General features: G+C 37.4%; 38 protein-coding genes (1 of these 38 cut by a window edge). 13 read left to right on the top strand and 25 right to left on the bottom strand.

Features of this window, described 5'->3' with window-relative positions:
• Window positions 1–614: 614 nt before the first annotated feature.
• Complete coding sequence (locus tag AOR04_RS21540) at window positions 615–1829, top strand: hypothetical protein (RefSeq protein WP_008134405.1); 1215 nt, start codon at window positions 615–617, stop codon at window positions 1827–1829.
• Window positions 1830–1894: 65 nt separating this feature from the next.
• Here AOR04_RS21540 and AOR04_RS21535 read toward each other — a convergent pair whose 3' ends face one another.
• Complete coding sequence (locus AOR04_RS21535; RefSeq protein WP_096794646.1) at window positions 1895–2770, bottom strand: DNA replication terminus site-binding protein; 876 nt, start codon at window positions 2768–2770, stop codon at window positions 1895–1897.
• An 859-nt stretch (window positions 2771–3629) separates the two neighbouring features.
• Between AOR04_RS21535 and AOR04_RS21530 the strand changes: the two genes are divergently transcribed.
• A complete protein-coding gene (locus AOR04_RS21530; RefSeq protein ID WP_008134407.1) occupies window positions 3630–4979 on the top strand; it encodes a class II 3-deoxy-7-phosphoheptulonate synthase in 1350 nt (449 codons plus the stop codon).
• A gap of 63 nt (window positions 4980–5042) precedes the next feature.
• On the opposite strand, the gene ppsR is transcribed toward AOR04_RS21530, so the two are convergent.
• On the bottom strand, window positions 5043–5852 hold the full coding sequence (gene ppsR / locus AOR04_RS21525) for a posphoenolpyruvate synthetase regulatory kinase/phosphorylase PpsR (protein ID WP_007583184.1): 810 nt from the start codon (window positions 5850–5852) through the stop codon (window positions 5043–5045).
• Window positions 5853–6009: 157 nt separating this feature from the next.
• On the opposite strand from ppsR, the gene ppsA reads away from it, so the two are divergent.
• The gene (ppsA, locus tag AOR04_RS21520; RefSeq protein ID WP_096794645.1) at window positions 6010–8385 is read left to right on the top strand and encodes a phosphoenolpyruvate synthase; all 2376 of its coding nucleotides are present in this window, start codon (window positions 6010–6012) and stop codon (window positions 8383–8385) included.
• Window positions 8386–8456: 71 nt separating this feature from the next.
• Here the strand turns inward: ppsA and AOR04_RS21515 are convergent, their stop codons facing one another.
• The gene (locus AOR04_RS21515) at window positions 8457–8666 is read right to left on the bottom strand and encodes a PGPGW domain-containing protein (protein WP_039488918.1); all 210 of its coding nucleotides are present in this window, start codon (window positions 8664–8666) and stop codon (window positions 8457–8459) included.
• Between the two features lie 145 nt (window positions 8667–8811).
• Here AOR04_RS21515 and ydiJ point away from each other — a divergent pair, with 145 nt between their 5' ends.
• The gene (gene ydiJ, locus AOR04_RS21510) at window positions 8812–11859 is read left to right on the top strand and encodes a D-2-hydroxyglutarate dehydrogenase YdiJ (RefSeq protein ID WP_096794644.1); all 3048 of its coding nucleotides are present in this window, start codon (window positions 8812–8814) and stop codon (window positions 11857–11859) included.
• A 140-nt stretch (window positions 11860–11999) separates the two neighbouring features.
• Here ydiJ and AOR04_RS21505 read toward each other — a convergent pair whose 3' ends face one another.
• Together AOR04_RS21505 and AOR04_RS21500 are read right to left on the bottom strand one after the other, a co-directional pair.
• Window positions 12000–13199, bottom strand: a complete 1200-nt coding sequence (locus tag AOR04_RS21505) for a cation:proton antiporter (protein ID WP_008138990.1) — start codon at window positions 13197–13199, stop codon at window positions 12000–12002.
• The gene (locus AOR04_RS21500) at window positions 13199–14410 is read right to left on the bottom strand and encodes a tyrosine-type recombinase/integrase (protein WP_007583195.1); all 1212 of its coding nucleotides are present in this window, start codon (window positions 14408–14410) and stop codon (window positions 13199–13201) included. The genes AOR04_RS21505 and AOR04_RS21500 overlap by 1 nt, the downstream gene beginning before the upstream one ends.
• A 149-nt stretch (window positions 14411–14559) precedes the next feature.
• On the opposite strand from AOR04_RS21500, the gene AOR04_RS21495 reads away from it, so the two are divergent.
• A complete protein-coding gene (locus AOR04_RS21495; protein ID WP_096794643.1) occupies window positions 14560–15123 on the top strand; it encodes a YSC84-related protein in 564 nt (187 codons plus the stop codon).
• 388 nt (window positions 15124–15511) lie between these two features.
• Here AOR04_RS21495 and AOR04_RS21490 read toward each other — a convergent pair whose 3' ends face one another.
• A complete protein-coding gene (locus tag AOR04_RS21490) occupies window positions 15512–15778 on the bottom strand; it encodes a hypothetical protein (protein ID WP_096794642.1) in 267 nt (88 codons plus the stop codon).
• A gap of 64 nt (window positions 15779–15842) precedes the next feature.
• Complete coding sequence (locus AOR04_RS21485; RefSeq protein ID WP_096794641.1) at window positions 15843–16286, bottom strand: hypothetical protein; 444 nt, start codon at window positions 16284–16286, stop codon at window positions 15843–15845.
• Between the two features lie 887 nt (window positions 16287–17173).
• Between AOR04_RS21485 and AOR04_RS21480 the strand changes: the two genes are divergently transcribed.
• Genes AOR04_RS21480 through AOR04_RS21670 form a run of 3 tightly spaced genes read left to right on the top strand, consistent with a single transcriptional unit; the run spans window position 17174 to window position 17809 of the window.
• Window positions 17174–17458 carry a BrnT family toxin gene (locus AOR04_RS21480; protein ID WP_008138995.1) on the top strand — a complete coding sequence of 95 codons (285 nt, stop codon included), beginning with the start codon at window positions 17174–17176 and terminating at the stop codon, window positions 17456–17458.
• Window positions 17459–17462: 4 nt separating this feature from the next.
• Entirely contained in the window at window positions 17463–17645 is a 183-nt protein-coding gene (locus tag AOR04_RS21475) for a hypothetical protein (protein ID WP_008138997.1), read from the top strand.
• A 2-nt stretch (window positions 17646–17647) separates the two neighbouring features.
• On the top strand, window positions 17648–17809 hold the full coding sequence (locus AOR04_RS21670; RefSeq protein WP_008139000.1) for a hypothetical protein: 162 nt from the start codon (window positions 17648–17650) through the stop codon (window positions 17807–17809).
• Window positions 17810–18013: 204 nt separating this feature from the next.
• On the opposite strand, the gene AOR04_RS21470 is transcribed toward AOR04_RS21670, so the two are convergent.
• The 4 genes from AOR04_RS21470 to AOR04_RS21455 form a co-directional block, all read right to left on the bottom strand.
• Window positions 18014–19051, bottom strand: a complete 1038-nt coding sequence (locus tag AOR04_RS21470; RefSeq protein ID WP_096794640.1) for a patatin-like phospholipase family protein — start codon at window positions 19049–19051, stop codon at window positions 18014–18016.
• 128 nt (window positions 19052–19179) lie between these two features.
• Window positions 19180–20586: an alanine/glycine:cation symporter family protein gene (locus AOR04_RS21465; protein WP_096794639.1), complete on the bottom strand. Its 1407-nt coding sequence runs from the start codon at window positions 20584–20586 to the stop codon at window positions 19180–19182.
• A 121-nt stretch (window positions 20587–20707) separates the two neighbouring features.
• A complete protein-coding gene (gene ctlX / locus AOR04_RS21460) occupies window positions 20708–21619 on the bottom strand; it encodes a citrulline utilization hydrolase CtlX (protein WP_096794638.1) in 912 nt (303 codons plus the stop codon).
• Window positions 21616–22686, bottom strand: coding sequence for an ornithine cyclodeaminase (locus AOR04_RS21455; protein ID WP_096794637.1), 1071 nt, complete (start codon window positions 22684–22686; stop codon window positions 21616–21618). The genes ctlX and AOR04_RS21455 overlap by 4 nt, the downstream gene beginning before the upstream one ends.
• A 172-nt stretch (window positions 22687–22858) precedes the next feature.
• On the opposite strand from AOR04_RS21455, the gene AOR04_RS21450 reads away from it, so the two are divergent.
• Window positions 22859–23290 carry an Lrp/AsnC family transcriptional regulator gene (locus AOR04_RS21450; RefSeq protein WP_007377579.1) on the top strand — a complete coding sequence of 144 codons (432 nt, stop codon included), beginning with the start codon at window positions 22859–22861 and terminating at the stop codon, window positions 23288–23290.
• 93 nt (window positions 23291–23383) lie between these two features.
• On the opposite strand, the gene AOR04_RS21445 is transcribed toward AOR04_RS21450, so the two are convergent.
• The 3 genes from AOR04_RS21445 to AOR04_RS21435 form a co-directional block, all read right to left on the bottom strand.
• Window positions 23384–24397: a patatin-like phospholipase family protein gene (locus AOR04_RS21445; protein ID WP_096794636.1), complete on the bottom strand. Its 1014-nt coding sequence runs from the start codon at window positions 24395–24397 to the stop codon at window positions 23384–23386.
• A gap of 298 nt (window positions 24398–24695) precedes the next feature.
• The gene (locus AOR04_RS21440; RefSeq protein ID WP_096794635.1) at window positions 24696–25685 is read right to left on the bottom strand and encodes an LLM class flavin-dependent oxidoreductase; all 990 of its coding nucleotides are present in this window, start codon (window positions 25683–25685) and stop codon (window positions 24696–24698) included.
• A 141-nt stretch (window positions 25686–25826) separates the two neighbouring features.
• Window positions 25827–26570, bottom strand: a complete 744-nt coding sequence (locus AOR04_RS21435; RefSeq protein WP_096794634.1) for a siderophore-interacting protein — start codon at window positions 26568–26570, stop codon at window positions 25827–25829.
• A 134-nt stretch (window positions 26571–26704) separates the two neighbouring features.
• Between AOR04_RS21435 and AOR04_RS21430 the strand changes: the two genes are divergently transcribed.
• The 3 genes from AOR04_RS21430 to AOR04_RS21420 all read left to right on the top strand — a co-directional run bounded on the left by AOR04_RS21430 (window position 26705) and on the right by AOR04_RS21420 (window position 28865).
• Window positions 26705–27124: a MarR family winged helix-turn-helix transcriptional regulator gene (locus tag AOR04_RS21430; RefSeq protein ID WP_007377583.1), complete on the top strand. Its 420-nt coding sequence runs from the start codon at window positions 26705–26707 to the stop codon at window positions 27122–27124.
• Window positions 27125–27204: 80 nt separating this feature from the next.
• On the top strand, window positions 27205–27618 hold the full coding sequence (locus tag AOR04_RS21425) for a S24 family peptidase (protein ID WP_096794633.1): 414 nt from the start codon (window positions 27205–27207) through the stop codon (window positions 27616–27618).
• A complete protein-coding gene (locus AOR04_RS21420) occupies window positions 27606–28865 on the top strand; it encodes a Y-family DNA polymerase (protein WP_008139018.1) in 1260 nt (419 codons plus the stop codon). The genes AOR04_RS21425 and AOR04_RS21420 overlap by 13 nt, the downstream gene beginning before the upstream one ends.
• A gap of 20 nt (window positions 28866–28885) precedes the next feature.
• Here the strand turns inward: AOR04_RS21420 and AOR04_RS21415 are convergent, their stop codons facing one another.
• From AOR04_RS21415 to asd, 8 genes are all read right to left on the bottom strand, one after another.
• On the bottom strand, window positions 28886–29347 hold the full coding sequence (locus AOR04_RS21415; RefSeq protein ID WP_096794632.1) for a hypothetical protein: 462 nt from the start codon (window positions 29345–29347) through the stop codon (window positions 28886–28888).
• A gap of 441 nt (window positions 29348–29788) precedes the next feature.
• Window positions 29789–30307 (bottom strand): DUF4240 domain-containing protein, encoded by a 519-nt coding sequence (locus tag AOR04_RS21410; RefSeq protein ID WP_007377587.1) that lies wholly within the window; start codon window positions 30305–30307, stop codon window positions 29789–29791.
• Window positions 30307–30498, bottom strand: a complete 192-nt coding sequence (locus tag AOR04_RS21405) for a YwbE family protein (RefSeq protein WP_096794631.1) — start codon at window positions 30496–30498, stop codon at window positions 30307–30309. Before AOR04_RS21405 ends, AOR04_RS21410 begins: the two co-directional genes overlap by 1 nt.
• Window positions 30499–30567: 69 nt before the next feature.
• Window positions 30568–30849, bottom strand: coding sequence for a hypothetical protein (locus AOR04_RS21400; protein ID WP_096794630.1), 282 nt, complete (start codon window positions 30847–30849; stop codon window positions 30568–30570).
• Window positions 30850–30866: 17 nt separating this feature from the next.
• Window positions 30867–31079, bottom strand: coding sequence for a hypothetical protein (locus AOR04_RS21395; protein WP_007377590.1), 213 nt, complete (start codon window positions 31077–31079; stop codon window positions 30867–30869).
• A 143-nt stretch (window positions 31080–31222) separates the two neighbouring features.
• Window positions 31223–31939, bottom strand: a complete 717-nt coding sequence (locus tag AOR04_RS21390; protein WP_096794629.1) for an ion transporter — start codon at window positions 31937–31939, stop codon at window positions 31223–31225.
• Window positions 31940–32037: 98 nt separating this feature from the next.
• A complete protein-coding gene (locus AOR04_RS21385) occupies window positions 32038–33168 on the bottom strand; it encodes a DUF748 domain-containing protein (protein ID WP_096794628.1) in 1131 nt (376 codons plus the stop codon).
• Between the two features lie 253 nt (window positions 33169–33421).
• Window positions 33422–34561 carry an aspartate-semialdehyde dehydrogenase gene (asd, locus tag AOR04_RS21380; protein ID WP_008139027.1) on the bottom strand — a complete coding sequence of 380 codons (1140 nt, stop codon included), beginning with the start codon at window positions 34559–34561 and terminating at the stop codon, window positions 33422–33424.
• Between the two features lie 268 nt (window positions 34562–34829).
• On the opposite strand from asd, the gene AOR04_RS21375 reads away from it, so the two are divergent.
• Complete coding sequence (locus AOR04_RS21375; protein WP_096794627.1) at window positions 34830–35249, top strand: hypothetical protein; 420 nt, start codon at window positions 34830–34832, stop codon at window positions 35247–35249.
• 92 nt (window positions 35250–35341) lie between these two features.
• Here the strand turns inward: AOR04_RS21375 and AOR04_RS21370 are convergent, their stop codons facing one another.
• From AOR04_RS21370 to AOR04_RS21360, 3 genes are all read right to left on the bottom strand, one after another.
• Window positions 35342–37975 carry a TonB-dependent receptor domain-containing protein gene (locus AOR04_RS21370; protein ID WP_096794626.1) on the bottom strand — a complete coding sequence of 878 codons (2634 nt, stop codon included), beginning with the start codon at window positions 37973–37975 and terminating at the stop codon, window positions 35342–35344.
• A 74-nt stretch (window positions 37976–38049) separates the two neighbouring features.
• Window positions 38050–40845, bottom strand: coding sequence for a hypothetical protein (locus AOR04_RS21365; protein ID WP_096794625.1), 2796 nt, complete (start codon window positions 40843–40845; stop codon window positions 38050–38052).
• 305 nt (window positions 40846–41150) lie between these two features.
• Window positions 41151–42179, bottom strand: partial view of a tetratricopeptide repeat protein gene (locus AOR04_RS21360; RefSeq protein ID WP_096794624.1) — the 3' portion only. 312 nt of this gene lie beyond the right edge of the window; the window shows 1029 of its 1341 coding nt (coding positions 313–1341); its start codon lies beyond the right edge, outside the window; the stop codon is at window positions 41151–41153.

The raw sequence follows: 42179 nt of genomic DNA, 5'->3' as shown, positions 1-42179 counted from the left end.
ATATAAGGTAATAAAGGTTAAGGGTGTATAATTAGGATATAACTTGATGATAAATATGAATAATATTAAAAAAAGCAGATCACCTTTATACTTGGTTAAGATCAGATCTTTATTAACACTCAGATCAGCTTTTTACTAAGGACTAATTGAGATATATAGTTATGCACAGCTTACTCATTAAGTTATGAACAAAAACACCTCTTGAGATCCGATTTTTACTAAGTAAATTATAAAGTTATGCACGGGTCTACTAGATAAAAGGGGCATTGAATTAGTATAGATCTGATCTGTAGTAAGTACAGATCAGATCTATTCTAACTCGATATTGCTTTATCCACAGGAGAATTACTTAAAAGCGTAATTTGTCGTGTTTAATTTAATAAAATATCAATTACACTGGACAAAATAATAGCTGAGTTAGTAAAAAAGAGATTTATAACTCACTTGTTAGTATAATAATGATCTGAAAACACCAAAAATTGACAACAGTTAGTATAAAAGTGATCTGAATGTTTTATTTAAAGTCAGATCACTTTTATACTAACTTAAACATTTAACTTTTCTTGTTTTATGTGTTGTTATTAACTGTCGCAATAAAAATGGAAATAAGAACAATGAGCCGAAAGGTCAACATCTCGGTAGATAACTTGCCTGATACACTAAGAGGCCAAATTCACGGGGTGGAAAGTGCAATTGATAACGAGAGTTTAGCACTATTTACAGATAATAAAGATGTTCGCATTTCTATTGAAAATGCTGCTCATGGATTACGTGCTTATTCAAATACGTTTAATCACTATGATTTATGGGGACGCTTTGTTCGTTCTGGCCATAAGAAATTGCCGCTTGAAGAAGCACCGAAAAAAACAATCATTACACGTAAAATATCAGAAAAAGTGGACGGTATTTTATACGATGGCGAAATAAAAATAACACCTGCTGTTGTGAGTACTCGTAAAGATGGCGAAGACGTAGAATATTTGGTTTGGCCATCAGATAGAGAAGAAAAAGTAGAGCGAGCCTTAATTCGTTTGGCTTCAAAAGGTAAAATAGTAAAAATTAATTTTAAGTCCGGTATTCAATATGCCGTGGTTTTTTCTATGAACGAGTTAGCGCAAGAACTCAAAGCGGTAGGGCAATCAATGCCGTATCCTGCAATTAAAGAATCACTTGAAGCATTACAAGGCTCTAAACTTTCGTTTAAATATTCGGCAACAGATACAAAAAACTCTGACATTGATGATTCCTTTTACGAATCAAACATGAACTTTTTATCGTCACTACATTTTAGTGGGAAAAAAGGTCAAGGCGGCAATGTTAAATGTGTAGCTTGTTTAAATGCATTTGTTCATAACATGATTGATAACCTTGAATACAAAGGGTATTACTTTAATAGCGCACAAGAATTAAAACGGGGATTGTCGCGTTGGATGATGCTTCGTTTGTACCATCTTTGGCGATATGCTGCTCCAGGTAAAACATATCATTTTAGATTGCTTTCTATTATGGAAAAGTACGGTTCTATTTATTCAACTGACAATATTACTGAGAATAAATTAAAAGCATTACGCCGTGATATGACAACAACAATGAAAGATTTGATTGAAAAAGGTGCGATATCAGAATACAGCATTACAAACGTCAAAGATGACAAAACTGGTAACATTATTGATTACACATACGAAATGCACCCGTCTGATCAGTTTTGTGACGAAATACTGACATTAAATAAGCATAACAAACGTATTGAGATTCAAGGTGGTAAACGCATTGTTGAAAATGCGGTTTTGATAGATGAAGATAAAATTGAAGAGATAGTAGAAAAATAGCAACGAATTTATTTTATTATCAATAACTACCTAAAAGGCCACTTAATGTGGCCTTTTTAACATAATCATTTATCTACTTGTTCTAAGTAAAGTCTGTTGACTAAAAAGTCATAATCTCGTTTGCGTGGATGGCTTAATGGTTTTTCATAGTTTTGTAATATGCCAAGTTTTACATCGGGTTCCGGATTAATTAAGATAAATGGCAATGCTGCACTAACGTGATACCTATTTTGTGCCGTGTATCTTACATTTACTTGGGGACTTACGCGAGTAGGGCGGCGTATTCGTAGTTTTTCTTTTTCACCTAAACTAGCAACTCGTGCTTGTTCTTGAGCTACAAGTAATTGCCACTTTTGCTGATCGATCATTCTTGGGTTTCGATAACCGGCCGATTTATCGAGCATCTCTAGTGCCATTTTTTTAGTAAGTGTTTTTGTTGCATGTTTGTGCATCCAGGTAAACCTAACTGAAAATGGGGATTCACTCTCACTATGAATTTTACGATATGCAGCAAGCGTTATTAAATTTGGTATAGCATTGTGAACAGCTTCAAATCGCGCATCGTTGCTATCAATAGCTAAAATACATTCTTTAAATGTAGCTTTAGCTTGATTCACTTGGGCTATACGATTATTTAAAGCATGTTTATCTGCATTTTTAATAACAAGCAAGCCTGGGTGCCTTTTTAAAACACGACTGCTTAAGCCCGATTTTTTATAAATGTCAGAAAAGGAGTGAAGGATTGCTTTTTGAGCCGGAGCGCCCGATATTTTAGAAACGATTATAGATTCTGGAACTTTACTTTCATCTATACTACTAACATCAGGTAACTGATAGTACTCTGCTTTGGAAAATTCACACTCTTTCAGTTCTTCAATTAACCTTAAAGTTAACTCGTTCATTAAATCAAACTGACTTCTAATTTGTACCTTAGTTACCATTACCCACCTCAAAGAACACATCTTACTAGGTCAATATTATTACATGCACTTTGCTTTGTCTAAATAAATAATCAAATTCACTCAGCGTCACATATATCTATTAATTAAATTTAGTATGATGTGTTCTTTGCCTAAAGTGAAATCCCTAAACTAAGAATTAAACTTTTACATATTTGATCTTTGTATTACATCAACCAGTTAATGCGCTTAGTTCTGAATTGGCTGATTAACTAAGAGTAGGGAAAATGAGTTAAACGAACTTATATCGTATTAGTAACACGGTAATGAGAGTAAATATAAAAGTTTTTAACTTCAGCATCATTCTAAAAATATCTCTACCATTTGGGTTTTTAATCATGATAAACACTATCGTGTTGGTAGAGAAAACGTAAATTGCGTACCACACCTTTACGTTTTGGCGCTTGTGAATCTAGTTCTTTTTGTGAATACTTTACCATGCAAATAAATGATTAACACATCCGCCATATCATACATTAAGGCCTGCACATAGTAGTTGCTAACTATTAATTAAATTTCACTGTAAAGTTAAGGCTACATTACTTACCATTTAAGTATGATGTGTTCTTCATTAAGTTACATATAATAAACCCTTATGCTCTATTTATTCTCAATGCGCTAAAATTGCAATTAGCGCTCTATAATTGCTTGTATTTAAACACTTTAGTTTATTAAAGATAAAACTAAAGTGTATGTTATATAACCACATGGATTAAATAAGATTACTATTATACTTAACTCATAACTAAATAATTGGTAAATAGTGAATTTAGTCCTTGAACATAGGGGCCTGCATACGGTAATTTCTTCTTATCAGGTAATGTAGGAATGAGGAAAGAACATGCAATCGTGGAACCCAAATAGCTGGAGAGAGCTGCCAATACTGCAGCAACCACAGTACCCAGATCAAGAAATACTTAAATCAGTAGAAGGCCAATTAAAGACGGCTCCGCCTTTAGTTTTTGCTGAAGAAACAAGAAGCTTATTTAAACAACTTGAAGATGTGTGCGAAGGCCGTGCATTTTTACTTCAAGGTGGTGACTGTGCAGAGTCGTTTAGCGATTTTAATGCAGCTAACATTCGCGATACATTCAAAACAATTTTACAGATGGCAGTTGTATTAACATACGGCGGTAAATGCCCTGTAGTTAAAATAGCGCGTATGGCTGGTCAATACGCTAAACCTCGTTCAGCAGACTTAGAAACAATTAATGGCGTGTCTTTACCATCTTACCGTGGCGACATCATTAATAATATTGAGTTTACAGAAGAAGCACGTATACCGGATCCACAACGTTTAATGACGGCTTATCATCACAGTGCCGCTACGTTAAACTTATTACGTGCATTTGCACAAGGTGGCCTAGCCGATCTTCACCAGGTTAATCGCTGGAACATGGGCTTTGTTGCTGCAAATCCACTTAAAGAAAAATACCAACAACTTGCAGATAAAATTCAAGACGCACTAGAGTTTATGGAAGTGTGCGGAATTAACTCTACAATTGCGCCAAGCTTAAAAGAAACCGATTTATACACTTCTCACGAAGCTTTACTACTTGGTTACGAAGAGGCACTAACACGTCGCGACCATTTATCGGGTGATTGGTACGATTGTTCTGCTCACTTTGTTTGGATTGGTGAACGTACACGCCAACTAGACCACGCACATATTGAATTCTTTAAAGGCATTAAAAACCCAATTGGTGTTAAAGTTGGCCCAGGTATGGACCCAGACGACCTAATTCGTTTAATTGACGCATTAAACCCAGATAACATTCCTGGTCGTTTAACGCTAATTACGCGTATGGGTGCAGACGTACTTCCTGAAAAACTCCCAGCATTAGTAAGAAGAGTTCAACAAGAAGGCCGTAAAGTAATTTGGAGTTCTGATCCAATGCACGGTAATACTGAAAAAGCGACTTCAGGTTACAAAACGCGTAACTTCGATAATATCATGCGTGAGATCAGTCAGTTCTTCGCTGTACACAAATCAGAAGGTTCATATGCAGGTGGTGTTCACCTAGAAATGACAGGTCAGCACGTAACAGAGTGTACAGGCGGTGCTTACGGTTTATCTGACGATGACCTAGCACAGCGTTACAAAACTCAGTGTGATCCACGCCTTAATGCCGACCAAGTATTAGAGTTAGGCTTTTTAGTCGCAGATTTACTAAAAGACGCACGTAAATAATATTTGTTGATACTAAAAAAACCGCTTAATTGCGGTTTTTTTATTTCAAATTTGATGAGTGAGTTAGTACTTACGTCGCTCCAAGTCTGTTTCTATCAGTATTTTTGCAGAAATTTCTTCAACAGAATGATGCGTAGAATTAAAGTAAGCTATTTTGTGCCGCTTATACAACATTTCCACTTCGCGCACCTCAATACGGCACTGTTTAATTGAAGCATACTTAGAGTTAGCCATACGTCGATGCCTTATAGCCGCAAGCCTCTCAGGGTCAATCGTCAGTCCAAATAACTTATGTTTATAAGGGACTAAACACTTAGGCAAACCTTCATTATCCAAATCTTCTTCTGTAATAGGGTAGTTAGCTGCTTTAATGCCGTACTGAAGTGCTAAGTATAAGCTTGTCGGTGTTTTACCACTTCTGCTAACGCCAATTAAAATGATGTCTGCTTCGGAGAAGTTTTTAATATTTCCGCCATCATCATTCATAAGAGCATAGTTAACCGCATCAATTCTAAAATCATAACTTTTTTCGTGGATAGAATGCGTACGATGCATTTTTGGAACAGGGGCTACATTGAGTTCTTTTTCTATTTTTTCGCTATACGTAGTTAAAAAATCATACGTAACTGCATCAGCCGATTTTATAATTTCACTTAAATTGTGATTCACAAAAGTAAAAAACACGAAAGGCTTTTCACCTGTTTTTGCAGCAGTTGCATTAATTAAAGCTTTAATTTCGTGCGCTTTTTCTTCAGTTTCTACAAATGGAATTGTTTTATGATTAAAATCGATAGGAAACAACGACAAAGTCGCATGCCCAAACACCTCTGAAGTAATTGCTGTTCCATCTGATATATAAAAAGCAGTTCTCATAATTAACCTTTTTATTGCGTTTAAATCCCTAAAATGGGTTTCCCACGGTTTACGTGAGGACTGTTGCCAGTGTAGAATGATGACGACCTTTATAAAAGGTTTTCTTTCTTAACTCTCACAGTTAGACCTACAATTTGTTTTTTTTGGAGAAAGATCCGTGCAAGAATACGTTCTCTGGTATCAAGAGCTTGGTATGCAAGATGTTCCTCGAGTTGGCGGTAAAAACGCGTCACTTGGCGAAATGATTTCAAACCTCGCAAACGCTGGTGTACAAGTACCGGGTGGTTTTGCAACTACCGCAGATGCTTTTAATGAGTTTCTAGATCAATCAGGACTCACCGCCAAGATTCATGACATCCTAGATACACTTGATGTTGATGATGTAAATACACTCGCTAAAGTCGGTGCCGACATCCGCCAATGGATAATCGACACACCATTCCAACCAAACCTAGATCAAGCCATTCGCGACGCATATAGCCAACTTCATGGCGATACTGCAGCAGATGTATCATTCGCAGTACGTTCATCAGCTACCGCTGAAGATATGCCAGATGCATCATTCGCAGGCCAGCAAGAAACTTTCCTTAACGTTGTTGGTATCGATTCAGTCATGGTCGCTATTAAACACGTATTTGCTTCATTATTTAACGACCGTGCAATCTCGTATCGTGTTCACCAAGGTTACGATCACCGTGGTGTAGCCCTATCAGCGGGTATTCAGCGCATGGTACGTTCAGATAAATCAGCATCTGGCGTAATGTTTAGCATTGATACAGAGTCTGGTTTTGAAGACGTTGTATTTATTACATCAAGCTACGGCTTAGGTGAAATGGTTGTACAGGGCGCAGTTAACCCTGATGAGTTTTATGTTCATAAACCAACACTCCTTAAAAATAAACCTTCAGTAGTACGTCGTAACATTGGTTCTAAAACCATTCAAATGATTTACTCAGAAGATAAAGCACACGGTAAGCAAGTAGACATCGTTGATGTTGCCCCTGAGCTTTCAAATAAATTTTCGATTACAGATGAAGAAGTGCAAGAACTTGCCAAGCAAGCTGTAATCATCGAAAAACATTACGGTCGTCCTATGGACATCGAATGGGCAAAAGACGGTAACGACGGCAAACTATATATAGTCCAAGCACGCCCAGAAACTGTACGCTCAAACGAAGACTCTAACGTAATGGAACGCTTTCAATTAAATGGCACAAGCAACGTTGTTGTTGAAGGCCGTGCAATTGGTCATAAAATTGGTAGCGGTGTTGTACGTGTTCTTGATTCAATCAAAGAAATGGACCAGGTACAAGTAGGCGATATTTTAGTTACCGATATGACCGACCCTGATTGGGAACCAATCATGAAACGTGCAGCAGCGATTGTTACAAATCGTGGTGGCCGTACGTGTCACGCGGCAATCATTGCACGCGAACTCGGTATTCCGGCAGTTGTTGGTTGTGGTAATGCAACTGATTTAATTAAAGCGGGACAAGAAGTAACAGTATCGTGCGCCGAAGGCGATACCGGCTTTATTTACGAAGGTATTTTAGATTTTGAAATACTAACGTCACGCGTTGATAAAATGCCAGAACTACCAATGAAAGTAATGATGAACGTGGGTAACCCCGATCGCGCCTTTGACTTTGCACGCTTACCGCATGCAGGTGTTGGCCTTGCGCGAGTTGAATTTATTATCAACCGTATGATTGGCGTTCACCCTAAAGCGTTATTAAATTTTGATGCTCAAACCGATGCATTAAAAGCAGAAATTACTGACATGATTGCCGGTTACGAATCACCAGTAGAGTTTTACATAACAAAACTGGTTGAAGGTATTTCAACGCTTGGTTGTGCTTTTGCACCGGAGCGTGTAATTGTGCGTATGTCTGATTTTAAATCAAACGAATACGCAAACCTAGTTGGTGGCCAGCAATACGAGCCAGAAGAAGAAAACCCAATGATTGGTTTTCGTGGCGCCGCACGTTATATCTCTGAAGACTTCCGCGATTGTTTTGCACTAGAATGTGAAGCTATAAAACGCGTAAGAAACGACATGGATATGGCAAACATTGAAATCATGATCCCATTCGTACGTACCCTTGAAGAAGGTAAACGCGTAATTGAATTACTAGAAGAGCATGGCCTTAAACGTGGTGAAAATGGTCTTAAAGTAATCATGATGTGTGAGCTGCCTTCAAATGCATTACTTGCTGATGAATTTTTAGAAATGTTTGATGGTTTTTCTATCGGCTCTAACGATTTAACACAGTTAACGCTTGGTCTTGACCGTGATTCTGGTTTAATCGCACATTTATTTGATGAGCGTAACCCAGCAATTAAAAAACTACTTTCTATGGCAATTAAAACAGCTAAAGAAAAAGGCAAGTACGTAGGTATTTGTGGTCAAGGTCCTTCAGATCACGAAGACTTTGCAGCATGGTTAGTAGAGCAGGGCATTGACTCTGTTTCACTAAACCCAGACACAGTAATAGAAACATGGTTATACCTAGCTAAAAAATTAGCAAAGTAATAAATTGGTAAGCTATAAAAAATGCCAGCAATGTATTGCTGGCATTTTTTTATAACCAATTAAAAGTTAAATTAACGGGCTAATTTTTTATCTAAATAAGCACATGATTTAGTTAACGCCTTTTGACAAAGTGATAAGTAATGCCGCGCTTTAGGATAGTAAAACGAAAAACACAATAAACCCGCCATAAAAAATATAAGTGATGGGCCAGGGACGATCGCAAAAAATAGCCCTAGCAAAATAAATAGCACGCCACTGATCTGTAATAGTAATTTTTTCATATAACACACCTCATTACTCGTTAACTTGAGTATAATTTAAGCTGCATTAAAATCGACTAAAAGAGTGTTACAAACTGTAAAATCTTCAATTTCTATTCGCCATCACCATGATATAATTAGTCAAATGCCCTAAAATATCGCCGTCATGATAGCAACAATTACACAGCAAGATGCCGCGACAGAACTTGTCGCAAATTACCTAAGTACCATTGCAAGCCAAGGTTTTAGTGGAGATACCGATGCCAGTTATGCAACGCGTATTACTGCTTCAACCGATAACAGTGTATATCAGCAAATACCGCAAGGTGTTATTTTTCCAAAAAATGAAAAAGATATTCAACTCGCACTGCAAACTGCATCTCGCGACCCATTTTTATCATTAACTTTTGGCCCTCGTGGTGGCGGAACAGGTACAAACGGTCAATCGTTAACACCAGGTATTGTTGTAGATTTGTCTCGCTATATGCGCGAAATCCTCGAAATAAATGTAGAAGAAGGCTGGGTACGCGTTCAAACTGGCGTAATAAAAGATCAACTTAATGACTTTTTAAAACCTTATGGTTTTTTCTTCTCACCCGATTTATCTACTAGTAACAGGGCAACTATTGGTGGCATGATAAGTACTGACGCCTCTGGGCAAGGTTCGTTAGTTTACGGAAAAACAAGCGATCATGTTTTAGGGCTTACAACTTATTTAGTCGATGGTACACCTATGTGTACCTCACCAATAGACATCGACAAAGCACAAATTATAGCGAATCAAGACTCACTAATTGGCAGTTTATATAAAACAGTTTTAGATATTTCAGTTAATGAACGCGCAGCTATTTTAGCTAAGTTTCCACGGTTAAATAGGTTTTTAACCGGCTATGACCTAGAGCATGTGCTAAGTGATGACTTACTTACTTTTGACATGAGCCGACTAATAACAGGTTCAGAAGGCTCATTAGGTATAGTAACTGAAGCTAAATTAAACCTAACGCCTATTGCCGAATTCAAAACGCTTATTAATATCAAGTACGATAGCTTTGACTCAGCACTTCGTCATTCACCGTTTTTAGTTGATGCACGCGCAACATCGGTAGAAACCGTAGATAGCAAAGTTTTAAACTTAGCGCGTGAAGACATCATTTGGAATTTAGTATCGGACTTAATAACCGACGTACCAAATAAAGATATGCAAGGCCTTAACATGGTCGAGTTTAATGCAGTATCAAACGATGATATAAAAGACAAAGTAGACACGCTTTGTAAACTTCTAGACGAATGCGTAGCAAATCAAACTAATGGCGTTATTGGTTATCAGTTAACCAGTGATAAAAGCGATATACTAAAAATTTACGCAATGCGTAAAAAATCTGTGGGTTTATTAGGTAATGTGAAAGGCAGTCAAAAACCACTCGCCTTTGCAGAAGACACCGCTGTACCGCCTGAAAACTTAGCAGATTATATTGTCGAATTTAGAGCATTACTCGACAGCCATAATTTACAGTATGGTATGTTTGGCCATGTTGATGCGGGCGTTTTACATGTGCGGCCGGCACTTGATATGTGCGACCCAGAACAAGAAAAACTACTTAGAACTATTTCAGATCAGGTAGTAAAACTAACCGCTAAGTACGGCGGTTTAATGTGGGGCGAGCACGGTAAAGGTTACCGAAGTGAATATAGTCCTGAATTTTTTGGTGAGCATTTATATACGCAACTTCGAAAAATAAAAACAGCTTTCGATCCTAATAATCGTATTAACCCCGGTAAAATATGTACTCCTATCGATAGTGAAGACTCACTAGTTAGTGTGGATGGACAAAAGAGATCACACTTCGATAAGCAAATATCAATAGAAGTTAAAACCAGTTTTAACAATGCAATGACCTGTAATGGTAATGGCATATGCTTTAATTACGATGAAAATTCACCTATGTGTCCATCGTATAAAGTAACTGGCGATCGCCGTAATTCACCAAAAGGACGCGCAAGTTTAATGCGCGAATGGCTTCGTCTACAAGAGTCAAAAAATGTAGATTTGCTCGAAGTAGAAAAGCAACTTAACAAAGGTGAAGTAATCACCTGGTGGGAACGTTTTGTTCATAGCCGCGAAAAACGAAAAGGTATTTACGACTTTTCTCACGAAGTAAAAGCGTCAATGGATGAATGTTTAGCATGTAAGGCATGTACAACAGCATGCCCAATTAAAGTAGATGTACCCACTTTTCGTTCGCGCTTTTTAAATTATTATCATAGTTATTATGCACGTCCGCTAAAAGATTACCTTGTTGGTAACATAGAAAACAGCGCGCCATTAATGGCAAAGTTTGCAAAAGTTATAAACCCAATTGTTAAAACATCATTAGTAAGCAATGTTATTAAAAAAACAGTTGGCTATGTTGATACACCACAGTTAAGTATTCCTGCACTTTCAAAGCGTATTACTAAAACACAAAAATTTGATTTTGATTTATTAAATAAATTAAATGCAGAGCAACAAAGTGAATATGTATTAATAGTACAAGACCCATTTACGAGCTTTTACGAAGCAGAACTAGTAGAAAGTTTTATTACTTTAATAACCCAACTCGGCAAAAAACCAATGCTATTACCTTTTAAACCAAATGGTAAACCGCAACACGTAAAAGGTTTTTTGCATGAATTTAAAGTTACAGCTAAAAATGCAGCTGAGTTTTTAAATAAATTAAATGATATTAATGCACCGCTAGTCGGTTTAGATGCTTCACTCGTTATGTGCTACCGCGATGAATATAATACAATTTTAGAAAATAACCGTGGTGAATTTAACGTGCAACTTGCCCATGAATGGTTAGAAACACAATCGTTTAAAACACTCAGTGCAAAGCAAAATACAGATACCGAATTTACATTACTGAGTCACTGTACTGAAACAACTGCACTGCCAAAAGCGGCAAATGTTTGGCAAACAATTTTCAGTGATATTGGTTTAACATTAAAAACAACAAATACAGGTTGCTGTGGAATGGCGGGAACTTATGGTCACGAAGCACAAAATCAGGATAACTCACGTGCACTTTACGAAATGAGTTGGAAACCAATTGTAGATAAAAATAAACCAGAGCAACTTTTATCTACGGGCTTTTCTTGTCGTAGCCAAGTTAAACGTTTTGAAAAGTTTAAACCAAAACACCCAATTGAATTACTCGCACAGGTACTTAGCTAATAAAAGTTAAAAAAAGGCGTAACTTAAAAATAAGTTACGCCTTTTTTTATTTATACCCATTCGCTTAATTAAATGATCGTTTTTGAGGCTGGAAAAACGCCTTGATACCTCGGCAAAAAATTCACTAATTTTTATAAAAGCTATTTAGATTTTTTAGCGAAACTGTCTGCAATTGGCTTTGTACTTATACCGTGAATAAATACACTAAACAAAATAGTCGTCATTGCTATTGTCGCTATTTGATATTTGTTTTCTATTTGCGTATCAATCACCATCAATGTAAAAACAATTGATGCTAATCCTCTTGGTCCAAACCACGCAAATGTAAAACGCTCTTTAATATTCAATGCCGTAAACTGCAATGACAACATAACAGGAATTATTCTAATCAATGTTGTACTTAACAAAGCGTAAATTATAATTTCAGTATTTAATTTCGGAATAACTAAGTAAGCACAAACAAACCCGAACAAGCACCAAATCATTAGCGATGTAAAATCTGCAATATGCTCTGAGTCTTCAATTAATTCTGTTCTAACTTCTTCAGTCGAAAATTTATCAAATAATAAACCGGCAATAAACACCGCAATAAATCCACTGCCATGAAAATACTGAGTGACAGAAAAAACAGCCATAGCAAAACCGAGTAATAAAAATGGACTGGTATTTTGTGCAAAGTAATGACGTTTCATTGCAAAGTTTAAACTCGGTATAAAAACAGCGATACTTGTAATAGCTATTAATAAAGCCAAGCCAAGCTCTCGGCCAAACACACTTAATGTTTGTTTTGCGGTAATAGCTGAATCAGGATTTTTAGCGAGTAATATAAATATTAAAAATATGGGCACACATAATCCATCGTTCAAACCACTTTCAGTATTTATCCCTTCACGTATTTTTTCAGGCACTTGTGTACTTGCTAGTAACCCTTTACTTAACGCCGCATCGGTAGGTGTTAAAATAATTGCGAGCAACGCTGCTTGAATAAGTGAAAGCTCAGCAAAGAAAAATAAAGCAACAGCAATACCAAGTAACAAAGTTAAGGGTAGGGCAACAAACAACAGTAAACTAGGATACTGAAAACTATGCCTTAATACACTTAGCTTTGATTTAGCTGCATCTGAAAATAAAAATATACTTAGCGTAAGCTCTATAAATGGTAATAAAAGATCAACGCCTTCTTTTATTTTATCCCCTTCGTTGGGTAGCATTGAAGCTAAACATATTCCGCCAACAACAAAAAACATTGGGCCTGTTACTTCTGTTTTTTCTAACTGGCGAAGTGTTAAAGAATAAATTAAAAATAATCCGCCTATAAATGCTATTACTAAATACTCCATTAAATTTTCCTTTTAAGTCCTGACTTTGCTCGCTCTTTAATATTTGTTTGAATATAAATTTGATCGGTAGTCGCAATTTTAGAATGACCTAAATCTTCTGATAAATGTTTGAGCGGTCTGGTTTGCGCATCATGAGTTGCACCAGTATGACGAAGCCAATGCGCAGTTGCAGCGCCAAGTTGTTCAGCATCATCTTTAAAACCATCATCGAGTAATGATTGCTGTGCATAATCAAAACTTTGTTGAACTAAACGCCTAATTTGCCTTACGGTCATACCACCTTGCCCGCGAATTTTATGAACCAAAGGATCTGACTCATCAACACGGGGAAGGGCAGGTAAACCTCTGTATAGTCTATAACGTTTTAAATATTCAACAAAATCATCGCTTAAGGTTACATCTCGTAATTTATTACCTTTTCCCATTATACGTAAAAACCAAAAACCATCATTATCTTGCCAAAAATGAGACATCACCGGCGACCATTGTGGGCGCTCAGATAATTCTGAAATTCGTAAATAAAGACCTTTTAAGCAGGCAAGCGTAAATAAGTTTCGCTCTAAATCAGGGTTATGTTCGCATAAATCACGCGTTACACCAAAAACGTATTCCCATTGAATATCGCTTAATGTGTCTGGAATTTGAATTTGTGATTGAACAACTAAGTACGGACTATTTTTTTTAACAACAGGGACAAAGTTAGCAAATGTTTTTTCTTCTAGTAGGGCAAACTTATAAAATACATTTAAGGCAGTAAACATAGACGATAAAGTTTGCTGACTAGCAATGGATTCTTTAAGCATAAAAGGGCGCCAGTTTTGGTTTAATCGACGAATTCCTTGTTCATCTTTATAACGCCATTGCACTGAAGTTGCAGCCCATGCTTTATCGGGTTCGACCATAAAATCAACGTAAGCTTCAATATCTTCACGTTTTAAATCGAATACTGATTTTTCTGCTATTAACCACGACCATAAATAAAAGCGTTCAAGCTCATTTCGAAAACGACTATAAGTGGCTTCTGACTTGCGGCCATAAACATATAAAAACTGATACAAGAATGTCAGATCGGCTTTTGATTCAGTTACAGTCAAGCCAATTTCCTGTATAAAGGATGCAAGTTCTGGGTATTCTGAATTTAGAGTACCGTCATCTAGATGGGCAATTTGATATCTTAATTGTTTTAACGTATCAACCAAAGCAACAAGCATAATTTATAAATATTCAATTAAATAATAGACTTATAGAATAACGTTAAAGTCCGATACTGTCTAGTATTGGACATAGTAAAGGTCTAATTATTTTAATACCGTGATTATTCTATGGTTGTTGGTTGCTATATCTTATTAAGGAAAACATTATGAAAAAACTAATTATACTAAGTGTACTTGCTTTAACTGTTGCGTTAACTGGGTGTGCGACTACAGGTAGTGCATCGCCAAGCGAAAAACGTTCACTTGTACAAAGTATGAAAGCAAACACATTAGATAAATTATACGCTGAAAAACCTGATATTAAAAAACAAATTGCTAACTCTGCTGGTTATGCTGTATTCGATAACGCGAATGTAAATGTAGTGCTTGCTAGCTTTGGCGGTGGTTACGGTGTTGTTAGAAATAATCTTACAGGTAAATCAACTTACATGAATATGGGTGAAGCCGGTTTAGGACTTGGTTTAGGCGTTAAAGATTTTAACGTTGTAATGGTTTTTCATAACCAAGCTGCACTAAATAGATTTATTGAACATGGTTGGGCTTTTGGCGGAAACGCTGATGCAGCAGCTAAATATGAAGATAAAGGTGGTGCATTGGTTGCCGAAGCGATTGCAGATCAAGTTACTGTATATTCTGTAACCGAAAACGGCCTTGCACTACAAGCTGTATTAAAAGGTACTAAGTTTTGGGTTGATTCAGAGCTTAATTAACCACCAAATTACTCTCCTAAAAGCGAGGTGGTTTGTATAATCACGCTCGCTTTATTAAAACCAATGCAATTTAACATAACGTAATTTATGGGTTGTTAGTGTAGGTAAATATTAAATGTTTATTTAAATGCTCTTACAGACAGGCTGAGGCTCGAAACTCGCCTTTCAGGCTGTCTACGTAAGAGCTAATTTATAAAATGGCAGAATGAAGCTTTTAGGAAGGAATTTAATAACTGCTAAAAAAGTAACCCGGTACGCTCAGACTTCGCTTGGCGGATTACTTTATTATCAAATTTGACAGGTATGAACAGGGAATAATATTGATACCGGTTCATAGTTAAACACGTAATTCATACAAGGCACTCCAGCGTCGCGGGTCCCTCCCATATTAATTTACATGTTCTGATTCAAGCGATAATTTGACGTTAATTAGCGATTCAATTTCTAATGATTGGTCTATCAAACGATGGAATAAAGGCTCTATTTCAGTGAAGTCAGAACCACCATTTAGCACGGCATAAATGCCATTACACAATTCGGAGTGTGACGCGGCCAAATTCTTAATATTTTCGCATGAAATTAATTTATGGATAGCATCATGGTGAGCTGGCGCTATGTTGCTTGTATTTGGTAAAATGGTATTGTTATTAGACATGTTAAATCCTCAAGTTTTAATGTGTTTAGCCTATGCAGGTGTTCAAGCACCTGTATGGGCAATCTTACTTACTAGTACGTACAATATGACTCATGAATCGCTTCAACTCAGCACTTAATTTAGTGTTAGGAAAAAACTTCAAAAAGCCCTCTTTTAACTCTGTGTCTAGCTTAAAATTGCAATTAGAATCCAAGTCAAAATCCTCTTGGTAGGTACTATCTGATGTATCAGGTTCAACCATTGGTTGTTCATCTTGCGCTTGCTGTTTAAATTTATATGCATTCCTTAAAGCAGCAGCACCCTTTGATGCTTGTGAGTGACTTGAAGACTTGCCATAAGTCGCAAGTGAAGACGAATCATAATCAAGCCTACCAGATAGAACAGATCGATTTATAAACCCACGAAGCTCATTACTAATATTTGAATGATTCGATTTACACAGCTCAGAAAAATCATTTTTAAGCTTTGAATTAACCCTAAAATTACACAAAGTTGTTTTTTCAGTCATGGATACTACCTAATTAATACTTACAATGTATATACAAAGTAACACTTAAATTTAGTAAGTCAATATATTTGTGCATACGATGCCTTTATTTTGTATAGCTCTCGTCTTTATATTGCCTTTACTTTAATGAAAAATAAAAACGAACTAAAAAAACAAAAATAAACATATAAAACAATGCATTAAGCATAGTTTATATATTTAAAAGATAAAACAAAGTGTCAAAATGACACTAGAGTCCACTATTAAAGTATGTGGACTCTTAAACACCTGTGCCTATTTCGGTACATGGGTTTTATTTCAAATATGGGTTTGGTTTATCAGGGGCGCGATGCGCAGGTATATTTTTCTAAATGTAGTTGGTTTATGGTTGCGGCCGTTTAACTACAGGTTGGTAAATTAAATCTGTGTGCGGCCTTTCATGAAACAAAGTTTCATAGGTTCGTACGGTCAAGTCTCCAGTGGTACGTAATAATTGCATTAAATTATTACGTAACCTTACAAAGTATATGGTTATTAATACCCCCCATAAATGACATTATGCTACGGGCTAGAACCGCTCCGCTTAAAAGGGCTTTTGTTCTAGTTCGTGTGGGCTGGCGCTATTTTCCACACGAAAAACCACAAACGCCCCGCCATTAGGATATTTTGGCGGGGCGTTTTCTCAACATAAAGTTCATCAATTTATGGGCTGAACCTAAGTATTTACACCTAAACAGAAAAAATATACTTTTGGTAAGTTACTTTCTGAAACATATTTGTTATTTGCGTATTGAAACTAAAAATGGGAAAATTATAAAGATGTCTAAATTATATATACAAAAACAGTATGTGTTTTAGAAAATAAAATTTAGTGATTTTAATCATTACTTACTAACAAGGAAATAGTTGTGTTATTTGAATGGGATGATAATAAAAATAGTAAAAATATAGATAAGCATGGTATCGATTTCAATGATGCTGTGACTATATTTGATGATGATGAAAGAATTGAAGCTATAGATGACCGTAATGATTATGGTGAAGAGCGGATACAAGTTATTGGAGAAGCTAAGCCCGGTGTTTTAATGGTTGTCTATACATGGAGAAAAAGTGGTACTTCAAGGCGAATGATTTCTGCTAGAACTGCCAGTCAAAAAGAACGTGTTGTGTATCAAAGTATGAAAGCGAGATAAATTTATGTCAGAAACTCATATTAAAAGAAACAAAGATGACTCTGTAGATGGAAAGACTGACTACGAGCGCCTAAAAAAAATGACTGAAGGTGAGATCGAGGAAAATGCAAAAGATGATCCCGATGCTCCACTCTTAACAGATGAAGAACTGAAAAAATTCAAAAAAGTTAAAAAATCAAAGGATTGATAATGGAAAATAAAATTACTAAAAATTATATCAAGGGCAATAAATCTACGGGCAAGACTAACTGGTCAACTGTAGTAGTAAGTTCTAACGAGCCGAAAATAGATGAGGAAAATCCCGAATTAGTTGGTAAAAAACAATTTAAGAAAGTAATAAAAAATAAATAAAGAGCGCTTTATGAAAGTGCTTAATTTGTACAACAGTTATCATTTCGACAATATTATTTCTAAATTAATACACTAAAATAAAAGGGCTTTCTGCCCTTTTATTATTAATAGCAGACCGTAATTTATGGGATTATAGTTCATATCCACCTTAATTTGCTATAGAACAATAATTCTAAAGTTTTCATTCAGTGTAAATTACCAATACTATTTAATATCAAACTTTAAGTTATTTAATTTCTTGTCAAACGTCTCAGCCAATTTCTCAGTTTCACTAAAAACGGTATTCCAATATTTAATACGTGTATCTGCATCAAGATCGGTAAAGTCATTCCTATCTGGAATTTTTCCGTACGGTAAGCTTGCTACAAATTCTTTTGATGGAGTAATCATCACAACGTTATCGTAATTAAGTGGTGATACTTTGCGTTTTAAATTTTTATCGAACCACCCTGCTTTTGGCTCTGAATTAAAATGCGGATATAAAATTAAGCCTGGGTTATTAATTTTTAAATCAAAGTGGTAATCAATTATTCCGCCATCGCGATATATTCCTTGCGGCGAGCCTGCAATATTTTTTATGCCTTGCATAACAAGTGGTATTGAACCCGATGCAAGTAACGCGTCTTTTAAATTATTTTGAGTAAGCGCTATGTTTTGCGTTTTAAAATTGTAGCTGTCGGTAATTGATAAGTCACTTGTTGCTGGGCCAAATATAAAACGCTCATACTGCGAGCCTAATAATTTTCGGTTAACGCGGTTTAGCATATAACTTTTTGATAAACCCAGTAGTTGTATAAATTTATTTTCGCTGGCAATAAAGCCATTTGATTTTACCACTATAAAGTGTGCTTTAAATACGGGGTTATTTATAATTTCGGTTACTCCGTTATCGCCAAAAACATCTTCAAGTAATGCGCGCGCTTTTATTGTTATTTCATTTTGTGTTGGTTTATTACTAGAGTATCGGGTTTGCGAATACGATTTTGCTAATCGCTCAATGGCAGCAACGGGATCGTTTTGTGCAAAACACGCTGAGCGAAAAGCGCCAGCAGATGAGCCAATTAAATTAAGTGGTTGGGTACGGTTTTTAAAAAATTCACCAAAAATATACTTATCCAACCCAAATAATGTAAACCACTTTGGCCCACCACTTGCGCCTAAAAATGAGGTGAAAAGTTCAGGTTTAAAGCCCTGTTCGTTAATAATTTTAGCCGCTGTTTTCCCTGCGTGAATCTCGATCATCTAAAAACGTGTACCTTTTATTTTGGTTGCTTCTGTTATTTTCACAATACTGAAAGTGCATACTTATGCAAAACAAAAAGCGACTTTATGTTGCCATAAAACCGCTTTTTGTAGTTAAGTGTGCTGAATTAGTCCCAAATGCCGTCTTCGCATTTACCCTGTACTTTTACATCTTTTACTTTAAATTCGGGCTCTAAACCTTTGTCTCTTTGTGCGTGGTAATCGCTGGTAACAGACAAAATAGTCGGCGTTAACAGTATAATAGCGATAACGTTAACCACTGTCATTAACCCTAAGGCAATATCGGCTAAATCCCAGACTTCTTTTAATGTGGCCGATGCGCCCCACAACATCATTGATAAATAAAGCAAAGTGTAAATGCCGCGCCCTACTTTGTTGTCGAGCTTAAATAAGTGCAAGTTGCTCTCTGCATAAGCGTAGTTTGCCACCACCGATGTAAAAGCAAATAAGGTAATAGCGGCTGCGACAAAATAAACACCACCTTGTGCTAAATGAGCAGTCATCGCGCTTTGTGTTAAACGAATGCCTTCCATTTCACCGCTTATGTCTATATCGGCTAATAAAATGATCACCGCGGTACAGCTACACAGTACGATTGTATCGAAAAATACGCCTAGCATTTGTATGTAACCTTGCGTTACAGGGTGATTAGGAATTGGGCTGGCACTTGCTGAAGCATGCGGCACACTACCTGCACCGGCCTCATTAGAATATAAACCACGTTGAATACCGTTTTTAATGGCAGCGCCCATTGCACCGGCGCCTGCTTCTTGTAAACCAAACGCTGATAAAAATATATCTTTAAGCATGGCGGGTACTTGCGTAAAATTTATAATCGTAATAATAACGGCGGCAAGTACAAATACAATGCCCATTATTGGCACAACACGCTCTGCAAATCGGGCAATTGCTTTAAAGCCACCGAGTATAATTGAGCCTGCTAGTACGGTAATAACCAGGCCTGAATAAAATGTAGGAACTTCAAACGCGTAGTTAAGTGCGTCGGTAATTGTGTTAGTTTGCATTGCGCTAAACGTAAAGCCGTAACCTAAAAACAAACACGCGGCAAACATAATGGCAAACGCCCGGCTACCCAAACCTTGTTGAATATAATACGCAGGGCCGCCTCTAAACTCGCCGCCACTATCACGCACTTTATATACTTGCCCAAGTACACTTTCGGCAAAGCCTGTAGCCATACCCAATATGGCTATTACCCACATCCAAAATATAGCGCCGCTGCCGCCAAGTGAAATTGCAACCGCCACACCGGCTAAATTACCAGTACCTACTCGTGCGCAAAGCCCTGTACACAATGCTTGGAATGATGAAATGTCGTTTTTTTTACATTTGCTACTGCCTTTTAAAAGGCTAAACATATGTTTAAATTTAAGTATTTGAATTGCTTTTAGTCGTACTGAAAACCATACCCCCGTAAACAAGAGTATATAAATAAGTACTTGCCCTTCTCCCCATAAAAGGTTGTTTACGCTTTTGACGACGGTATCGAACATTGCTAATTCCTTCTTATATTTTTTATATTAATACCCTTTTTTGGGTATAACGGCATTTGCTTACGACATCGACTAAAAATTTAATGCAAATAAGGCAGCTAAGCTGCCTTAAAACTATACATTATTTATTTTGCAAATGAACTCCTGCAATCATGCACCTAACTGAGCCACCAGCCGACTCAATAGTAGGTATTGGTAATGGCACAAGCTTAGCCGTTTTTTGTATAACTGTTATTTGTGCCGGTGTAAGTGCATTAAACGCAGTTTGCGATAAGGCTAAAATACGACCATTTTTACCTTGTAGCTCAATAGCATTGCCACAAAAGTTATTAATTTGCTCAAGCGTTAAATCGATAACTTGGTGATGGCTTTTCAAAAAATGTTTAGCTAACTGTGCACGTTGATTAATTGGCACCATATTTAAACTGATCATTACAAATTTTGTAGCAATACACATTAAAACATTAGTGTGATAAACCGCAGTTCCTTGTTCGTCATATGCGTTAAACACTATGGGTGATAGTTTTAATTGCTCACATATTGTATTAACCACCGACTTGGTAGTTCTTTTTGATTCTACCGCGTAAGCGAGTTTATTTTGATGATCGATAACCAGTGAACCAGTGCCTTCAAGAAATGAATTTTCTTTCGATAAAAATGAATAATCAGTCACTGAAGATACTTTATAGTGATCCGTTAAAAAATCAATAATATCTTTTCGATATTCTAACCTTCTGTTTTCTACAAACATTGGATAGATTATTAATTGGCCACTTTGATGAGTTGAAAACCAATTGTTAGGAAAAACTGAATCGGGAGTGCGTGTTTGCTCATCTTCAAAAAGGTGAACTGTTACCCCTACATTTTTTAATATTTGTACGGCATTAGTCACTTCTTTAAATGCTTGTTCACTTTGATTTTGTGCTAAGCATTTACTTTGAAATGCGTTATCGAGCATTGTGTGGGGGTTAGATGTAAAGTGGTGTGGCCTTACCATCACTACAGCATTGGGGGCTTGGTTTACTTCGATCATGCCACGTGCTCTTTTACTAATGGTTGATCACTAAGCACTGAAAATAAATTACGAGGGTCCGCTTGTTGTGTAATTAAATCAAGCAAAGCAAACTCGCCCGTTTTAATTAACTCATCGCGTATAAATACCAGTGCGGTAAAGTCTTCGCTCGCAAAGCCAACGCCGTCAAAAATGGTTAATTCATCTTGGCTAGTACGCCCAAGCGACTGCTTATTAATAACTTTATGAAACTCCGTTACTGTAAAGCTTGGACTCATTTGTTGAATTTCGCCCTCTATTCGAGTTTGTGGCTCGTACTCAACAAATACATTAGCACGCTCAAGCAATCTAGCATCTAACTCTGTTTTACCTGGGCAATCACCACCTATGGCATTAATGTGCACACCTTGTGAGATCATGTCATTTGTTAAAATAGTGGCGTTAGTTTTATCAGCAGTACAGGTAGTGATAATATCTGCCCCTTTTACTGCCTCTTGTACACTATTACAAATAGTCACGTTTAATCCGCATGCACTTAAATTAGCAAATACTTTTTTAGAGGCGCTTTTATCTATATCGTATAAACGAATATGCGTAATACCTAGTACCGCTTTAAAAGCGAGTGCCTGAAACTCTGATTGAGCGCCATTGCCTATTAAAGTAAGGGTTGTGGAGTTTTTAGGTGCTAAATATTTAGCTACCATTGCAGAAGTTGCGGCTGTACGTAGTGCTGTTAGTAAACACATTTCGCTTATCATAACCGGATAGCCACTATCTACATCGGCTAAAATACCAAATGCAGCGACTGTTTGAAGTTTTCTAAAGGTGTTTTTTGGGTGACCATTTACATATTTACAGCTGAACATTTGGCCATCACTCACTGGCATTAGCTCTATTACACCCTCTGGTGAGTGTGCTGCATAGCGAGATGACTTATCAAACTCTGTCCAACGGGCAAAGTCGGTTTCTAATTTATGTGTTAGATCTAGCAAAACGTTTTCGACCCCTAAGCTATTTATAAGCTTAGCCATTGCCTGAACGCTAACAAATGGAACGCCTTGTTTTGGCTGTGCTATAAAATGACTCATGTGGAAACCTCTTGAATAAATGTATTAGTTAATTTAAAACAAGTTTAGCGAGGCTACGTGCTATTTAATATGGCAATTAATTGCACAAATAGTACTGATTTTTATCATTTTGCTATGTAGTTATGTACAATTTATGTATTTTGGTCAGTAACTTCTTTTAAAGGTTTGATTTATGACTCCCTATATTTATGACTCTCTTGATAATGCTTTAATAGCAGAATTACGAAAAGACGGCCGCGCTTCTATTTCAGCTTTAGCCGGTTCTTTAAATGTATCACGCGGGACAGTGCAAAATAGGTTAGACAGATTAGTTAGCTCAGGCGCTATATTAGGGTTTACTGTACGCGTTCACGAACACATAGAAACAGAAGCCGTGCGCGCAATTATGATGATAGAAGTCGTTGGTAAATCTACCTCACAAGTAATTAAAACAATGCGCGGAATACCCGAGCTTATAAAATTACACACCACCAATGGTGCATGGGATTTAGTTGCAGAGCTTCAAGCTGCAAACTTAAGTGAGTTTGATGGGGTGTTAAGGCAAGTACGCGAAATTGACGGTATTTTAAATAGTGAAACAAGCATATTGCTTTCATCAACTTAAGTTATTTTTAATATTTCAATTGAAAAATTTTTGAATGAATAATACTGCAACTTCAAGTTCCAGTATTATTCATGATTTGGGTATCCGATTGGCTTAATTGTAACGATACTCGCTTTGTGAGTAGTTATGCGTATTGCTGATCTCAAATTGGCTTTGCTTCGCTAAATAAGATCGACCTGCAGCCAAGCCTAATTTATGATCAAAACGTAAATCGTTATTTGAACTACCTAATAATTTGCTATGCAGTTTTTCGTCTGCAAAAATTTGTATTATTTCCACATCACTTGGTGGATTTGCAATAAACTCAAGCTCATCTAAATACGCTTTTTCGTGCTGTATTAAGTAGTCCAATGTTTTTGGACAATAGCCTGATGCTATAGCAAATGTTCTTAGCTTTTGTACCCATGCAGATTGCGCTTGAAAATTAGCGTCAACCGTTCTTATTACAACAATTTTACGTGCACCTCGGTTGTAAGCTTCACGCACGGGAAGTGGTGCGGCTAAACCGCCGTCTAGATAAAAATCGCTCTGTGCTTGTTCTTCAGCAAGGTGTATTTCGTTAGCCGCTTTTGCATTTAGCCAAGGTGTTAGCTTTACACCTTGTTTGTATAAAAACGGCAGTGCGCTAGAAGCCTTTAACAAATCACGCCATTGACCACTATCACCAGTTGGCGATAAGTAATAAGCTTTTCTGTCTCGTGCATTTGTAGCTGTTATAAGTAGTTCACGCTCACCTAAACTAGTTTTCGCTGTTTTAAAATCTATAGCTCTGTTTACTTCAGTGGTTTTGTCAAAATACCAATCTAAATCAACTATATGCTTACCCACTAATCCACGACCAAGCTGAAAAAAACGCTTATTACGCGAAAGCCCTCTGATCAGGCGTTTAGCGTAGCCTTTTTGGCGCGCTAAGTAGCTAGTTAAGTTTTGCGAACCCGCTGAAGTGCCAATAAATAAATCAAAAGGGTCATAGCTTTGCTCTAACCACGCATCAAGTACGCCCGCTGTGAAGATCCCTCGCTGCCCGCCACCTTCAGCAACCAGTGCAACTTTTGGTTGCGCTGTTTTGTTAACTGAATTAGCTGTTGCGGTGTTTAGAGAGTTCACGGTGTACCTGCCTTTAATTTTATGATGTCTGGTTTAATAGCTACATTATAAAAAACAAAAGTGATATCTTAAAATTGATTGTTTAAATCAGTTCGATTGATAAAACAGAACGCTATATAGTTACTAAATCCACTTACTATAAGCTAGTTATTTAAAAAAAGACTGGTTTTAAACTTTGCAGACATCACATAAATTAATTCAATGTATAAATGAATGTTCTTTAATTGATGCCTGCAACATTAACAGAGGCAAGGTGTACGCTTGCTTAACTACACTATCTAAACTAATAGTTTTTGAGCTAATGTTTTATTTCCATTAAAATTTCGAGTGCACGGTGGCGTTTTTCACTATCGAATACATCATTGGTAAATATAAACTCATCAACTTCTAGCTGTTTCGCTATCATCTCTAACTTGTGTTTAATACTTACATGTCCGCCTACTACGCTTAGACTTAAAAAGTTCTCTACATGAGCGCGTTCTTGTTCGCTCCACAACCCATCCATGCTTTCAACAGGTGGTTTTAGCCACAGCTCGTTACCACGTATGAGTTCGAGCACACGTTGCTTAGAAGTAGTCGACAGGTATTGCGCTTCATCGTCGGTGTCTGCTGCCACTAAAGGCAGTGCAAGCATGACGTATGGCTTATCAAGTACGCTTGATGCCTTAAATTCGCGCTTATACAACGCTATTGCATCGTGCACAAAGCGCGGTGCAAAATGTCCTGCAAATACATACGGTAGCCCTTTTTGCGCCGCTAGCTGCGCGCTAAACAAACTCGAGCCTAATAACCAAATAGGAACGTTTGTGTTCTCCCCCGGTATAGCACGTATAGGATGCGTACCATTGTAAGGACCTAACAATGTTTGCAGCTCAGTTACCTCACCCGGGAAGTTTTCAGCGCGGCTCATATCGTTATTTAGTGCACGACTCGTTACTTGGTCGCTGCCGGGGGCACGCCCTAGTCCTAAATCTATTCGCCCAGGATATAAGCTCTCTAACGTACCAAATTGTTCAGCAACAACTAATGGGGAGTGGTTTGGCAGCATAATACCGCCCGATCCAACGCGTATCTTTTTGGTATTACCTGCAATGTGGCCAACCAAAATAGAAGTGGCAGCGCAAATTATACCAGGCATATTATGATGTTCAGCAAGCCAAAAACGGTTAAAGCCAAGTTCATCTGCACGTTGGGCGTATTTAGTACTTTTATGAAGAGTGTTAGTAACGCTGTCCCCTTTGATCATGGGGGCAAGTTCTAATAACGAAAAAGGAATGGAAGTTAACAAAATAGCAGCTCCTAAAAATGCATGCTAATAATGGATTACATCATTAGCATAAAACACTTAAATGGGTCTGCTATTAGGTCAATTCAAGTTACGCAGAGGTATTAAAGCAAAATAGGTATATGTTATTTTGCTCTAAGGTATTCAGGCAAGCTGTGCATCACGTTGGCGCTGCTTTTTATAGCCTTCTGAGTCTACGCCTTTTTTCCAATAACCTGAGGAAACAATATTACTGCGCGGTATATTAAATTGCTCTGTTAGCTGTGTTTTTGCCCTACGTACAAGCCCAGCTTCCAATGCCATAAATACAATGGGAGGCTCTGCTGTAATGTGCAAATTTTGAAGCGCGCTAAGTAGCGCTTCGTCAGCGTTGTCGGTAACAAGCCAATTAACATCGCGGCTTGTTTCTAAATCAATAATGTCTTTTTCGGTGGGTACATGTACAAAGGCATCAATTTTTGAAGTTAAAGGTAATTGCTGCGCATACCCTTTTATTGCATTTACCGATGTTAAATCGCCTAGTAATACATAATGCGAATGCTCATAATTATCTAGCTTTTTAGGGCCTGGTCCTGCAATACCTAGCTCGTCGCCTACTTTTGCAATTTTAGCCCAGTCAGTTGCAGGGCCTTGGTGCATATTTATAACAAAATCAAGCGTTAGCGCGCCTGTTTGTGCATCTACATGCCTTATTGTATATGACCGTATACAGGCTGTTTTTAAGTTAAAATCTACTTCACCATTTTTTGGAAATAGTACTTTTACATAGTTACCAATGTACTGTGAGGTTAAGTCTTTAAAATCATCAGAGCCTACAACAATACGCTGTAGGTGGGGTGTGATTTGCTGTGTACTTAATACGTTGGCTTTGCGAACTTGTTTACTCATGTATTACCTCGTTTTACAAAACTTAGACTTTAATACCAACCTGCTATAAAAAGCAGGCATTGCACAACGCCCCATTGGTTGATAAAATCAACTATAACAAGTTAATTGACTTTGTCAACTATATTGAGAGTTCTATGAATACACCTTTATCAAATACGCTGTTTGAATTAATGCAAAATTACCGTGTAACAATTCGTGAAGCAATTAACGCAGGCGAACTTGGTATTAATGCTATGCACGTACGCTGCATACATATTATCGCGAACGTAAATAACTGTACGGCTAACGATATTGTTACTAAAACGCAGCGCGATAAAGCGCAAATAGCACGTTTAATTAAAGATCTTATTAGCTTAAATTTAATTAATAAACAGGCGAGTGAGCACGATAAACGCTGCTTTATTTTATCGCTCACAGAGCAAGGTAAAGTTCTTTTTGATAAGTTATTAGCCTCAGAGCAAAAAATAAATAATCAAATGTGTAAAAACTTAAACCCTCAACAAATCAAAGACTTTTTAGATACCGCACAACAAATGATCAAAAACATGGATTGATCAGCCATACATTCTTGGCATAACTTACACAAAACGCATATACTGTACACTTATACAGTATATGCGTTTTAGGTTATGTTATGTTTGTCATTCCCATTTATATAGAAGCAGGCGTGTGTGGTTTTGAATCACCCGCAGCGCAATACACCGAGCTAGGTGTAACCCTTGATGAGCTTTTAATAAAGCATCCAGATGCTACGTTTATTGGTATTGCATCGGGTAACTCTATGCAAGAAGTCGGAATTTTTGAAGGTGACTTATTAGTTATCGACCGTGCAGAGTCGGTAAAAAATGGTGACGTTATTGTTGCTAACTTAAATGGTCTTTTTGTATGCAAACTGCTTGATAAAACCAATGCGCGGCTGCTTTCAGCTTCCTCTTTACATAAGCCTGTACAACTCACCTCTGCAGACGAGTTTCAGCTCGAAGGCGTAGTAACGCTATCAATAAGAATGCACAGGCAAAGCCCAGAGTTACTAAAATGTATGCCTTAGTTGATGCTGTGTCATTTTATGCCAGTGCAGAAAAAGTATTCGACCCTGCTATTCGATCCAAACCCGTGGTTGTACTTACTAATAACGATGGCTGTGTATGCGCTATTTGCCCTATTGCTCGGCGCTTAAATATTCCTAAATTTGGCCCGTACTTTAAAGTTAAACATTTACTTGAGCAAAACAACGTTGTTATTCGTTCTAGCAATTACGAGCTTTATGCTGATTTAAGCGACAAGATGATGAATATTATTGGCCGCTTTTGCGATACACAACACATATACAGTATTGATGAATCGTTTTTGCACTTTAATGGCTACACATCATTAATTAAAGACTGGCACGAATACGGCCATACAATAAGGCGCACAGTGTGGCGCGAAACGAAGCTTCCTGTAGGTGTAGGTTTTGGCCCAACCCCTACTTTAGCAAAAGCCGCTAACCACGCCGCTAAAAAACTCAGTGGTTTTAATGGTGTAGCAGTCATAAATAGCGAACAAACTCGCCAAGCTATTTTACAGAGAATGAGCTGCGAAGATGTATGGGGAATAGGCCGGCGACTAGCTAAAAAGCTTAAAATAATGAATATACACACCGCCTGGGATCTTGCTCAGCAAAACCCTAAAGCAATGCGCCGTGCATTTAGTGTGGTTGTTGAACGTACAGTAAGCGAGCTTAACGGGATAACATGTTTAAACTGGGATGATGTACGACAAGACAAGCGGGAAATTTATTCGACCCGTAGTTTTGGAGAGCGCATATGTGAGCCAACAGCCCTTAAAACGGCGCTAATTAACCATGTAACCACAGTGGCTAATAAACTAAGAGCGCAACGTTCGCTCACTCACCAGCTTTATATTTTTGCAGCCAGTGGCGCGCACGAAAATAGATATTATAAAAAGTCGTTTGTGTATAAGTTCCCCTCACCCACTAACGATACCTGCGTGATGGCTAATGCTGTATCTGAGGTATTTGATCAAATATACCAACCTGCAGTTAGGTTTTACAAGTGTGGTGTAGGCGCTTTAGAACTTACGTCACAGCAATTTCAACAAAGTGATTTGTTTAACCAACGTACTGACAACCCACAATTAATGAGTTGCCTAGATGCTATAAATACACGGTATGGGAAAGGAATGCTTAGTTTAGCTAGTAGTAAATTAAATGACCGGTGGCACATGAACCGTGATTTTTTGTCGCCGCAGTACACCACGCGTTGGCGCGATATCCCTAAAATATACTGCGAATGATTTGCTACTTACTAGATGCTTTATTTACTTTCATCTGCTTTTTTAAATGTGCACTCTACACTGGGTTTGCTCAATGTGTACTTTAGTGTGTTATCAGCTAAAAATTGGATACTTTGGATAATTGTTTTTTCGTTTATTGCATCTTCACAACGGCTCATTCTTAAACCGTTTTCAAGGCCATCACTTTTATATTTAAGTGTGCTGGTTATAAAACAAAAGTTTGGTTTTTTAATGGTTCGGGTACCATTGTGGAGCGATCCAAATATAATTTGCTTACCTAGTTTAAAACCCGCACTTGCATCACTTTCATCTGTCAAACTCAAATTACTATTAACACATAATCCAGAATTAGCCGACACAACTTCGTAGGCTCCCAATTTTGACTTTAAAAGCGGTATAAATCGTGTTTTATTACTCGGCTCAGAAAAAGCATTTGCACTTGTAAAAGCGACAGTTAATAAAGCGAGTGTTAAATATTTCATTTCGTGGGTGTATCCTCGTGAGTCAGCGTGTTAAATAATAGCAAAATGCCTAATCACTTAGCTTTTATAACTTTTAACAACTATAACAGAGATTTACTATAAAAGGAGAGAAGTCGTATTCAGGAACCAAGGCGTGAGCAGCTAGCGGAAGCTTTGCTCGACTATTACTTATTCTTACATGTGTAAGCCAGTAAGGTAACGCAGAAGCAATTACCGAGCTCACTAGGTTACACACCTCGTGCCGCGATTAAATCCCTCTAGATTAAATACGTTTAAAACAACAAAGATTCCTCCTAGATACTGCATTACAAACCATTTTGCTGTTAAGTACTTTAGTTAATACGTACTTAAACAACAAAACGATTTATATCAATGCACTTACCTGTAAGGAGACATTGGACTCATTAAATTGTTTAGGTAGTACAAAAGTTACTGTTTATTTTATTGCCAGTACTTTGCAAATAATAAAGGGTAGCTTTGCTTTAAAAACTTAGGTTTGTCTTTAAAACGTTTACCTTTGGGTTCATCGCTGCCTGATGGAATAAACGGCAATTCGTCTTCGCTGCGTTCTTCAAATAATAAACCGGCTATTAAGTCGTACTCATCAATGTACGGATAAGGCTGCTCGTTTAAGTAATAAACAGGTGTACACTGCGCTATAGAATCAGCATTTTCTAAGGCGTTTTCGAAAACTGTTTTACCGCGCGAAATTAACCAACATCTAAATTCGCTAAAGCCGTAATCGTCGTTACATCCAGCCATCACAAAAGCGGCACCAAATAAATCCCAGGTAAAACACTTGCGCATATGTATGCCAAAATGCTTATCAAAATCAATAAGGTGTTGATCGCTTAAATCATTAAGTTTAGTTTTTAGGTTATCGCTCACACTTTGCGGATCGAGCCCTAAATCAGGCGTTGTTACTAATTCCCAAAAAGCCTGTTCTGTTAACGCTGCCATTATAAAATCTCTTTTACTCGGCCAACTTGACCATCTTCTAAACGTACTTTAATACCGTGCGGGTGATTAGGTGATTTTGTTAAAAGACGCTCAACAACACCTTCGGTTAATGTACCGCTGCGTTGATCTTCTTTTAATACAATATTTACTGTTATGCCTGATGAAATTTGCGAACGCGTAGGAACGGCCATAATTGAAACCTTTAAAGTAATTTATGTAATTATAAACATCACTGTGCTGTCAAACCAACTAAACCACTATTAATTGGCGAAAAATAAGATATGTGCTGGTTTAATATTCAGTTTAATACTTGCTAGCTGATTTAGTATAATATCTTTTAATTCGTCAAGCTGGGGTGTTGCACTTTCAAGGGCTATATCATCATTAAAATAGCACTGCACTTTTAACGTGTTTGTTTCGTTATTTAAATCCACTGAATGCGTTAAATAGTGAAAGCCAAATACGGTTTCTTTTATTGTTTCACACGCAATAGTCAATACTGAGCGAATTTGCTTATCGCGTTGTTTTTGAGTTTTAGTCATAAATGTACTAGCGCTACTTATTTAGTCTGGGCTTGCTGCTGCTTTTTAAACTCTTCGTAATTAGAGTCCTGTTTATTTAAGCATTCGTAATATTCTTTATCCGCTTTATAGTTGCACTCATCAAGACGTGCAGATTGAACTTCGTGAAAACGTGCATCAGAGCTGCAACCAGCCAAAATACAAAATCCGATAATAAGTAATGCGCTGTTTTTTAGTTTATTGATAAACATTAAATTTCCTTACACTTTCGATATCGAAAAAGCGTTAAAATATTATTGTATATTAGCGTCCTAAAATTTTAATTTTCAAAGGTTCTACTATTATTTTTATGTAGCGATGCTAACAATTGCCAGCTAACGACATAAATACTCTATCAGTCCTCAAAATCTTGTTTCCGCGCTTCTGACAATGCTGATGCTAGTAACCCGGTCGGTACAGCAACAATACCAAGACCTATTGTTAGAATAAAGAATGTAAATATTTTCCCTCCGACAGTAACCGGATACATATCGCCATACCCAACCGTAGTTAAAGTTGTTACGGACCACCAAAGAGAATGAAATACAGAACTAAATTGCTCTGGTTGAGCATCACTTTCGCAGTAGTAAATACCTACAGCAGATAAATAAAGCATAATAGCAGCAACAAAACCAAAAAGAATTAGTTCTTCTTTAGCTATTACTAACGCTCTATGAAAACGTTTAATTGCTTGATTATATTTAAATAACTTTAAAATTCTAACTAGCCTTAAGAGCCTAAAAATACGAATAGATCGTAAGTCATAACCAGTAGATAGGTAAAAAGGGAGGATAGCTAATAAATCAATTAAACCATAAAAACTAAAAATAAATTTTAACTTTTTTTTAGCTACCAAACATCTTAGTATGTACTCAAAAGAAAAGATAACGACTGTAATTATTTCAACAAGATAAAGAATCCATTTTAAATTTTCAGATAAATTAGGTAATGTATCGATAGAAAAAGTAACAAGTGAAACTATAATTAAGAATTGAATTAGTAAAGCGAAAACCTTTCCTCGTAATGTATTAGTATTATCTAATAAATCTGTAAAAAAACCTTTTCCTACCACCGCTACATCCTTTAGACAAGTTTCAAGTTAGCAGTTTAACATAAATCGTTATTAAAATTCTATCAACATGATTTTATTAAATAATTAATAAGAGTAATTTAATCTCCTTCATTATTAGCAAGTTCGCTATTACTTGAGTTTTCGAAAGAAACGACGTTATCGACCTTCATGCTAAAGGCATCAAAAAATGCGTTTTTTAGTACAGAAATAACGGCTTGGAAAGTCGAAACATCCGTATTATCTAGTTGACCTTCAATAGGAATGCGTGCAGCAACAAGTTTAGATTCATCGTTTTCGAGTATAGAGCCGAGTAAATCAACACTGCCTTCAAATATGGCAGTAAATATGCCGTCATCATCTTTTTCTATATCTTCGCGCCAAGAAAATACACTAAGGTTTTGAACACCCGCTTTTACATAACCATTTAAGTTATTATCTTTAGCCACAAGTTCCATTGCGCCATCAATGCCCCCCGCTTCAATATCAAACGGTGTATACACTTTAAATACAGTGTCGAGATTTTTAACTGAGAAGCGCTGTACCTCTGCGTTAAAATCAAAATTAGCGTGCTTGCTAAAAGGGTCTAATTTGCCATTAAGCCTTAATGCCGCCTCCCCCATTAACGCACCTTCTACGTTTAGAATAGTCACAAGTGTTTTTGATAGGTTTTGCGCATTCGTTATGTTTTCAATTCTGGCATTAATATTTGATATAAAAGTGGGTTTTTCACCCTGACTAGTTGCATTAACTAGGGACAACTTACCTTGTTCGATAGTTAAGGTATCGATTGAGAACAACACTAAATCGTTGGCGAGTCCGATCCAAGTTGTTTCATCTTTTACACGTTGATTTTGCTCTGCTGCGTTTGGGTTTTTATCATAAATAACAATTTCAGGGCGCATAAAAGCCATATTTGTTACCAGATTCCCTTTTAAAAGCGCCGACCATGCAAGTGAAAAATCAAGTGTTTTTACCGCAAGTAAAGGTCTAGGTACTGTGGTTGCGTTAGTAGCGTAAATTTCTACATCGTCAATGGCATAAGCGCCACGATATAAAAACAAATCTACATCACCTATATGTCCCGTAATACCTTGCGTATGTTTTAGCTGGTAATTTACATACTGCTGCACTGCATAAGGCGCAGCTATTCTGAGGGTAATTAGCAGTAATACAATTACGACAAGAAAGCTGAACCATTTACGGTGTAATGAATTTAAAAATGAACGCATTGTAATTTCCTTTATTTCCACCTACAAAGCAGTATTTTAAACATGTAAAAACTACGCAATTTTGTAATAGCAGTACATATAATGCGAGTAAAATACGTATTCTATAAGGTTTGTTGTAGTTAGCTGGTTAACATGGGAATTACAGCAAATGATGTACCAGTTTACAAAGCCCGATTTATAAACTGGTAAAGCAGGTTAAATAAAAAGGGTTAGCAAATTGCTAACCCTGAAAAATAAAATTTACTAACAATGTTTACTCATCATCAATAATAATGCGTAACATGCGGCGCAATGGCTCTGCGGCGCCCCATAAGAGCTGATCTCCCACTGTAAACGCGCTTATGTATTTAGGGCCCATGGCTAATTTACGAATACGGCCAACAGGAATACTTAATGTCCCCGTTACTTTAACTGGGGTTAAGTCAGTAGCGCTAATTTCGCGCTCATTTGGAATAACTTTAACCCATTCATTATGCGAGGCTAAAATTTCTTCAATTTTGTCTACGCTAATATCTTCACGTAGTTTAATAGTCATTGCTTGTGAGTGACAGCGCATTGCACCAATACGTACACATAAACCATCAATTGGCACTGGTTGCTTAGAAGAGCCTAAAATTTTATTGGCTTCAACCTGCGCTTTCCATTCTTCTTTAGACTGACCGCTTGGCATAGGTACGTCAATCCACGGAATTAAACTGCCTGCTAATGGCACACCAAACTGGTCTTGTGGCAAATCACTTGAAGCCATTTTTTCGCTTACTATCTTATCAATTTCTAAAATAGCAGAGCTTGGGTTATCTAGTTTATCTGCGACACTTGCATGAATAGCGCCCATTTGTGCAATAAGCTCTTTCATATTTCGTGCACCGGCGCCCGACGCCGCTTGGTAAGTCATTGGGCTTACCCATTCAATTAGGTCTTGCTCAAATAAACCACCTAATGCAAGTAGCATTAGCGATACTGTACAGTTACCGCCCACAAACGTTTTAACGCCTTGCGCTAAGCCTTGTTCAATAACATCTTTGTTTACAGGATCCAGCACTATAATGCTATCGTCACTCATTCGCAGTGCTGAAGCGGCATCAATCCAGTAGCCATCCCAACCAGATTCTCTAAGTTTTGGATATACGGAATTGGTGTAATCGCCGCCTTGGCAAGTAACAATAATATCCATTTTAGCAAGTTCGCTAATGTCACTTGCATCAAGCAATGGTTTTGCATCGCCTGCAATGTCCGGTCCTAACTGACCCGCTTGCGAGGTGGTGAAGAAGGTAGTGTCGATATGGGCAAAATCACTTTGTTGCTGCATACGTTCTAATAACACGGAGCCTACCATGCCACGCCAACCGACTAATCCTACTTTTTTCATTGTTTTTTCCACTGTTTTGTTCATAAAAGATGCCTTAATACATTAAAAATTAAATTCATTGCGTGAGATTTAATTTTCATTAACGTCAAAATAACACCACCAGCCCACTAAAACTAGTGAATAAAGTAGAACTCAAATTTTTTTCATAGTGTAAAAAATGCAAAGGCATGCAGTGCTTATTTTAAACTTTAATAAAAGCTTAACCTTGTTGAAACTTATATTTACCACGCTTAATAGACACATTGAATAAAGATGTTTTGTGTAATTCTACATTCAACTAAAGGAAAAGATAATGAAGACATTCACTCTTGCTCTACTTACTTTAAGTTCAGTATCACTTAATGTATTTGCGGATACTAGGCTTTCAGCAAGCACAATAACGCTAAAAGACAATGAAAAAGTATCCTTTGAGCGCGCAGAAATAAATATGGAACAGCAACAAGGTATATTGGTAAATACTGCAACAACCTATTACGCACCACAGGTTTGGATAAATGGGCGCTTAGAGCTGTTTTTTGTGGGTTCTACAAATGGAAATCAATTTTGTGAAGAGCGTGGTCACAATCAAGAAATTTCTGGAAGCACAATTACCTGCGGAGAGGATGAAAGCGCCTACGGAGACTTCGATTGGTATAACCAATCATGGGGCATGAAAAGTACTGGTAGTAAAAACCAATGTTATCAGCTCTATGCAACTATAAAGTGCAAATAGAAAAAATATTGACACAAAAAAGCCCCGTTAAATAACGGGGCTAATCGGTAACTATGGTTATTATAATTCCCTTCCTTGGGCAAAGCTATGCGTTAAAATTGATACTTATACTCAACCGAAAACTCAGTTCCTTTTTCCTTAGAACGAGTTAATACTCCATCCGCTTCAATTTTTTGATCTTGGCCTAAAATATTCAACACTTTAAACTTAATGCTCGAATTGAAATCAGGGAAGTAAGTATAGTTTAAGTCTACAGAATGAAATGGCTGCTCCATCCAATCCTCTTGACCTTCAATACCCGGTATAATGATACGTTCACCAAATACATTATAAATAATTGTCGCAGCATGCTCTCCACTTGGCGCATCGTAGCCTAACTGCATATTTACCACGTATTTAGAGTGTCCGGTTAAACGTCTCTTTGTATTTGTTACAGCAGCTGAAACCCCTGTTTGATCCACAATTGCTTGTCGATCTAACTTTATTTCAGAATCACTTAATGTAACATTACCACTTAAAAAGATATCTTGGCCGATACCACCTAAAAAAGTAAAATCTTTTAGGTAATCAAATTCAATGCCTGCTACATAACCTTCCTCAGCATTCGCTATTCGTACTAATGGAGGACCGTCTTGAGAAGGTGATTGCACTGATTCAATAGGGTCAGTCATATCTTTATAAAATAAACCTACTGAAAAGTTTTCACCTGTATCGTAGTAATTTTCCCATCGGAAATCATAGTTTTTGATTTGTGTTGTACGCAGGCCCGGTGTTCCCCCTACTGGATATTCTGTAAGTGGATCAATATATGTTGATTCTGAAATCTCACGTAAATCAGGCCGTACAACTGTTTCACCATAGCTTAAACGATATTGGGTTTCATCATCATAAACATATGTAAATGCTAACGCACCATAAACATCATCTTCTTGAAAAGCTAAATCTGCAAGCTCGTCGTACTCAATTGATGAGTCAAGACCCCCTGTAAATGGATCTAAAGGGACAGACACTTGCCTAAAGTCTTCCCAACGAATACCACCACTTATACGCCATTTATTATTAAAGAAAAAATCTGCTTCAAAATAATAAGCATCCGTTTTTTGAGCCGACCTATAATCATCACCGGAAACAGTCGTATCATTTAAAATAGGTAAATTAAGCTGAGCATTAGCAATTACATCGTCAGATAAAATGCTGTTTAATTTATTGCCATTTAAATCTACACCGCTAAAGGCACGCGTATTAATGTCAAAACGACGATTAGACGCTGAGCGTTCTTTTGATATAAAATCAGCACCTGATTTTATATCAATATCAACGCCATCAAGCATAATAGGGAACGTGAAGTTAAACCCGTAATTCTCTACTTCATCATTTAAATCTTGATACGTATAGCGTGCTGCCGTTGTTGCATTAGTTAAAGCGATTTCATTTTGAACATCATAATTACCATCTTCGTTTTCATCAGTAACAATAAATCGCGTTGTTAAGTTACCTGGTGCATAACGATTTGAACGACCATTAGAGTATTTCCAATCAAAGCCTGCAAAGTTTAACCAATCAAACGTATGCGTGCCTTTAATCTGATTTACAATTAACTCACGCTCTTCGTAGCTAATATCGTAAGAACGAATGCGTTTGTTATCCGATTGATTGTTGTTCTCATCAATACCTAACCGGTCTCTAACTTTGTCTTCAGTATCACGAAGTATCAGCGAACTAATATCAATACGATGTGACTTATCGTACTCAATACCAAAATTAAACATCCCAGAAAGCTTTACGTTATGCTCACTAGAGGTCACTTTGTCATAACCTCGCGTAAGCGCAGCAGTAGACTCCCCTAGACGGAAATCTTGCCCTTGGTATTCTTCACCTACAAAATATTTATTATCGTAACTTACAGCAGATAAAAACCCATAACGCCAATCACCTGACTCAAAGCTATTACCCAGTGTTACAGTAAATTTAGTATTTGGGTCTAAACTTGTTTCAGTTGGGTCATAATCTCTATTTAAATCAAGTGCTAATGCACGACTTTGCTCAGGTGTAACATCATCAATTGATTGACCTGATTTATAAATAGCTTTAATAGAATCGGGCATTTCACGTGTGCCGTCATCAAAACCATACCAATCATCAGAACCGCCATTGTATTCAAGGCCATCATCAAAATTGTTGCTGTTGTAACCTAACTGACCTGTAACATCAAAAACAAACTGATTCGGAATACTTTTTAATCTTATATCTACATTACCACCACCAAATGAAGCAGGCATTGATGGTGAATAAGATTTTTGTACTGATAAGCTCTCGATTATACCTGCTGGAAATAAATCCAAAGGGATAACTGAACGTGTTGGATCAGGACTTGGCACAGCAGCACTATTTAATTGCGTACTCGAATAGCGCTCGCCTAAACCCCGTACATATATAAACTTACCGTCAACTAATGTAAGACCCGTTACACGGCGCAAAGCGCCCGCAGCATCGCTGTCACCACTACGGGATATTTGCTCTGCTCCCATGATATCGGCAACAAATGCTTGTTGCTTACGCTCTTCAAGTACAGCCGTTGCAGTGCCTTTTAAACGACTAGCACTAACCACAACTTCTTCGAGTACAGCTTCATCATCAACTTCAGCAGCATTAACTGACATGCTTAGACTACATAAAATTGCGGTACTTAAAGCTGATAAACTAAAATGTTTGGAAAATTGTTTCATGTTTACCTCTATCTGATATAAAACAGAAAGTTATAAAAAGGTGTTAAACAAATTTAACACCTGTTCTTACTGTGTTATTCCAGACCTACAGTCCAACCAGCGGTCCAATCATTAGTACTTGAAACTGCACCTATATGGTCAGTAGTATCAAAGAAGCTATCGATTGCCTTTACGTCTGTTGGAACTGTTGTATCTATTGTAAAAATACCATTTACAACATCAGGTTGTCCTGTTGCAACTAGATTACCTAAGGTTGTCGTCCACCAGTTTTGCGTATCAAAAGTAACGCCACTTGGGTCTTTAAAGTTTTCTGAGCAAGCAATAACTGAAGACTTAATCAATAAAGTTCCGTCGTTGGCATTATTCACTGTTTCGCTCTCAGTAAATAACGGGGTTCCAGAGTCATCTTTTGCAATACCTTCAATTTCTAAACACTCACCCATCCCTACTGGACCGGTAACAATAGTGTTATAGATTTGAGCGCCTGTGCCTTCACGGAAATACATACCTTCACTATCATCTTCACCATCAAAGGTATTACCTATGATAGTTAAGTTAGCAATAGTCGGATTTGATTTAGGTAATTTTGACGGTGATTTACCATCGTTATCTGATTCAATACCACGGTTTGCATCCGAATTATCAGCAGCTTGTTTTACAAGTACATGTTGTAATTTACCTTGGAATCCATTATCCCAGTCAATACTGTCATCTTGAATACTTGTAAGCACAACGTATTTTGCTTGAACGTTACCACCAAAAAACTCTATTCCATCATCTGCATTTTGGTGAACCTGTAAGTATTCAACGGTTGTACCAGAGCCAACACCGCCAAAAGTAATACCGTTTATTTCATTACCCGGTGAAAGTAAGTAGCCACCATTCATTACGCGAACATAACGCAAAGTACCTGAGTTATCAGTCGTCTCTGTACCACCAAATACCGCTCCACTTTCTACGCCCTCTACTTGAAGAGCACAATCACCAGTATCTGGGCATTTGTTAGACGGGGCATTACCAAGAAGCACTAAACCGCCCCATTGTCCTGCAGCTGTTGCTTCGCCAGCTACATCTTGACTAGATGTAAACGAAATAGGCTTATCTTTTGTGCCGTTAGCTTCTATTTTAGAATCACGACCAACAACTAAATAATCTTTACCGTTTCTACCATAAACGGTAACACCAGGTTCAATTGTCAAAGTAGCAGAGTCTGTTTTATCACCCCCAACGAATACAGCGCCGTCAAGTGCATAAAGGTTACCAGCGGTTAGTGTTAAATCAGTGGTAATACGACCCGATATTTCACACGTTGTCGTTGTGCCATCACCTGGTGAAATTGAAGTTGTTCCTGTAGGGCAACCTGCAACAGCTTCAGGTGCGGTAACAATTCCGCCACCATAACCAAATGCCCAGCCTTCACGCCAATCATCAGAATCATTCAATGCACCCGCAAAATCAACTGTGTCGAAAAATGCGTCAACGGTATTAGCAACATCCTGACCAGCACCTAACAAAGGAGAGCCGACAATAGGCTGACCATTAACACCTAGCATAGGTTTGTCATTAATAACGTTACCAGATTGCGCCGTAAACCACCCTTCTAACGCTAAAAGTACTGAACCATCTGCACCTTTAGGGTCTTTAAAGTTTTCACCATTAGTACAAGACATAAAAGTGTTTTGCATTAATATAGTGCCATCGTTAGCATTATTTACTGTTTCGCTATCAGAAAATAAAGCCGTGCCATCATCAGCCAATGCAATACCTTCAAGCTCTAAACACTCACCCATTTCATTAGAGCCTGTGATCACTGAGTTGTATAGGTGTAAACCGGTGCCTTCACGTAAGTAAATACCTTCAGCATCGTCTTCACCATTAAAGTTATTACCAACAATAGTTAAATTAGAAATCATAGGCAACGATTTTGGATCTTTAGAAGGGATTTTACCGTCGTTATCAGCTTCAATTCCTCGGTTTGCATCTGTAGAGTTTTTATCTTGCTCGACGTAAACAAACTGCATTTTTCCTTGGAAGCCATTATCCCAGTCAATGCTATCATCATCGATACTTGTTAAAACAACGTGTTTTAAATTAACCGCGCCACCAAAAAATTCAACGCCATCATCCGCATTATTATGAACTTGTAAGTAATCAACTGTTGTACCAGAGCCTACCGCACCAAATGTAATGCCGTTTAACTCATTACCAACAGAAAGTTCAAAACCCGCATTTTTAACGACTACGTATTTAAGAGTACCTGAACTATCAGTGTTATCAGTACCGCCAAACACAGCACCAGACTCAACACCTTCTACTTGAAGTGCACAATCGCCTTCAGCAGGACATTTATTTGAAATACCATTGCCTAATAACACCATACCGCCCCATTGACCTGCAGCAGTTGTTTCACCTAAAACATCTTGCTTAGATGTAAAGATAATTGGGTCGTTTTTAGTTCCTGACGCTTCAATTTTTGAGTCGCGACTAACAACAATGTAATCGCCTCCATTATTACCAAAGACGACAGCGCCTGGCTCAATAGTAAGCGTTGCACTTTCTGATTTATCTTTACCAACAAAAACAGCGCCATCAAGTGCCCAAATTGCATCAGTTGAAAGTGTTGTATCTTGTGTTATAACACCAGAAAGAACCTGAACAGTAACAGAACGACCTAAGGCAGTAGATACCTCAGTTGATAAACTTTGGCTAAATGTACCGGGTAACTCTTCAGCTGTTGGTGGTGTTGGATTTGTAGGTGAAGTTGGTTGTTCAACCGTTTCTTCAACATTTAGATTTATATCACCGCCACAGCCGGCTAATGTAATTGCAGTAGCCACAAGGCTGACCTTGAATAAGTCAGATAATTTCATTGTTCACTCCGTTAAAGTATTTAATTATTTTGTTAGCGCTTTATTAAACTCAAGTCACCTTAAGGCACTTTTTAATGCATTAAGGTCACTTGAGTTCTTAGCTGCGACTACCTTACGGGAGCTGTATGACAGAGCCGTTACACTTTAATAAACATAAGATGACAAAGTTATTCTCATAAATTTCAAATGGTTAATTAAAAAAAACAAAAAAACCGTCAAAAATAAATTTAAGGCGGTTTGCATAGTGCGATTATGAAATAGCTTGACGTGTATACCTGTTACCAAATAATCACGCTAGTTAAAAGTTAAAGTAACGCTGTTCTGAGTGTTTCTGCATGTACTTTTTCACGCTTCACATATTTGATCCATTGCTGTGCTAAACGCTGTGACTTTTTATGCTTTTGGGCTTGTTCAAACGCTAAAATTGATGCATCAAAATTTTGTAAATTGTACTGCGCCATTCCCAAAGCAACAAAAGCGTTTGATTCAAAATCAAGGTCACCTTTATCAAGCGCTTTACGCGCAGCATCGGCAGCTTCTTCAAACTGCTCAGTATTTACATACACTTCGGCTAAACGTTGGTCGTACTTACCACTTGGCGATAAATCAGCCGCCTTAGCAAAATACGTGATTGATTTTTCATCTTCTTTTGCCTGGATCATCGCCTCAGCAACAAAAGCATAATTTTTTGCAGTTTGCTCTGCAATTCCAGCATCTATAGCTTTACTCATAACAGTGGCGGCTTTATACGCTAAGCCATTATATAAATACACCTGAGCCAATTGGCGTAAATCAGATTTAGAGGTTAAAAAACCTTGCTGATACGCGGCTTCAATAACACTAAGCTGTTGCCTTTCTTTCCCTAATTCACCATACATACCCGATAACTGAACCCAGTATTCAGGTTTGTTGTAAAGCTTTACCATACGTTCCAATACATCAACCACTTTATCTGTTTGGTTAAGCGAGTAATACATTGCACGCTGTAAAACTAGCCAATTTTCTTTAGGTGTTTTACCTTCACTATCGCTTAGAGTAATTGCTTGGGTAATATAATTAAGGCCTTGCTTAAAATCTTTTAACTGATAATAGGTTTGTGCTCGCAATACATAATAACCATCAGTAATCGGTTTAGTATTAATAGCATCCCATTGGTCTAAAAATGCAATCACTTTTTCATAGTCACTATTAGCCATTGCCAATTGAGCTAAACTGAACGTCGTGCTCACACGCAGTGATTCTGGGATACCTTCCTCAGCAACTACTTTTTCAAACGCTGCAATAGCTTTTGGTAAGTCATTTTCATTGTAATATATGAAACCATAAAAATTATG

Source organism: Pseudoalteromonas sp. 1_2015MBL_MicDiv, from assembly GCF_002407505.1.
Classification (GTDB): domain Bacteria; phylum Pseudomonadota; class Gammaproteobacteria; order Enterobacterales; family Alteromonadaceae; genus Pseudoalteromonas; species Pseudoalteromonas fuliginea.
The sequence above is the reverse complement of the archived record's forward strand: the minus strand, read 5'-3'. Positions and strand labels throughout refer to the sequence as shown.

Coding starts and splice junctions, on each gene's coding strand:
- AOR04_RS21410 (WP_007377587.1), bottom strand. CDS start 30,307: ATGGCAGCGTTAACAGAACAGGCTTTTTGGGAATTAGTAACAACGCCT.
- ydiJ (WP_096794644.1), top strand. CDS start 8,812: ATGATAGCAACAATTACACAGCAAGATGCCGCGACAGAACTTGTCGCA.
- AOR04_RS21365 (WP_096794625.1), bottom strand. CDS start 40,845: ATGAAATTATCTGACTTATTCAAGGTCAGCCTTGTGGCTACTGCAATT.
- AOR04_RS21485 (WP_096794641.1), bottom strand. CDS start 16,286: ATGACTGAAAAAACAACTTTGTGTAATTTTAGGGTTAATTCAAAGCTT.
- AOR04_RS21500 (WP_007583195.1), bottom strand. CDS start 14,410: ATGCTTGTTGCTTTGGTTGATACGTTAAAACAATTAAGATATCAAATT.
- AOR04_RS21405 (WP_096794631.1), bottom strand. CDS start 30,498: ATGGCCGTTCCTACGCGTTCGCAAATTTCATCAGGCATAACAGTAAAT.
- AOR04_RS21470 (WP_096794640.1), bottom strand. CDS start 19,051: ATGATCGAGATTCACGCAGGGAAAACAGCGGCTAAAATTATTAACGAA.
- AOR04_RS21385 (WP_096794628.1), bottom strand. CDS start 33,168: ATGCGTTCATTTTTAAATTCATTACACCGTAAATGGTTCAGCTTTCTT.
- AOR04_RS21515 (WP_039488918.1), bottom strand. CDS start 8,666: ATGAAAAAATTACTATTACAGATCAGTGGCGTGCTATTTATTTTGCTA.
- AOR04_RS21475 (WP_008138997.1), top strand. CDS start 17,463: ATGTCAGAAACTCATATTAAAAGAAACAAAGATGACTCTGTAGATGGA.
- AOR04_RS21395 (WP_007377590.1), bottom strand. CDS start 31,079: ATGTTTATCAATAAACTAAAAAACAGCGCATTACTTATTATCGGATTT.
- AOR04_RS21435 (WP_096794634.1), bottom strand. CDS start 26,570: ATGAGTAAACAAGTTCGCAAAGCCAACGTATTAAGTACACAGCAAATC.
- AOR04_RS21465 (WP_096794639.1), bottom strand. CDS start 20,586: ATGTTCGATACCGTCGTCAAAAGCGTAAACAACCTTTTATGGGGAGAA.
- AOR04_RS21425 (WP_096794633.1), top strand. CDS start 27,205: ATGTTTGTCATTCCCATTTATATAGAAGCAGGCGTGTGTGGTTTTGAA.
- AOR04_RS21400 (WP_096794630.1), bottom strand. CDS start 30,849: ATGACTAAAACTCAAAAACAACGCGATAAGCAAATTCGCTCAGTATTG.
- AOR04_RS21370 (WP_096794626.1), bottom strand. CDS start 37,975: ATGAAACAATTTTCCAAACATTTTAGTTTATCAGCTTTAAGTACCGCA.
- ppsR (WP_007583184.1), bottom strand. CDS start 5,852: ATGAGAACTGCTTTTTATATATCAGATGGAACAGCAATTACTTCAGAG.
- AOR04_RS21455 (WP_096794637.1), bottom strand. CDS start 22,686: ATGAGTCATTTTATAGCACAGCCAAAACAAGGCGTTCCATTTGTTAGC.
- AOR04_RS21540 (WP_008134405.1), top strand. CDS start 615: ATGAGCCGAAAGGTCAACATCTCGGTAGATAACTTGCCTGATACACTA.
- AOR04_RS21450 (WP_007377579.1), top strand. CDS start 22,859: ATGACTCCCTATATTTATGACTCTCTTGATAATGCTTTAATAGCAGAA.
- AOR04_RS21505 (WP_008138990.1), bottom strand. CDS start 13,199: ATGGAGTATTTAGTAATAGCATTTATAGGCGGATTATTTTTAATTTAT.
- asd (WP_008139027.1), bottom strand. CDS start 34,561: ATGAACAAAACAGTGGAAAAAACAATGAAAAAAGTAGGATTAGTCGGT.
- AOR04_RS21670 (WP_008139000.1), top strand. CDS start 17,648: ATGGAAAATAAAATTACTAAAAATTATATCAAGGGCAATAAATCTACG.
- AOR04_RS21375 (WP_096794627.1), top strand. CDS start 34,830: ATGAAGACATTCACTCTTGCTCTACTTACTTTAAGTTCAGTATCACTT.
- AOR04_RS21415 (WP_096794632.1), bottom strand. CDS start 29,347: ATGAAATATTTAACACTCGCTTTATTAACTGTCGCTTTTACAAGTGCA.
- AOR04_RS21535 (WP_096794646.1), bottom strand. CDS start 2,770: ATGGTAACTAAGGTACAAATTAGAAGTCAGTTTGATTTAATGAACGAG.
- AOR04_RS21420 (WP_008139018.1), top strand. CDS start 27,606: ATGTATGCCTTAGTTGATGCTGTGTCATTTTATGCCAGTGCAGAAAAA.
- ctlX (WP_096794638.1), bottom strand. CDS start 21,619: ATGATCGAAGTAAACCAAGCCCCCAATGCTGTAGTGATGGTAAGGCCA.
- AOR04_RS21430 (WP_007377583.1), top strand. CDS start 26,705: ATGAATACACCTTTATCAAATACGCTGTTTGAATTAATGCAAAATTAC.
- AOR04_RS21490 (WP_096794642.1), bottom strand. CDS start 15,778: ATGTCTAATAACAATACCATTTTACCAAATACAAGCAACATAGCGCCA.
- AOR04_RS21495 (WP_096794643.1), top strand. CDS start 14,560: ATGAAAAAACTAATTATACTAAGTGTACTTGCTTTAACTGTTGCGTTA.
- AOR04_RS21530 (WP_008134407.1), top strand. CDS start 3,630: ATGCAATCGTGGAACCCAAATAGCTGGAGAGAGCTGCCAATACTGCAG.